This is a genomic window from Paenibacillus glycanilyticus NBRC 16618, from assembly GCF_004000805.1.
GTDB lineage: Bacteria > Bacillota > Bacilli > Paenibacillales > Paenibacillaceae > Pristimantibacillus > Pristimantibacillus glycanilyticus.
Genome location: NZ_BILY01000039.1, coordinates 1 through 57,671, shown reverse-complemented (window position 1 = coordinate 57,671; position 57,671 = coordinate 1). Strand labels below are relative to the sequence as shown.

The following is a 57,671-nucleotide window of genomic DNA, read 5'->3' as shown; positions in this document are numbered from 1 at the left end:
CGTTGGCGGAGTCCGCAAAAATTGTGCTCTAGAGCTTACGGCTCTCCGGGCGCAGTGCCCACGATGCGATATTTAGGGCGGCATAGACCAGCGGAAGGATCACGTTGAACCCGCCGGCTCCGTAATCGTGATCAAGCAGATGGGAGAAGGCGGCGCCCGTCATCAAGAAGAAGATCCCGGCATGCGTCCATTCCTTCAGCCGTGGGAAACGCGGTGCAAGGACGGCAATCACGCCAAGCAGCTTCCAAACCCCTAAAATCTGCATGATATACAGGGGGTACCCCAGATTCGCGACGAGATCGACATTCCCGCCTAATTTCATCAGCTGTCCGAGACCGCTGAGAGTAAGAGCTCCTGCAAGCAGCAGGGTAACGGACCAATAGGCGACCTTTTTTCCATGAACCTTAGTTCCTGCGTTTGCGGATGTTACCGCGCCAACTGTTTTACTCATTTTCATTTCCTCCTCGAATGGGTTTGTTTTTATGCGAGCTGCGACTTCGCTGTATGTCGTTTGCTTTAATAGGACACCTTTTGGTGTCGTTTTATGTTTTCAGTATATGACACCTTTTGGTGTCTCGTCAACGGCGTTTTGAATAAAATTTGTAAAAAGTTTTTAGAAGAGGATGGTGGGGCAATGTAAACAAATGAAAAAAACCGGAAGGGGATAAAATCCCTTCCGGTTCTGATGATGATTCGAATGGCTATGTTCCCGGTGAACCGGGCTTACAGCTTATTTATTACTCCGTACAACATTTGAGCGGCTTCCGCGCGGGTCGAGGTGCCAAGCGGAACGAATTCGCCCTTCGCCCGTCCTTGAACGATGCCAAGCGAAGCGGCTTTCTTAACGCTATCCAGTGCCCAGGCGGAGATGGAGGCTTCGTCCTTGAATGGCTCGGCAGCCGTAACCGGCGGCTTGCCTTTCATGAGTTCGTAGCCTCGCATCGCGAGCGTAGCCATCTCCTGACGGGTAATGTTGGAGCCAGGGGAGAACGTTGTGCTGCTTACGCCTTGCACGATGCCTGCTTTGTAAGCCGTGGCAACGTCGGCCGCATACCAGGCGCCTGCGGGAATATCCGTGAAGGCAGGCGTTCCTTCCGCCTTCAGCCCAAGCGCTCTGACGAGCAGCGCCGTGAATTCGGCGCGGGTAACGCTTCGGTTCGGCTCGAAGGTGGATGCCGTCGTGCCGGTCACGATCTGTTTCGCGAAGAGCTCCTTAATCACGCCGGATGCCCAGTAGCTGCTAGGGACGTCGGAAAAGTTTTTGTCGATCTCGAGTACCGCGTAAGAGCTGAAATGCGAGAGCTGCGCAACATAAACGCCATTCCCGTACGTCCCGCCAACAAACTCGGGGGCTCCGCTATCCGGGAGGTAGAAGATGGACGCCAGCTTCGGATTGATCGAAGCGTCTACCGGCAATCGAAGCGTCACGGGCTCTTTGAATTGATGCAGATCGTACGAAGTACCGTCCGCCGCAATCCATTGCAGCTTCAGCTCGTAGCTGTATCCGCTTAGCTTGGTATCCGCGCCGAGTGTTGGCTTCGCTGCTCCTTCGACCGGCTTGATGGTCAGGGAGATCGAGCCGCCTTGCAGCTGCGCTGAGGTTAAGCTTGTCTTCAGTTCGCTGAACACGCTTGAAGGTATGTCCAGCTCAGCTTTGCCGGAGGTGACGATGCTCAGCGTGCCTTTTCCAAGCAGCTCGTCCGTATTGGACGGCAGCTTGATCACGGCAGCGGATGCCGGTACCTCAATCGGTTTACCATTCTTTAATTGATCGGCTGTCACCGTTAAGGTTCCTGCAGGCTGGGCGGGCGAGCCGCCCGAGGATCCGCCGGATCCTCCTGAACCGCCTCCCGATGAACCGATTTGAATGGAGGCGGCATAATGACCGTCAATCGTGCTTGAGGCTAACGCCGAATCGACAAGCCGGATTTTTCTGACCTCGACGTCGGCTTTTCCGTTAGCGGCCGCAGTGAAGGTGAAGGAGGCCAGATCTAGATCGCCGCTGTCGCCTGGCGAGGTTCCCGACTTCGTATGGGCGAATACGAGATGGGATTCGCCCCCGCCGTCCGCGACAACCTTAGCCGGCGTGCTGAAGCCGACCAAGGCCGTCTTTTCGCTGCCTGTTTTAAAGGTCAGCAGATCGGAATCGTAATAGACATGTAATTCATAAGCATATACATCCTGCAGCTTGCTTCCTTTTACCGTAACGGTAACCTCATCGCCGCTGTTCAGGGCGCTTTTGTCGGTTGAGACGGAAAAGGAGGGCGGATCAGCCGCGGCCATCGCATAATGGGGGACGAGCATGGCTATCGCCAAGCAGATTGTCGCAAGCAAGGAAAGTCGTTTACGGGCCATAACAGATTCGTCCTTTCTCGTATAGTAAAACGCCGGCGAAAAGAAGGCCTTGTGCTTTATTTGCCGGTCAGAGCAGGAACCGACGTTGGCGCTTCACGGTGATGCGTTGCTTGTTCATAGGCATAGCCAAGCTTGATAAGCTCGCCTTCCTCGTAAGGGCGTCCAAGCAGCTCAATGCCAACCGGCAGACCGCTGGATACGTAACCAGCCGGAACGCTGATTGCCGGGAAGCCGGAGAATGGGCTCAGGCGGTTCGCGTTACCGGAGCCGGAACCGGCAGGTCCCGCAGTCGAAGGATACAGGATCGCGTCAAGATTGTTGTCGGCCATCAAGCCAAGCAGCGACTGCTGCGTCGTGCGCGGCCGGAACAGCACGATATCCTTGTATTCCTGGGTGTCAAGCGACACGACGTTGTTCCGGGTGGTCAACGTGTTCTGCAGCGCCGGCAGGAAGTCGTTGCCCGAGTTGATAATGTCCTGCAGGGAATGATAGCGGACCACGTTAGGGTCGACAAACCTGGCGTTGGACAAGTAGTCGTTCAGGTTGAATTTGAATTCATAACCGCTGAGGCTTGGGTATTTCAAAATATCGGTGATATTCGGGATGTTAACGCCAACTACCGTTGCGCCTTGATCGCGCATATCCTGGGCAGCTTGATTAAGCAGAGCCAGCACTTCCTGATTGTTGCCTATAACGCTGCTGTCCATGACAAGGCCGATACGGGCGCCTTTAAGTCCATTCTTGTCCAAAAATCTCGTGTAGCTGACTGGCTTTCTGCCGACGCTTCCTGCTGTGGCGATATCGTTCGGATCGTAGCCGCTGACCGCGTCAAGCAGAATAGCTGCGTCGGATACGTTTCTCGCCATTGGTCCGCCTACGTCCTGGGACAGCGCGAGCGGAATAATGCCGTCGCGGCTTGTCAGGCCAATCGTTGGACGGATGCCGACAATGCTATTCCATGACGAAGGGATGCGGATCGAACCGCCTGTATCGGTGCCGAGACCGGCTACGCCAAAGTTGGATGCAAGCGATGCGCCTGTACCGCCGCTGGAGCCGCCCGGGTTTAGTTTAATATTGTAAGGATTCCACGTTTGTCCGCCCAACGAGCTGTTCGTGTCCGTGTTAATCGCGAATTCGCTCAGGTTGGCCTTGGCCAGGATGATCGCTCCGGCATCCTTCAGCTTCTTGATCATGAAGGCGTCGCTCACGGTCTGGTTGTCCTTCAGGCAGGTACAGCCTGCGCTTGTTGGCATGCCAAGCGTATCGTAGTTATCCTTGACGATGATCGGAATGCCGTGCATAAGACCGCGCGGACCTTGTTCCTTGCGCTCTTCGTCGAGCGCTTTGGCGGTAGCCAGCGCATCCGGATTAACCGTGATAAGCGAATTGATCGTATCGTCGTATTCATTGATCCGGTCCAGATACATCTGAACGAGCTGTTCGGAAGTCAATTTGCCGGCAGCCATGGCATTCTGAATGCTCATGATATCGGCTTCCATCAGTTCGAAGGGCTGACCGTTGTCGTAGAGCACCTTTTTGCCCAAGGTGGCGAGATCCTGGACATCGATGGTATTGTTTTTGTTGAAATCGCCGTTTGCAACCTTCGTCCAGTTCTGATCGTCCGAGGCGATACCGAAGTATTTGATCAGGACGGAGAGATCGCCCACGTCGATGACGTTGTTATTATTCAGATCACCCTCGGCTGCGCCCGTAATCTGGACGGCAAGCGATTCCTCCGGCGTTTGAACCGTGCTTCCGTCGTCGATGCCAAGCTCAACCGTGCCGGTGATTCCGCTTAGATCCGAAGCCGTGTTGGCTTTGAAGGTCAAGGTGAGGAGAGTGCCGGCCGTTGTTAGGCTGCCCGTTGTATCCGTCGTTACGATGGTCACCTTGCCGGACTCGGCGTTTATCCCGGCAATGGTAGCGGCCGAATTAGCTGATGTCGCGGATAAATACTCAAATTGAGTCGGGTCGTATTCGAAAATAAATTTACCTGCAGTTGCATCGCCGGTAGCGCCCGTCAGCGATACGTTTACGTCGAAGGAGTTGCCGACCGAGGTGAGGGCAGGGCCGGAGAGCTGAACCAACGCCTTCGGCTCCTGTACTTGGGGCTGCTCCAGAGCGGTTGGCGTGCTTGTGCCGCTGGCATAAGCACCGGTATCCAGGACCGGGGTGAAAAGAAGTGAGGTGCTTAGCATTACAAGGCTGGCTAATTTCGTAATCGGTTTAATCATGGCGTCCTCCTTGGATTGGCATAAGCCAGTCTATTAATGTCAAATATAATTACTTAGTAGACAAAAGCGGCATGAGACAATGATTATATATGACATGCAAGTTACATAGAAGAACCTCCCCTGAATCTCTCTATCCGTCTATCGATTAATCTTAGTTTGGTTAACTAGGTAATTCAAACAAGATGAAAGGCGAAGAAAACGCTTAAACACCACGTTTTTTCTGATTTCATCGATTTTTTGATAATGATCTCTTCAGAGTGCAAATTATGTAAGATAAATGTTAATTTTTATAACATTAAATAAAAAAGAGGCAGTCATAGACCGCAAGGTCTCGACTGCCTCTCATTGCTCTGCTATAGATAAATGTTCTTGGCCAAACCGTCTTTAGCCGTCGTAAGGATTACTCATGCCATGGGGAATGAAGCACGCTATGGCAGAAATTCGGCCGTTTAAAGCCCGGAAGCAGCATCTCGCACACGTCGGCGTTAATGGTGCCGTATGTCGTTTCCGGTTTGTGCTTAAACCCATCCAGGAAAGCATGGAGAATCCCGTGCTTGAAGTTGTCGCGAGGAAAATGCTTGACGACTTGCTCCCGCGCTTCGGTGGAAATGAGTTCGAAACTTTTCCCCACGACATCGTAACCAACGCCAAAGTTCATAAGCGCAACTTCGGCTTCTTTATATTCGACGATTCCTATGGTGGAGTGAAGCGCTACGGCATCCCATGCCAGCCGGATGAACTCTTCCGAAACGCCGCGGCTTGTAAGGAAATCGCGAACCGCGTTAGCCCCATCGACCTCAAAACGTTTGTCCTCGCTTCGGAAGGCGGGGGTAAGTCCGATATCGTGAAAAAGCGAACTGATATAAAGCAATTCGGGATCGTATTTGATTTGATTCAGGTTCCCCTTCATCGCCCCAAACAAAAATACCCGGTTCGAATGATTCCACAACAGATCGTCGCCGTGCTCGCGCAATAACTCGGCTGCTTCAACGGCCAGCTTGCTGTCGGGAATCTTGATATCCGCAATAAAAGTCGACATCGATTATCCCCCTCTCTCACGAAACCAAAATGTTAGACGGTTACTTTGCTTGCCAGACGCGCTGCCGCTTCTTCGGCTTCTTTTTTCGCTTTATCCAGTACTTCCGCTTTATCCAGCACGTTAGTGCCTTGCGCGCGGATAATCCGGTAATCCTCGATGCCGAGGAAGTTAAACATCGATTTGAGGTACTTGTGGGAGAATTCGTTGTCCGTGTACCAGTCGTTATTCGTGTAGATGCCGCCGCTGCCTTGGATAACGAGCAGGCTCCGGCCGTCGGTCAATAAGCCTACGCCGCCGTTTTCCGTATATTTAAAAGTCTCGCGAGCGATCATGACGTTATCCATGTAATCCTTCAGGCGGGAAGGGATATTGAAGTTGTGAAGTGGCATGATAATCACATATTTCCTTGCGCTCTTGAATTGCTGCAGGATTTCGTTCATTCTGCCGGTGACGCGTTTCTCTTCGTCCGTCAGCTCTTCGCCGGAGGCTAATTTACCCCAAGCGCCCAGAACGGTACTGTCTAATTCCGGGATTTCTTCACTATAAAGATCGATTTGCTCGATTGGTGCGTTTGGATTCAGCTTACGGTAATTCTCAATGAAATGATGGCCGACTTGCAGGCTGACGGAAGCAGCGGAGTCTACAGTAGCATGCGCATTAATAACAAGAAGCTTTTCCATTTTCTTTCACTCCTGAATTATGTTTTTGCTAATTGGCGACAATGTTAATCGCCGATTAGATGTGACTCCAATATACGGCTTCAAATAGGCAAAGTCAATTCCATTTTTATGCCAAGCTAAAGTTGACAAGGGGCGCCGTTATCATTAAATTTATAGTATTTACCCATGCGATAATGGGAGGAGTTATCATGCAGTATAGTGTCGGAGTCGAATATGCCTTGCATTGTCTTGTTTACTTGATTCCAAACGAGTCAACGATTGGCATCAAGGAGCTTGCTTTTTTCCAAGGCATTCCGGAGACCTATTTGTCCAAAATTTTCACAAAACTGACGAAGGCCGGCATCGTCTCGTCGGTTCCAGGTGTTAAAGGCGGATTCAAGCTCGCGCGCGATCCTGACGACATTTCCTTTTGGGATGTAGTCGAGGCCGTGGAGGGCAAGAAGCCGATTTTCCAGTGCCAGAACATAAAGGATAAGGGCTACCTTTATCGCGACCGCGATTGTTCGGACTGTGCGCAATCTACGGGTTCATGCTCGATTAATTTAGTAATGCTCGAAGCCGAAGAGACTATGCAGAATTATTTGCGGAATAAGAAATTGTCTTGGCTGGAGGAGGAGCTGGATCGTGTGCTGCCTGCGGAGACACGCAAGGAAACGCGGGCCTTCTTTGCGAAGGGCAGTTCCTTAAACGTTAGCGAGTAGAGGGTTGTGCAAGCAGACTAAATAAAAAACAAATCAGCGTCGCCGTATTGGAATGGCAACGCTGATTTGTTTTTTATATATTTTTCAGAAAGCTTTTCAGCCGTTCCAGCTGCAAGAAATGATGCCTGTAGTGCATCTCGACTAACAAAAACCACTCTGCTGCGTTTAGTGCGCCAAAGTTGGGATGAGGGACTGTATGTTCTGGTGGCGCTTGAACTAAAGTGGGTTCCGTACTTCTCATTCGTTCCGCAACGTCCTCAAGTCCCGCGATCAGCTGCTCCTTATTGTCCGGCTGCTGAGGCGTATACTGCGGAGATGCCGGGACCCGGATCCGAATAGGCGGGAAGCTTCCAAGCTCAAAGGCAGCCTTGCCATTTTCCGTTTTGACGCCCGTGCCTGCCAACACCGCTTCGCTTCCCGCGATGCATTGATCCACGTTACGCAGATGCATGTATTGAGCGGACCGGATCAAATGGACGTACATTTGCCCAATCGACCAATCTTCCTCGCTTGGCTTAGCGAGTAATTGCTCTATGCTGATGTGGTTTAGTTCATCGATATACCTTTCAACCGATTTTTCAAATGCCTGCAAGGCTTCCGTTGTGCTTCTCATCTTACCAACACTCCTTCAATGTTTCGGATAATCCCAATATAAAAGAACGCTACTGACAACAGTATGTCAGTAGCGTTTTAACATTTTTTCGGCTTCTACCCGAACCCGATAGCGTAAAGACTCCGGTTCCATGACTTCAACGTCTCCGCCCCAGCTAAGGATAAGAGGAACAATTTCCTCCGGTGCTCGAACGCGGAAATGCACCCAAAGACCATCCTCGCGTTCCTCGGCCGATTCGATATAGAAATTGCCTGACTCCGCGATTTTGTCGGCAATCTCGGGGTTGGCCCGAATCCATATATGCTCATTGCGGTCATCCTGCGGACGGTAACGATTTAAGTTGAACCCGTGCGGCATGGCGAACGGCGTGTCGAGTACGGTGAGATTTGTCATTCGGGAAAGCCGAAAATGGCGGATATCCTGGCGCAGCCCGCAATGCCCGACAAGCATCCAATTACCTTGGGCAAAAGCCAAGCCGTACGGGGCTACCTCGCGAGTGCTCTCCCGGTTGCCGTCTGCTTCCGGAGTCTTCTTTTTATAGGAGAAGCTGATTTTGCGACGCTCCAGGATGGCTCTCCTCACTTGTCCGAGAATGTCCTTTTCCTTCAAGCCGGTTCTTGGTTCTCCTGCATTCAGGAGCCGCATCGTTTCCCGGACGCGAGTCGATTCCTCGCGTACAGCCTCGGGGAGGATAGCTTCAATCTTGCTTCTCGCAGCCTTCGCTACTCTGGCGTAATCGCCATCGAGCCGCTGCTCGATGAAATCAGCGCCCATCAGCAGGGCCACCGCTTCCTCGGCCGAGAACCCGATGGGCGGCAGAAAATAGCCTTCCATTAGGGAGTAGCCATGCCCGGGAGCGCCAAAGATGGGGACGCCCATCTCGCTCAACGCTTGAATGTCCCGATAGATGGTCCGCACGCTCGTCTCGTATAAGGAGGCCAGATCCTCCGCTCTTATTACTTTGCTCCGCTGCAGCTCAAGCATGATGGCGAGCTGCCGATCGGTTTTGTTCATTTTTTTCCTCCGGTACACTCTTTAATTGCAAGTTCGATCGGTTCATTCTACCTATAAAGTATATCAATCGACTTATTTGATTACTAGCTGGCGGATGGACGGGCTACGTTGGAGTTTGTCCAGTAAAAAGGGGCGGAAATGCAAAGACTTGGTGGCTACGTTGGAGTCTATCCAACGAAATAGCCGGTGAAGAGGGTAGTTTGGGGCATAAGATGCTAATTCTGCTGGATGAAATCCAACGTAAGGTAAGCGGTTTGTCGAAATGGGGCAATTACGCTGGATGAGATCCAACGTAGGATTTTTCTATGATCTAAGCTTCGCTCTTCTCCATATGACCCAAACAGCAAGATAAAGGAGAAATGATCCCAGGCAGACAAGGACTACGTCTAGCCATAAGGAGTTCGTTAATAGATAGTATTGTTGCGGAAAGTATTGTGCCGTCGAAGCCATCGGGTTCGTCGCGAAATCCTGCTCGACCGATAACGTCTTCTTATGGCTATAGTAAGACTCAACGCCTAACATGCAGATCGCGATTATCCCTGACAGTAATATTCCGCGTATGATGATTGTCTTTATGATGATCTCTCCTAATGAGTTCCGTATGTCAACTAGCCCGAAGCAAGCAACTTTTGTTTAAATGCGGCCAAGACTTTTTTTCGTTCCTCGAGGTCTTCCTTATTCGAATCTTCCCAAAGCGAGAGTTCTGCACCTGAATCAATAAGCGTAATGGTTTTAATTTTGATGTTCTCAAGCACATGTTTTTTCTCCAATTGAGCACCGGCAAGGCCCAAGTAAACGAGCGTCATGACTTCCAAATCCTCTTCATCATCAAATTCTTCATGGTAGCTATTGAGAATGCTTTTGCTGGCTTCTTCGGCGGTTAGTCCCTCTGCTAATAAATCGAAATAATCGTCGCGCACATCGCATGTCGTATCATCATCAAAAATTCCCGTTCCCCAAGCGCCCACAGCTAACACCCTCTCTAGATTTCTTTGTCTTTGTTAGTTTCCTGATCTCTTTTATGTTGTCTGTAACGTATAATCGCAACGGGTAAATTCAAGGCTCCCATTAGGAAGCAACTGATTAATGGCACTATCTCAGGAAAAGTAAAGTAATTAGGTTCGCCGTTGCCAACCGGTCCGGTTTTCGGGTGGTGCATATCCCACAACATATGTAGCGAGAAAATCACCGGTAACAATAGGCATACGATACTTGAAAGGATATGGATGATATATTTGGTCAAGACACCTACCCCCTGCTAATCAGATTAGTACTCTATGAGTATTCGATTACTAAAAAGGGAGTTCCTTTATTTGTAAGAGGTTTCTCCCTTTAAACACTCCTTAAAAATGAACAAAAACTTTCATAACGTAAAAAATAATAGTTTTTTACTAAAACTCCACATAGCCGTAACATGCCTCTGACAATCGGGCCCTATCATCTAACTCGAGAGACAAACAAAGATGAGGACGTGGAGAGCCCATCTACTAGGAGGAAGTTATCCTTATGTTCATTTCCAAGAAAAAAACAGCTTTAGTCCTGCTTACGGCAGCATCCGCCATGACGATTATGTCGGCCTGCGGCCAAGACAACAAGAGCTCGAATACACTCTCGAATGCGGTGCCATCAGACGCGCCGGCAAGTACAAATGCAAATGCCACGGCGCCTTCCGCCGACCCATCGACTGCACCGGCAGCGGAATCGGTTGATGAATTGTACGCCAAAGCGAAGGAAGAAGGCAAGCTGATCGTATACTCCACTTCCGGACGCGCAAACGACGCGGCGGAGACTTTCATGAAGCAATACCCGGGCATCAAGGTTGAAGTCAGCAAGGTGAAGTCCGACGAGATGATGGACAAGGTGACGAAGGAGCAGGACGCGGGGCAGTTCAACCCGGACGTTATCCTGACGAAGGAAGTCAGCGGGGCCGTTGAGGAAGAGATGGTGATGACGGGCCGCTATATCAAATACCTGCCGGAGGATATCGCGCCGATGGTCGACGAGCCTTACCGCACGCAGGCGGAAGCTTATGCGAACTACGTGGAGTTCCGGACTCTTTTCTACAATAAATCTACATACGACAAGGCGCCCGTAACGAACTGGTGGGATCTGACGACTCCGGAGTTCAAGGGCAAAGTCTACACGGCTGATCCGCTTAGCTCCCCGGCTTTTATGGATCTGTTCACAACAATGGTCATCAACAGCGACGACATGGCAGCGGCTTACAAGGAGAAGTTCGGCAAAGACATCGTCCTTAACGGTACGGATAATGCAGGCTACGAGTTCATTAAAGAGCTGTTCGACAACGGCCTTATCGTGTTAAAAGGCAGCGACGACGTCCTCGACGCCATTGGCAAAGCGAGCAGTGACGCGCTTGGCCTTGCGGTGTCCGGCGACGTATCGAAGAATGAAGAGAAGGGCTGGACGATCGCCCCGATCTATGACATTAAACCGAAAACATCGGTTCCGGATTCCGGGTACTTTTTCATCGCGAACAAAGCTCCTCATGAAGCAGCGGCGAAGCTGTTCATCCGTTGGATGATGGGCGAGAAGGACGGCACGGGCGAAGGTCTTGCTCCGTTCAACGAGGTGGGCTCGTGGGTACCGCGTTCGGACGTGAAGACGAAGAACGACATTTCCTTCGAGGAGCTGAACCTGTGGCTGTTCGACGGCGATGCCCTGTACAAGACCGCACCGAAAGTGCGCGACTTCTGGATTAAGCAAAAATAACGCGGCAAGGTGGAGAGAGAATTGGCGAACAAATCGGCGCTAACCGTGAGAAGCACGCGGTTCTATAACGGGCTTGCGAACTGGCTGAAGAGCCCTATTCATCTGATCGGGCTGGCGGCCCTGCTCTTCCTGGCCTATACGATTGCATGGCCGGTCCTGAAGATTCTGTATACGACCTTCTTATGGAGGCAGCAGGATGTCCGTCTGACGGGGGAAGCGAACCCGGGGCATTTCACGCTGTACCATTGGACCCGCGTGCTGGCGAGCGATATGAGCATGAATTTGTTTTACAAGCCGATTCTCAATTCGCTTGGAGTTGGCTTCGCCGTCTCGGCGCTGTCGATGCTGATTGGATGCGGGTTGGCGTGGCTAGTTGTGCGGACGAACGTTCCTTGGAAAAAAACGATCGCCTTCCTGGCCGTCATCCCGTATCTGCTGCCGTCCTGGATTATCTCGCAGGCATGGCTCACCTTCTTCAAAAACGGCAAAATCGGCGGGACGCCCGGCATTATGGAGGCGCTCCTGCATGTGTCACCGCCGGACTGGCTGTCCTACGGCTTTGTGCCAATCGTGGTGTCCCTGTCGATTCACGACAGCGTCTTCTTCTTCCTCATTGTTGGGGCGGCGCTTAGCTCCATGAACAGCCAGCTCGAAGAGGCGGCATCCGTGACGGGAGCGGCTCGGTGGACGATTTTGCGTCGGATCGTGTTTCCGCTCGTGATGCCGTCGATTTTGTCCGGTTTTATTCTGATTTTCACGAAAGCCATCAGCTCCTATGGGGTTCCTGCCTTGCTTGGCACTCCAGTGAATTTCTATATGATCTCAACGATGCTCTACTCCAGTATGCGCTCGAGGCTGACAACCGAAGCCAATGTGCTTAGTCTAACGCTGATGCTAATCTCCATGCTGACGATTTATCTGAACCAACGGGTGGTGGGGCGGAGAAAAAGCTTCGTCACGGTAACGGGAAAAGACAGCGCCAGAACGTTGACCTCCCTTGGACGCTGGAGATATCCGGCAGCGGGGACGGCGGCGTTTGTGATGATTTTCATCTCCGTCGTGCCGCTGCTTGTGCTGCTGTTCCAGTCTTTTATGCTGAAGGAAGGCGTCTATTCGCTTGACAACTTCACCACGCATTACTGGTGGGGCGGCTCCGATCCGAACATTAACACCGGTGAGAAAGGCGTCCTGCAAAACGATATTTTTATGCTTGCGCTGAAAAATTCCCTATACATCGCGGGAGTCGCCTCCGTCATAGCGGCGGTGATCGGGCTTATCTTGGGCTACGTTGTCGCTAGGGGCAGGCAGTCGTGGATCGGGCGGATGGTGGATCAGGTTTCTTTTCTGCCGTATCTGATTCCGGGAATCTCGCTTGCCGCGATCTATATCTCAATGTTTGCAAAGCCAACCCTAATCATTCCGGCTCTGTACGGGACAATTACGTTATTGATCTTAATTACCGTCGTAAAAGAATTGCCGTTCACCGTCAAGGCGGGCAGCGCCTCGATGATGCAGATCGGCAAGGAGCTGGAAGAAGCGGCGCAGATCAGCGGGGCTTCTTGGCTTACGCGGTTCCGAAGGATTCTGCTGCCGCTTAACCGAAAAAGCTTAATGTCGGCGTTTCTCCTCGTGTTTATCGGGGCGATGAAGGAGATGGAGCTTATTATCCTGCTGATCACTCCACGCACGGAGACGCTGACGACCATTACCTTCTATTATGCAGAGAAGGGCTATGAGCAACTGACGAACGTCATCCTGATGATCATTATCGCGATCGTCATTACGGTATATTTCCTCGCGGTGAAGTTTGGCAAGGCCGATCTGACGCAAGGGATTGGAGGGCAATAACCATGAACGCAATCGAGCTGCAAGGCATCCATGTCGCTTTGGATGGGAAGCAGGTTCTTAACGATATTGAGTTAACGATTAAGCAGGGGGACTTCATGACGTTCCTCGGGCCATCCGGCTGCGGCAAAACCACGCTGCTCCGCACCATCGCCGGCCTGCAAAAGGCCGACGCTGGGACCATCACGATCAGCGGATGCGAAGTCGCAAACGGCGAGACGCAGTTCCATATGGAGCCGTCGAAGCGCAGGCTGAGCCTGGTCTTCCAGAGTTATGCGTTGTGGCCGCATATGACCGTGTACGAAAATGTCGCCTTTGGCCTTCAAGTACGGAAGCTGGCGAAGGCGGTTGTACGCGAGAAGGTAGAAGCGGCGCTTGGCAAAATGCGCATTGCCGAGCTTGCCGGCCGCTACCCAAGCGAGCTGTCCGGCGGCCAGCAGCAGCGCGTCGCGATCGCCCGCGCCATCGTCACCGAGCCGGATATTCTCCTGCTCGACGAGCCGCTGTCGAATCTTGATGCCAAGTTGCGCGTAGAGATGCGCGCCGAGCTGAAGCGGCTCCATCAGGAGCTGAACACGACGGTCATCTACGTTACGCATGACCAGCATGAGGCGATGACGTTGTCGACGCAGGTTGCGGTCTTTTTCGGCGGAGAGATCGTCCAGCTGGATAAACCGCGGGAGCTCTATAAGCGTCCAAAAACGCTGCAAGTCGCCGAGTTTATCGGAAGCGCGGGGATGCAGATGAATCGTCTGGAAGGAGTTATCCGTACAGATGAGGAAGGATTAAGCTGGCTGGAGACGCCGGTGGTGTTGATTCCTCTTGCTGGGGGTGACAGCCCCACTATGCAGGATGGGCAGGAAGTGGTGCTTACCGTCAGGCCGGAAGATATCCGGCTGTACGAGGAACGCCGTCCGGGGAGCATCGCCATGTCTGTATCGGCAGTATTTCCGTCCGGCGCGGAGACGCTTGTCCAGCTGGACGCCGCAGGCATGTCCTTAATGGCCCGCGTCATTGGCGAATCCGAATACGAGCCAGGCACCACCTTATACGCTGTGCTCCGCCAAGAACAGATGAACGCTTACGATAAGAAGACAGGTATCCGAATGGAATTACAATATGCCGCACACAACAATGAACCGGGGGAATCCACTCATGAAGATCGACTTTCATATTCACGTTAAACTTTCGAAGAAAACGAACTTCGAGATCGAGCATTTCAATAGCATGATCAATGAAGCAAAGGCCCAAGGACTCAACGCGATCACATTGACTGAGCATTTCAACACGCACCGCTTCGAGGACGTATACGGCACGCTCGATAAGATGTATCCTTGCAACAACCACTACTATAATGTCGACGGCTTCAAGCTGTTCACCGGCATGGAGGTTGACGTAGCCGAAGGCGGCCATATCCTCGTCAGCGGTCCGAAGGATAAGCTGCTCGAAGTGCGAGCGTTGCTGGAGGATCACCTGACAGCGGAATGTTTTATCGGACTGGAGCGCTTGTACGAGCTGTGCCACCCGCGCGGCCTGATGGTCATCGGCGGACATCCGTACCGCGAATCCAACCATCTCTACCATATCGACAAGGAGCTGCTGAAGCGGTTCGATGCGTTCGACCTGAACGGCAAAGACCTGCATGAGATTGGCATCCAGGAAAATATCGCGAAGGTCCTGACGCTTGGCGCCGAGCTTGGCGTACCGGTTATTGCGGGAAGCGACGCGCACCAGATGTTCCAGGTGGGCTGCGTATACAACCAGTTCGAGGGAGATTTTGAGACTGTAGCCGAGCTGAGGGAAGCGATCCGTTCCGGGGCGTACAAGCGAGTCATCTCGCCAAGCCTTGACCTGCAGGTACGAGCTGCGAATTACGTGAAGAAGCTGCTCAAGAAGAAAGTCGAAGTTGTAGTCTAACAGGGTGCAGACGGGGGAGATTGGTCATGGTATTTGGAGTTGAGACGGAGAAGCTGACTCGCGGTCACCAAAGGATCGCGGATTATATAAGCAAGAACATGGACGATGTACCGTTCATGATAGAAGAGGATATCGCAGCGGCATGCGGCGTGAGCGTCTCCACTGTCTCTCGCTTCTGGGCCGAGGTGGGCTCGAAGAACCTCAAGGAATTCAAGCAGCGCGTCAAAGACGAGGCGCTGCTTTCTCCTGCTCGGAAGCTGCAGTCTGCTTTTGAGAAGGTTGGCGGAGAGAGCGGCGCAGCCACCAATGTGCTAGGTGTGGCGGAGTATATTGAGCAATCTGCTGAACGTCTGGATCAGACGGCGTTTGATGCGGCAGTGGCGATACTCGCTAACGCGGGCACCGTCCATATTTACGGTCCCGGCTCTGCCGAATGCTTAACCGCGTTAATGGACTTCCGCCTGTCGCGCTTCGGCGCCGACGTCCGCCGCCTGGACCGCGGCGGTCACGAGTTGTTCGAAAGCATGGTGCCAATCCGTTCGGAGGATGTCATCGTCATCTTCGGCTTCGTCTCCGAATCCCCGGAGATGGCCGTGCTGCTCGACTTCGCCCGTGAACGCGGCTGCCGCACCCTGCTCATCACCGACCTCGCCGTCAGCCCCATGCTAGCCAAAGCCGACATCTCCCTCTTCACCGCCCGCGGCCAGCTCTGGGAGTTCCACTCGATGGTGGCTCCGATCGCGCTCATCGAGGCGCTAATCGTCGCGGTGGGCAAAGAGAGAGAGCAAGCTGCGCTTGCTGGAAGTGAGGAGCTGCACCGGTTGAGGAGGAAGTATGCGAAGCTGTTGCCTAAGCGGGTTTAGGTAATTAATAGATGCATTAATCCTGGATATAGAAATGGTGTAATTATCAACTTAACAAATTACGATAGAAAATTGTGGCATAACTAATAGGCGAAATGTTATAACATTAATTGTTTCTATAAATAATAAGATTATACGAATTAGAATAAAGGGGATATATATGAGAGAGAGTATAATAGAGAAATATGAAATAGTACACAGTGATATTGTAGATTATATTGATTTCTTGTCGAAAGATTTTGTTAACCTCCCTATTATTCAATCAGATGATGACGTTTATTTTATTGATTTAATTAATAAACTATTTCAGAATTATCAAAGAGAATTAGGCAGAATAGCTATATTTCCAGAGGATTATAAGGAGAAAGTTAGCGCACTCTCATCGTCAATCGAGAAAAGTCTAAAAGCATATTACTCCGGACAACCCGCTGAAGCATATGGAGAGTTAGAGGAAGGGTTAAATGCTGTTATAGATAAAATTTTTCATGCTAAGTTATTTAGAAATATGATTCCTAAAAACTTATATAGGATGAGGGTTGGTTTAAATAAAAGTTATTCAAGAGGGGAGATGTTTCATATCCCCTTTGAAAAAAGGGGAATGGCGACCACTCAAAGATATAGTATTCCTGGTTTACCCTGTTTGTATTTGGGAGAATCTATTTATGTGTGTTGGGAAGAATTAAAAAGACCTGATCTTCATTATGTACATGGATCGAAATTCACTTTTACTGATGAGATTAAGGATAAACTAAATATATTATACTTCGGACTTACACCTAAGATGTTTGCTCATGAAATAAGTCAGGAGTATAAGTATAGAACATATGTATCAGTAGAAAAATACAAAAGAAATCTAGATGAAGCAGCTGTATTAGAATTAAAGGAAATTTTGGAAAGCTACATAATCTTATGGCCTCTTATGATGAGTTGTTCAATTAAAGTAAGAAATACCAACGATATCTTTAAACCAGAATATATCGTGCCTCAATTGTTATTACAATGGGTAACTAATCGAAATGATTATCAAGGAATTTGCTATTTTTCCGTAAATACATCCCATAGTACAGATAACTATTTGTTAAATCAGAATATTGTAATTCCTGTTAAATCAGTTAATAAAAAAGGATATTGTACTGAGTTAATGTCAATGTTTAAACTAACAAATTCCGCGCCATGGCAAATATTCAATATTAACTCTATGTCTTATATAGAGAATGAAATTAACAGAAGAGAAGGTATTATTCTAGAAAAGAAAGATATCTTACCCAGAAGTGAGATGAAAATTGGACTAAGTTCGGCGGATAGTAAATACTCCCGAACTCAATTTGGGATGTTCGAAGAATTCTTAAATTGTTATGAATTAGACATGGTTGATAATAGTTCGAGTTGTAAAAATAGTTAAAGCCAGTCATGCCTATATAAATGAGGTATGAAGCGAAGTGCCCTAAGGGCGTTTTATATGTTAATATAATGAGTATTTTAGAGTTCTGAGGTGTCCCCCATGAAACAAGGTCTCTACGAACAACTCATCAACAACGTAACCTTACAGCAGCTAACTTCACTGGACACCTCTTCTTATGACATTGGCAAAGAAGCCCTTGATCCAGAGGAAGCGCGCAAGCTGCTTTCCAACTATATCGCTACCGTCACACGCCGAGCCCTGAAGGCCGTGCGAGAGAACTCCGACAGCGACGAAGAAGCCGTGCTCGCACAGGTTCGTGCGTGTAACGATATTATTTCCACCCTCAAAAACACATTAGACCAGCAAAACTTTGAAGAGTTGCAGCTCGCCGAACAAGGGGAAGTATTAACCTATGTTTATGCGAAGCTCAACTCTATTCGTGCTGTTAAGGAAGAAAAGGTGCTTCGCCCGACGACTCCGTTGTCGCAGAGCTCGCTTTTCACAGGTTCCCATGCTGAGCCGAACATGCTCAGTGAACTGAAACATGAAATCCTGACTTCGGATCGCATCGAGTTCTTGGTATCCTTTATCAAGTGGAGTGGCCTTCGCTGTATGATCGAACAACTAGAACAGTTTACGGCAAGAGGCGGGAAGCTGCGGGTTATTACGACTACATATATGGAAGCGACAGACTATAAGGCCATTATGGAGCTAAGCAAGCTGCCGAATACGGAGATCAAAATCTCCTATGACTCCACTCGGACGAGGCTTCATGCGAAGGCTTACGTTTTCAAGAGGGACACCGGCTTTACAACGGCCTATGTGGGCTCTTCGAATCTGTCCAATCCGGCTCTTACAAGCGGCCTGGAATGGAACTTGAAGGTAACCGAAAAGGATTCCTATGATGTCCTCAAAAAGATTGAAGCGACATTCGAAAGCTATTGGAATGATCGAGAGTTTTCCGAATTCTCAGGGGACAACCCTGCCCATGAGGATCAACTCAAACAAGCCCTAGGCAAAAATAACTCCAAAGACCAAGCCAAAGACGCCCTATTCTTCAAGTTCAGTATCCAGCCTTATGATTATCAGAAGGAGATTCTTGAGAAGCTAGAGGCGGAACGGACGTTATACGGCAGGCATAAGAATTTGCTTGTGGCTGCGACCGGTGTTGGGAAAACGGTCATTTCGGCTTTTGACTATCGGCGATTTGCCCAGCGGAATCCGCAACGTGCTCGGCTGTTGTTCGTGGCTCATCGCGAAGAGATCCTGAAGCAGAGCTTGGACACGTTCCGTTTCATCCTGAAGGATTTGAACTTTGGCGAGCTGCATGTCGGTGGCAATCAGGCGAAGTCGCTTGAGCATCTTTTTATAAGCATTCAGAGTCTTAACTCGATGAAACTAACCGAAGTTACAACGCCGGATTACTACGATTTTATTATCGTGGACGAATTCCACCATGCTGCGGCACCTTCTTATCAGAAGCTGCTTGCTCATTACCAGCCGCAGATCCTGCTTGGCTTAACGGCTACGCCTGAACGGATGGACGGCAAGGATGTGCTGCGTTACTTCGACGATACGATTGCGGCCGAGATCCGGCTGACCGATGCGATAGATCGGAAGCTGTTATGCCCTTTTCAGTATTTTGGCGTGAGTGATCATGTGGATCTCTCGCAGGTGAAGTGGACCAGACGGGGATATGACCAGTCCGAGCTGGAAAATCTGTTTACGAACAATAAAATCCGGGCGACGCAAATTCTCAATAGCTTGAAGAAGTATGTGACCGACCTGGATGAGGTCAAAGGGCTCGGATTCTGCGTTGGCGTTGAGCATGCGCTCTATATGGCCAAGGTATTTAATGAAGCTGGCATTCCTTCGATTGCCTTGCATGGCGGCTCCAGCGATGAGGATCGGGATCAAGTGAAGGGCAGGCTAGCTCGCGGCGAGATCAAGATGGTCTTTGTTGTTGATCTGTACAACGAAGGCGTGGATATTCCAGAGGTGAATACGGTGCTGTTCCTTCGCCCAACGGAGAGCTTGACCGTGTTCCTGCAGCAGTTGGGCCGGGGACTTCGCTTAGCCGAGGGAAAAGAGTGCCTGACCGTCCTTGATTTTATCGGACAAGCTCACAAGGATTATAACTTTCACGACAAGCTGCGGGCTTTGCTCGGCAAAACCAAGCATTCCGTCCAGCACTATGTGGAGCATGGCTTTTCGAGTCTGCCTAGAGGCAGCTTTATTCAGCTGGAGAAGGTTGCTCGCGACTACATCCTGCGGAATCTGAAGCAAGCGACCAATAATCGTCGCAGTCTCATTCATAAGATGAAGTATTTTGAAGGCGATTCGGGGCAAAAGCTTACCCTAGCGAATTTCCTGCGTTATCACGGCATGAGTATTTATGAGCTTTACGAAGGCCGGACGGGTAACCGGACTTTCCGAGGACTAATGGTGGAAGCGGAGCTTCTTGAACCATTCGAGTTCGAAAATGGCGATTATTTAACGAAGCGAATTCCAGCTCTCCTAAGCCTCAATTCCCGGAGATTGCTGAGGTTCCTCATCGCTTATCTCTCAGGCGAAAAACAAGCAAATACTGAAGAAGAGAAGCTTATGCTGAATCTTTTCTATTATACGTTTTACCGATCAGAGCCTAAGAAGAATGGGTTTGATAGCATAGAGCAAGGCATTCGCTCCATTGTGGCCTGTCCGCAGTTCCGTGAAGAGCTGCTGGAGATTCTGCAATATAACGAGTCGCATATTAGCTTCGTAGATGAGTCAAATGCTTTTCCTTATGCTTGTCCGCTGGATGTGCATTGCAGCTATTCGACGGATCAGGTGCTGGCCGCGTTTGGTTATTGGAATGAGGCGAAGTCGCCGGCTTTCCGCGAGGGAGTCAAATATTTCGACGATAAAGATACGGATATTTTCTTCATCACGTTAAATAAGTCGGATAAAGATTTTTCGCCGTCTACGCTATATGAGGACTATGCGATTAACGAGCGGTTGTTCCATTGGCAAACGCAGAGCCGTACGTCGGAGGAGTCGAAAACCGCGCAAAGATATATTCATCATCGCAAGCTTGGGACTCGTATTGCTTTGTTTGTTCGGGAATACAAAGAAGAGAATAACTACACGTCTCCGTTTATTTTCCTTGGTGAAGCGGAGTACGTCAGACATGAAGGCAATAAGCCGATGAGCTTCGTTTGGAGGCTCAAGACAGAAATGCCGCCAGCCCTTGTGCCAGCGGCGAATAAAGCGATTATTTAGGACGTGGGAAATAGGAGGGAAATATGGGGAAGCGAAAATTAAAGAAAAAGAAAAATAGTATAACGGGATTAAAAGATAAAATGCGAGGAAAATTTTATCATAGGTTTCAAGTTGACAATGATATTCCAACACTAGTGGTTCTATTTCCCTTCTTGCATGATTATTCAGATTTTAAAGATGAATGTATTACAAAATATAATAAGTTAATTCGTAGAGAATCCAATATCGAACATTATTATTTAGACCTTAACATGGGAATTTCAATAAATATTAATACAATAGAAAAGAAATATTCCTTACTTATAAATAATGAGGTTATTATTAATCAGCCATTATTATATGACGAAGGGGACCTAGAGGATCTTGCTACTACAATACAGTATGTACGTGGTATTAACATACATTCGGCGTGCATTAGTGAAAATAGCCTAGAGGTTGAAGAGTTCGTAATTTCTCTCTTTAATGTCAATATTGACAGTTTAGAAATAAGAAAAAAACGGGATGAGGATGAAAAAAGCAATTTTATAAAATTGCCAAATAGCACTTGGTACGAAGATGGGCTAATCACACCTGGGGGGATCTTAATTGGTACAAGTTTAGATGAGAATATGAATCCTATTGATTCAATGATATCGTTACGCAACTATACTGAACAAGGCCATGAATATAATAAAGAAGTATTTAATGATAATTTGAAAGTTGAAGGGGGAGTGATAAAGAATTTAAGTGTAATTATTGATGAGACAGATAAGGAAAACATTCTGGTGAAATTGGAACTTTTTAATTTAGATGATTCTAGAGTTCTATTTAATACTACAGTACCTATTAAAGTTTCTAAAAACTATAAGAATTTCAAAGATACTTTTAAAAAGAATGCCTACAGCTATTTTATTCTTGAAAAAAGGACTCAACAAGAACAAATCCAAGAGAATTTTAGTAATGCGAGAATTAATAATATCATTTTCATTGATGAAGAGAGACGGAATGACTTGGTACGTTGGATAGACCCCATGAAATTAGATCTTGGAGGTTTAGACGGTCAAAAAAAGGTGCTTATAAATAAGAATAGTCTAGAGGTAAGTATCTATAAATTTACAGAATTAAGGTTATTATCAGATGTATTTGTCAGAAAAATTTTTAATGAGTTAGTTGCTAGTAAGATTGGTTTGGCTTTGGGGCTTCCGATGGTAGAAACGCATTTTCATATGGAGCAGGATACGGTAGGAATTATCACAAATCTAGTAACTCCCCCAGTTTATAAATTTAGTGAAATTAAGCCTGATTTAATTCAAAACTTTAATAGTCTTATAGAAATGGTCGCATTTGATATCTTTTTATGCAATACCGATAGGCATATAGAAAATATATGTTTCTCAAAGCAAAATAATAAGTACTTACCAGTTCTTATTGATCACACAAGATGTTTGGGGGGATATGGACCTGATGATTTAGAAAAGCTGGACAACGATGTATTTCACTACTACTTTAATTTTACAGGACTTGATTTTATTAATGATCGTATTACTAGCATGTATGTGTTTCAAGATATAATTAAAAGAATAAAGTCTTTAAATATTTCTGAAACTATTAACTTTTCACTTGAAGAAGAGTTACGAGTGTTTGTTGATTCTTGTAATGCATACGATGAGGGTATCTTTGAAGAATTAGTTGTAACTTTAAAGTCTCGGCAAGTTAATATTGATGAAATTATAAAAAAATCATTAGGATTTTAGATTGAATTAATAAATTAGACTGCTTATAACTGCTGTGTGGAGGCTCAAGACCGAAATGCCGCCAGCCCTCGTGCCAGCGGCGAATAAAGCGATTGTTTAGGACGTGAATGATATGATCGAGGTTGCGGCAGCTATTATTGAGAATAGACAAGGTCAGATTCTGATCGCGAGAAGGAAGCAGGGGAAGTCCCAAGCAGGAATGTGGGAGTTTCCGGGCGGCAAGATTGAAGCGGGTGAGACGGCCGAAGCTTGCTTAAAGAGAGAGCTGCTCGAGGAAATGCATATCGAGATTAACCCATATGCTTATTTTGGCGTTAATGATTATCATTATGGCGCGACCCACATTAGGCTGATTGCATATAAAGCGACGTTTGTCAGTGGTGAGATCATGCTGGTTGATCATGATGAGTACCGTTGGATCACTGCTGCCGAACTCGGGGAGTTTACGTTTGCTCCGGCAGATATTCCATTCGTAGAGATGCTGGAAGTAGGGAAGCAGCATGGAGGTTAATGAGCTTAAACAAAGAATCGCGAACCTGTCGATCTGGAAAAAGAACGGGCAACGCGCTCCGCATAAGCCATTGTTAATCCTGTTAAGTCTAGCTCAATTCCAACAGCAGCATACGGTTTTGCCTTATGAGATGGTGAGAGAGAAGCTGAAGAAGCTGCTTGTTGAATTTGGCCCGGCGAGAAAGTCCTATCATCCGGAGGAGCCTTTTGTTAGGCTTTCTACGGATGGAATATGGGAGCTTAGTCAGTCCGTGGATAAGAAGAACTTCTCGGATAAGCTACTGCTGATGGAGCATGTATCCGGTGGTTTTAATAACGAGGTGCTTGAGTTGCTTCGCAGCAATCGCTCCCTTATTCAGGAGTTGGCGGAGATCCTGCTTACGGAACATTTTCCGGATAGTATTCATCAGGATATTATGGACGAGATAGGACTCGACTTTTCCATCAAGTGGAAAAGACCGCGTGATCCAAACTTCAGAGATCGCATTTTGAAGGCTTACGAATACAGCTGCGCGGTGTGCGGTTTCAATGTACGGCTTGGTAACAATCTAGTTGCTATAGATGCTGCGCATATCCAGTGGCACCAAGCCGGTGGGCCTGACAAAGAGGATAACGGAATCGCCTTATGCTCCCTGCATCATAAGCTGTTCGACCGTGGTGTATTTACGATAACCGAGGAGCGGGAGCTGCTTGTTGCAGAACAAGCCCATGGCACAAATGGCTTTAATGAGTGGCTGATGAGATTCCACGGTCACAAGGTTCGCGAGCCAATTAATCCGGACTATATGCCGAAGGATAACTTTGTTCATTGGCATTTTCGAGAGGTGTTTAGAGGCCCGGCGAGGTATAAGGTGTGAATATATGAATCCAATGAGAACTCAACCAAGAATGGTTGAGTTTTTTTGTTTGAATTGTCACAAAATGCTAATCTCGCGTGTTACAACTTATATGAGGCCTCGGGAAGTTAAGAGTGGAGGGTATATGGATAAGAGCACGCGCAACAATACCGCCGATATTGAACTATGGATACGACTAGTTAAAGAAGGAAATAAAGATGCTTATCAGCATGTCATTGAATTCTATCAGCTGCCTTTATATCGTTATGTCTATCATTTGCTCCACAATCGGGAGGAAGCGGAAGATGCCGTTCAGGATGTGTTCCTGCAAGTGTTTAGGAACATGGATAAGTATTCACGGCAGATTTCTTTTACTTCATGGTTATACAAAATTGCTTATCATCATTGCTTAAACATTATCCGTAAACGCAAAGGCTTACTGTCAAGGCTGCATCTGTTCCAGCGAGAGGCAGTTACAACCGATTATGATTCTTCAATGAGAGTTGATGAAATGTTAAGAGGTTTATCATTGGAAGAAAAACAAATTATGCTTTTGCGAGTAGTAGAAGAACTGACCTTTGAAGAAATATCTCTAATTCTCGATTGCAAGGCAGCGACAGTGCGAAAGCGTTATGAGCGCACGAGAGTTAAAATGCAACGCAATTATGCACATGAGGAGGGGAAAAGCATTGGAAAAGAATCTTGGACTTCCATTACACCAGAAAGATAATTACAGCGATGAGCTCACTGATGCTTATCTCAACATCCCATCCCCCGTTCGATCGAGTAGTGACGTGACAACAGATGTATTAAGCAGATTGCTAGAAGAGAACGAAAGCATTCGTACTCCAAGAGGTCTGTCTTACAGCGTTATAAAGAGAAGTATGTTTACTCGTGTAGCTGTAATGGTCTGTCTATTTGTGCTGCTTGGAGGAACGTGTTACGCAGCGTATTCCGGATATATGTTTTCGCTGCGCGATAAGTCGGGCAACACATCGCTTCAAGTGGCTCCAACCGATATACCTTCCGCCCCCGTAGAAGGAAATAGAATACTGGATCGCGTGCGTGACGGGCTGAAGGATGGGGAGCAAGCGGTTGTGTACGTGGGGGATCAGGCGATAAGTGAGCAAAATGGTAAGTTGCTGCCTCAGAAAGGCTCTCATTATTCCATTGTCGTAAAACCTTTGGAGTTCGATACTCCCGAGCGCATGAATGATTATTTGTTAAGGCACGATACCACAATCAACTTGCCATTGTCTAAATGGAAGGGTTGGCATCTTAACCGGTCGGAGCTGCAAAATGATATTTCGAATAGTAGCTCAAATAAGCGAAAGTGGATAACTGAGGATGACGAAGAATCAGGCCTGAACTATAAATATGCCGTGGAACCAAGTGGAACGAAACCTCAATTTTTAAAATGGTTTTATAACAAGCAGAATGAAGAAATCATGCTCACGGTGTCCTTAGATATTCCGATTCTGCCGATTTTCTATGACAGTCACCCATCCTCTGACTCTATACTTTCGATAAAAGGAGTCGACACTTATATTTATCGGGATACCACTGGGAGTGAGAAGTCGATAAATTGGTCGGAGAAAGTAGCCGAGGGCAATTATCGTAGCTATTCTGTTATTAGTAATACCGCTGATGAAAATGAGCTGCGTCAGTTCGCAGCGGCAGTTATTGCTCATAATGATTAATGGGATTTGAAAAATCACGCCAATTGGTGATCCGATTAGCGTGTTTTTTTAGTTTGTATGAGTTTTGTGGTTTATGCGGTCATGTTAGTATGCTATTATAACGGTATTATCCGAAACATACGTATACTAACTTAACTTACAATTGAATGCGAATACATAGTCACTCATCCAATTTAAAAGGGGACTACGATCATGCAAAAAATCATTCGATTACGCTGTGAGTACAACCATAACCCCATCGGCATACAAACAACCCAGCCTCGCTTGAGTTGGGAACTAGAATCCTCCAAACGTAACCGGAAGCAGGCTGCCTATCAGATTATCGTATCCAAGAGTGAAAAGGGTGCGCTCTCCGGAATCGGCGATCTGTGGGATTCGGGCAAAGTCAAATCTGCGGAAACCTTCCACATTGATTATGCTGGCAGCCCACTCGCTAGCGGACAACGCTGTTACTGGACGGTCAGATGCTGGGATCAGGATGGAGATCTATATGAAGCTGAAGAGACTGCTTTTTTTGAGATGGGTATCCTGAGCCCAGATGAATGGACCGCACAGTGGATAGGAACAGATGAGACGATTGCATCACCGTTATTCAGAACATCCTTCCACATTGATAAAACGATCAAGCAGGCTTCCATATCAGTCTCGGGACTCGGCTACTTCGAGCTGTATATGAACGGCAATCGAGTCGGAGATCATGTCCTTGTTCCGAACTGGACGGATTATGATGACCGCCAGATCGAAGGGCTGCTGTATCCTTTCGATGATCAGACATCCAAGAGGGTCAATTATCTTCAATACGCTGTGACAGATAATATCCGGCAAGGTGAAAATGCAATCGGAGTCATGCTCGGGAACGGCTTCTACAACCAGACGGAGAGAACAGTTGAAGGGAAAATGCGATATGGCGCTCCCCGATTAATTTTGCAGATGACCCTAACCTATGAGGATGGTACGGTGGATTTCATCCGCAGTGATGAGAGCTGGAAATGCATCTCCGGCCCAATTGTGTTTAATAACGTTTTTTACGGAGAAATTTATGATGCAAGGCTGGAGCAACCAGGTTGGGATGGCCCTAACTTTGACGATTCGTTCTGGGAACATGCCCGCTTGGTTCGTTCTCCAAAGGGCCAGCTGACGGCGCAGATGTCTCCTCCGGATAAAAAGATCAGCACGCTCAAACCCATCTCCCGTGCGGAGCCCAAACCTCATACTTACATCTTCGATTTTGGTCAAAACTTCTCCGGCTGGGTGCGCATTCGTATGCAAGGCAAAGCCGGGCAGCAGATTACGATGAGGTTTGCAGAAAATCTCGAAGCCGATGGCACGCTAGATATGCTGAGCTGCGGTGGTAACGACCAAATTCAATCCGATATCTATATTATGAAAGGCCAAGGAACAGAGCAATACGAGCCCCGATTTGTCTGGCATGGTTTTCGTTACGTGGAGGTCACCGGGTATCCCGGTATACCGGACCTAACGGATCTCGAAGGCATTGTTGTCCATGCTTCGGTCGAGCCTACCGGCGAGTTAGCTTGCTCTGATCCGTTACTTAACCAAGTGCAGAGCGCGTATCGTTGGTCTCAGCTGACCAATATGCATGGCGGCGTGCCAAGCGATTGCCCGCACCGCGAACGCCTTGGATACACAGGGGATGGGCACCTGACGGCGGAGGCGGCGAGTTATAACTTTGATATGGCTGCTTTTTACGAGAAGTGGATCGGGGACATCAGCGATTCGCAGAACAAACAGACGGGCTTTGTGCCGCATACGGCTCCGTTCAACGGGGGTGGAGGCGGAGTCGCTTGGGGATCCGCGTATATCATTATGCCGTGGACGATGTATCGCATGTATGGGGATCGTCGACTGCTCACTGAGCATTATGCAGGGATGCAAAGCTGGATCAACTATCTAGGTACGCGTAATCGCGGAGGTCATCTGGTTGAATTCGAGGAACCGGACAGCTGGTTCCTTGGGGATTGGTGTATCCCGGGTGCGAATGAGCTTCCTCCAACCTTAGTGAGCACGTTCTACTATGCCTATACGGTAAGGATGATGTCCGAAATTGCCGGAGTGCTTGGTCATGAAGAGGACGCCCAACAATACGCGAGGCTGTTTGACTTCATATGCTCATCGTTTAACGAGGCGTTTTTCGATCCCGAAACCGCCACTTACTCCATAGGTCGGCAGGGTGCGGATCTGTTCCCGCTTGTTCTGGGCTGCGTTCCCGAGGAACATGAGGATCAAGTGTGGGAGCGGGTGCTGAAGCATTACCGTGATGATCTAGGCGGGCACTTGGATACCGGTATTTTCGGAACCTTCTTCTTGTTCGATCTTCTGATCGAGCGGGGAGAGACGGATCTAGCGTTAAAGATGGTCGCGGCAAAAGACTACCCCGGCTACGGCTACATGATCGAAAACAGCGCCACCACCCTATGGGAATCCTGGGACGGACATGACTCCCATAATCATCCGATGTTCGGAAGCGTCAGCTCCTGGTTCTACAAGCATGTGGCCGGGTTGTCCCCGCATCCGGATTCCGTAGCATTCGGGCAGGTTGTCTTTAAACCGTTCCGTGTGAACGAGTTAAGCCATGCGTCCGCATCGGTTCATACCATTCGCGGCGAATATGCCGTTCGCTGGTCCAGAGAGGATAGCAGCAGCTGGGCCTGCGAGATCCAGATCCCGCCTAACGGCTCGGGAGAGGTTTATTTTCCTAATCAAAGCTGCAATGCTCTTATAACGTCTATCTTCGAAACAGGATCCAACCAAATCATATGGCCGTCATCTGATATAGATCAATCACCGGATACGATCCAATGGAGGGCGGAACCGAACGATATCGTCGTCACTCTAGGTTCAGGTCGATATGAGTTCAATGTGACCGTAAAACCCGAGTAAAATAACGCCTGAGCCAATCCGCAATGGTTCAGGCTTTTTCATGGGAACGTTTGGCTAAATCCGAATAATCCAGCCCATGTCTCTTACGAAGAGTCTATAATGAAATAACTGGAAGTTTAATGGAGAAAGCGAAGTGAAAGCCATGCTGAATCAAGCCATGGAGCAAAGCTTAAGCAAACTAATGACGAAGATTCTTCGGCATACGCCGGAGCAGTTCGGGGTCAGTCTTGATCCGGAGGATGGTTCCTGCGGGATGCACGTTTTGCTCGAGGCGATACAAGCTCAGCCGAAGTGGGCCGGGATCACAATTGAAGATATAGAGCAGGTCGTGCGCAATTCGGAAAAGCAGCGTTTTGCCATCGAGGATGGACGTATTCGGGCAAGATATGGGCATAGTCATGATAGAGTCCAATATACGGCGGGCGAACCACCGGCAGTCCTCTATCACGGCACCAACAGGAAGGCCTTGCCTTCCATCTTGGGAGAGGGGCTTCATCCGATGAACCGTCAGTATGTGCATTTGTCGGAGGGGACTCATTTTGCAACGCTGGCGGGAAGCCGCAGGGGAGAGCTTGTGATTTTGAAGATAAATACGTCGCGTGCAAAAGAAGCGGGTGTCGTTTTCTTCTTTGCAGGCAACGAGGTGTGGCTGGCGGACCATGTTCCGGCAGATTGCTGCTCGGTCTTTGAACAGAAATAAGGGAGTAGATAACAATGACAAATTCCATTATAGATATCGGCGTGAATCTGATGCACCGTTCTTTCCATGAGGATCGTGACCAAGTGGTTGCCAGAGCGGCGGAGAATCATGTCACGCCTCTTATTATCACCGGCACTAGCTTAAGGAACAGTGTGGACGCGGCACGTTATGCCGGAAGATATTCCGGGAAGCTGTATTCCACGGCAGGCGTACATCCGCATGACGCGAAGAATTGCAATGAAGAGACGATTGCGAAGCTGCGCGAGTTATCAGCCATGCCGCAGGTGGTTGCGATCGGGGAGTGCGGGCTGGATTACAATCGGGACTTCTCGCCGAGGGATGTGCAGCGGAAATGGTTCGGGGAGCAGATTCGTCTGGCGCTTGAGCTGGATATGCCGTTGTTCCTTCATGAACGGGAGGCGTCGGCGGATTTTATCGGGATGCTGAAGGAGCATCGCGTGCAAAATGCCGTCGTGCATTGCTTTACGGGCACGCTGCAGGAGCTTAAGGCATATCTGGAGATGGGCTGCCATATCGGGATTACGGGTTGGATTTGCGATGAGCGGAGAGGTAAGCATCTCAGAGATCTGGTGCGGATGATTCCGCTGGACCGGCTGATGATCGAGACGGATGCGCCATTCCTGACGCCTAGGGATTTGAAGGAGAAGCCGAAAGACGGGCGGAATGAACCGGCCATTCTGCCGCATATTTTGCAGGCGGTTGCGGAGTGTATAGGGAAACCGGCGGATGAAGTGGCTCAAGCGACTACGCAGACGGCGAAAGCCTTTTTCCGCATCTAAGCATAGAAAAAAAGCGCCGGGCTTCCCTTGGCCGACGCTTCCGCTTTATTTCCTTCTAAATTGCTTTGCCCACTCGTTAATGACTTCATCTCGAGTCATGTTCTGTTTCCTTGGCCACTTGGATGTCTCCCATTCATGAATGGCTTGCTGTTTGGTCTCGTAGAAACGATGATCGCAAATATTCCAGGAACAATACAGCTTCCGATACCATTTGCCGTTTGAAATCTCATCAGTGAAGCGGCGCACCGCTTTTGCTGCCTGGCGTTTAGCCCAGCTAGTACCGGGAGTGTGATGATCTGTACATGCAGGTGATTTCTTGAAGCTTCTGCTCATAACGCTCTAACCTCCTTAGGGGGAAGCTAGAGGCCGTCCAATTTCTTCATTGGTCACCTCATCCGAAGTTAATGGTTAATTGAATATATTAACGCTGCAGCTCTGAAAATGTTTCTACTACAGAAAGGTGGTTAAGCCTATAAAATATTTCAAATTCAGCCTATGGTCCGCGATTAATTCATCCGATCCGAAGGAGCGAGAGCGGGCGAAAGAAGAGTGGAGGCGGAACGATAAGCAGTATTGGGAAGAGTATGAGAAGCTAGCAGGCAGAATGGATAAGGAGCTCTTTGCCTTCTTCCATACGTTCAGCTTTCATGATTATGATTTGAAGGAATATAAGCTCGTGCAAACCGAGGTCCATTACGAGAAAATCGTGGATTTGCATATTACGGTATCGAATGCCCGGGACGAATGGACGCTGGTCTACAACAATGTCATCAGGGTTGGCATCGCCATTGAGCCGCCCGACCTGCTTGACCGCAGGGGCTTCGATGATTGGGGTTACGATGAGCTGCTGATCGTGGACGAGAAGACCCTTTCGCATGAGATCCTCTTCGCTTCGGGAGCCATCTTTCTCATTCATTTTCCAGACAGAGGAATAACGGTGAAGCAGAATTAAATCTCTCATATATCTTCCCTTACGATTTCTCTTTTTTGCTATACTAAGGTTAACTTCCGATTACTAGGAGGAACCTCATCGTGAACTGCTCTTTTGATTTTCTGTATCAATTTGTCAGGGAGGCGGATAGCTTTATCGATTTCCATACGCATGCCAGCTATGAGGTGGTCTATTACGTAAGTGGCAGCGGAACGACTCAAATCGGTAAATCCGTCTATGAATATGCTCCCGGAACATTCACGATAATCCCTCCGCACACGAAGCATAATGAATATCGCCACACCAACAGCGAAGTGTTGTTCGCTTGCTTCTCTTATGATAACGCCATGTTTACGCTGAATAACGGACTGTATACCGATCATGACCGCAAGCTAGGGCAGCTGCTTCGGGCGATGCAGGATGAGCTGGGCAGCAAGCGCCATTATTATCATCTTACGCTGCACGGCCTTCTCTGCCAGGCCATTGCGGAGATTGGCCGGTTAACGGATAACGCTGACGCGTACCACGCCGGAACCAACGACAAAGTGAACTATGCGAAGAATTATCTGGAGCAATATGCATCGGAATCCGTCGATCTACAGGCGATTGCCCGCAGCTTGGGATACAGCTATGATCATTTCCGCCATTTCTTCAAAAGAGAGACCGGCTATTCGCCTAACCAGTTTGTAATAAGGAAGCGGGTGGAGAATGCGAAGGCGCTGCTCCTTCACTCCGAGAAGTCGATGATTGAGATTGCGCATGAATGCGGGTTCAGCAGCGCCCCTCAGTTCAGCATGCTGTTCGGCAAGCACACGGGTGTATCTCCCCGTGCCTTTCGGATGGATAACCAGATCGTATAAGAATACAGCCGATTTCGGCTAGTTTTAGGAGACCTCTCTCCTTATGATAGAAATAGTTCTACTATTCTGAATAAACGGAGTGAATGCCTTGAACTATCCTATTCTACCCGACGAGCTGCGTATAAACCGGCTGGAACCCCCGGCAGGCCGGGTACATGCCGTACTCGATACCGATACCTTTAACGAGATTGATGATCAGTTCGCCCTTGTCTACGCGCTGTTATCTCCGGAGCGGATCCAGCTGGATGCGATCTATGCGGCGCCGTTCTGGAACGAGCTGTCCGATGGACCGAAGGACGGCATGGAGAAGAGCTATGAAGAGATCAATAGAATTCTGAATCGGTTGGGCTGCGAAGAGGACAATGCGGTATTCCGGGGCTCGGACAGCTATTTGCCCGGTGCCGCACAACCGGTAGACAGCCCCGCTGCCCGGGATCTGGTCCGGAAGGCGCTCGCGTCGCCCGACGATGAACCCCTTTATGTAATTGCGATCGGAGCGATCACGAATATTGCATCGGCCATTTTACTGGAGCCTTCGATAATCGGCAAGATTGTGGTCGTCTGGCTTGGCGGCCATCAGCTGTCATGGAGAGACACGAAGGAGTTCAATCTTGCCCAAGATATTCACGCATCGCGGGTCATCTTCGACAGCGGCGTGCCGCTCGTTCTTGTCCCGTGCCACGGCGTGGCTTCGCATCTGATTACGACGCTGCCGGAGATCAGGCATTTCGTGCAGGACAAAGGGGAGATCGGCGCTTTCCTGGCGGAGCGGTACGAAGGCTGCAGCAGCGATCATTACGGCTATTCCCGCGTCATTTGGGATTTATCCGCCGTGGCTTATCTGGTGAACCCTGCGTTGGTTCCTTGCGATCTCGTTCACAGCCCGGTGTTGACCGATCAGGTGACGTGGAGCTTTGACGCCGGCAGGCATTTGATCCGCTGTGCCCACTCAGTTAACCGTGACGGTATTTTTAAAGATCTCTTCCGCAAGCTGGAGCAGGCCGCGGGAGCGGTATTGCAGGAAGCGGAGGCGTAGAGGATGGAGCATACCGTACTGAATGTCGGCCTTATTGGACTGGGAGAGGTCGCGCAGGTTGTCCATCTGCCCGTGCTGCAGTCGCTGCCCCAGTATTACCGGATCGCCGCTTTATGCGACGTTTCGCCGAAGCTGCTCCGCCATATCGGGGAACAGTACCGGGTAGAGCGGCTGTATACCGATATGAACGAGCTTGTGCGGCAGGAGGATCTGGACGTCGTCTTCGTCCTGAACAGCGATGAGTACCATGCGGACTGCGCGATTGCCGCGGCGAATGAAAAGAAGCATGTGCTGATCGAAAAGCCAATGTGCTTGACGTTCGCCGAGGCAGATGCGATTATCGAAGCGCGGGACCGCAACGAGGTGCAGATCATGGTCGGCTATATGCGGCGTTATGCGCCATCCTTCGTCCAGGCAGTCAAGGAGATCGGCGGCATCCGGGAAATCGGCTATGCCCGGATTCGCGACATTATTGGCCCGAATGGCTTTTTTATCCGTCAGAGCAGCCATACGGTATCGTTTGACGATATTCCGGAGCCGGTCAAGACGGATCGTAAGCAGCGGGCGGAACGACTGGGACAAGAGGCGACTGGACTAGCCCCGGATCATTCTTTGTTCGGATTCTACCGGTTCCTGGCCGGGCTTGGAAGCCATGATCTGTCGGCGATGCGCGAAGCGATCGGAATGCCGTCCTCCGTTATCGGGGCGAAGCTGGCGATGCAACCAGGCAGCATGTTCCTGAATGCGATCTTTGACTACGGACCTTCTCGGTCACTTATGAGACGGGCTGCGATCAGCAGGGCCGCTTTGATGCGCATGTGGAAGTGTACGGCAGCCGCAAATCGGTAAAGGTGCAGTATGACACGCCGTATATCCGGCATTTGCCGACAAAGCTCTATATCCAGGAGACCGAAGGCGAGGCCTTCAGGGAGACCGTTCTTCGGCCGACCTATACGGATCCTTACACGCTAGAGCTCATCTATATGCATGATGTGATTGTAAGCGGCGGCATCCTCAAGACAACGCCGGAGGACGCAAGAGAAGATCTGGTATTGTTCCGCATGATTATGGAAGCGCTTCAACGATAGTTGAGCGGATGGATTGGACCGGCCGGTTCCCTGACAAAGGGCGGCTCCGGTCCTTCTGTGCTTGTATAGCGTAAGCATACTGCGGTTCTACGGACCATTCCGGAATTGACAGGAGGAGAAACATGCGATCTGCAAAATCTCATTCGCTGAAGAAAAGGGCGTATTTTTTTCTCATCTTAAGCTCATTAATCCCCCTTTCCTTAATCGGCTATATTTCTTATATCTCCTTGTATTCCCTGCATAACGAGAATATCGATGACGGCATACGCAGCAATGTGCTGCAGCTGCAGATCAGCATGAACAACGTGTTCAATAATCTGGAGGATGCTGCGCTGCAGCTGGCGATGTACAACGGCAAGGTGGCGGACGATATCGAAACGTTCATCAATACCGATGATTACATGACTCAATACGAAATGAAAAAAGCAGTCATCGACAATATTTCCCCGATCAATGCCGCCAAGCCCGATCTGGGCCTTATTTTCTTTTATTATGCGGACAAGAATGAGGTGTTGTTCGAGAATCAGAGCGTGAAGGACGGCTTTAGTCCTAAGATGCTGCCCGTGCTTGGAAGCGGCATTAACGCTTCCTATTTCGGACCGCATGTAACGGGCCGCGCCGCTGGGGCAGAGATGGTGTTCTCGATTGCACGCAAAGTGAATCTGATCGCCGGGGCGGACATGTACGTGTATATGGAAACGAGCCTGAAGCTGTTCCAGGATTTACTCCAGTCGCAGCAGTACAAGCTATCGGTGTCCAGCATTCTGCTCAATCAGGAGGGGAAGGTCATGTACAGCCAGCTTCCCGACGTGTTCCCGCTCGGGCAGAGTGTTGCTGTAGGAGAGCTGAATGAAGCCGGAAAGTCAAAGACGATCAAGCCAGGCTATTATGTCTATTCCCGGCAGGGTGAGCAAGGCTGGTATATTCTTGCGGCCGTGAACCGGAGGGAATACAGTGCTGATGTGTATCAGTGGATGAACAAGTTCGTCCTGCTGTCCCTTTTGTCGATCCTGATCAGCCTGCTGCTTGGCTTTTCGATTTGGAGAATTGTCTACAAACCGCTTCGGACCATTAACAAGGAAATTTTATTGGTGTCGCGCACCAAATTTAATACGAAGGCCAAAACCACGGGCATTATCGAATTCGACGGTGTACTTGAGCAATTTTATATCATGCGGAACCGGTTATCCGAGCTGTTCAAGGAACTCGAGGAGAAGGAGCGCAAGAAGCGGATGGTGGAGGTCGAGAAGCTGATGCATCAGATCAATCCGCATTTTTTGCATAATACGCTAAATACGGTGCAGTGGCTTGCCCGCATGAACGGACAGGATGAGATCGACCGGCTGGTCGCTTTGTTCACCCGCGTGCTGCATTACAATCTCGGCAAGGAAGGCGGGATCGTGCAGTTGGGCGAGGAAATCGCCGTTCTGCAGGATTACGTGGATTTGCAGCGGATTCGCTACGCCTACCATTTCGACGTGCAGCTTCAAGTCGATCCGGAGCTCTCGGATGTTCAAGTTCCCCGGTTTATTATGCAGCCGATCGTCGAGAATGCGATCTATCACGGGCTGAAGGACGAGAGCGGCCGGATAGAGATCGAGGTATTTCAGGACGGAGGCCTTCTCGTAATCGTCGTGAAGGATAATGGCGAGGGAATGAGCGAGGAGGATATCGGCCGGTTGCTGGCGGAACAGACGGATACGCATAAGAAAGTGGGAATGGGCATTGGGCTGAGCTACGTTAAGCATATGCTGGACGTGTATTACGGCGAGGCCGCTTCCATGAATATTATCGGCAGACAAGGAAGCGGTACGACATTCGAACTTCGGCTTCCCCTGAAGCGGGCGGCCCATAAGGAGGAGTCATATGATTCATGCGTTAATCGTGGATGACGAGATTTACGCCAGAAAAGGTCTGATCTCCGTGCTGCCCTGGGAGAAGCATGGATTCAAGGTGATAGGCGAAGCGAGCAGCGGCGAGAAGGCGCTGGAATTTCTCCGGAGCCATCCTACGGATGTCGTCTTCACCGATCTGACGATGCCGGGCATGTCGGGCTTTGAGTTGATGAAGGAAGCGCTCAAGGTGCATCCCGAGTTGAAGGTGGTAGTCCTGACCTGCCATCAGGATTTCGGTTTTATCCAGGATGCGATGCGACTTGGCGCGATCGATTATATTGTGAAAACCCAGCTCGAGAAGGAGAAGCTGGGGGAGGTGCTGGAGCGGATTGCGGCCCGGGTGAAGCATGGTCATCCCGCTTATCCCGGCTATCCGGATAAGGCTCCCGATCAGAGCGGCGAGCAGCGCAGGAAGTATTCCGACGAGGTGGTCGGAAGCATCCGTCAAGCCGTGAAATTCATTAACGAGAATTTGCTGGAGGGAATCCACCAGGAGGAAGCGGCCCGCGCGGCCAATATGAGCAGAGGCTACTTCAGCGCCTGCTTCAAGGATATTGTAGGCACGCCGTTCAGCGATTATGTCCGCAGCCGGAAGATCCAGAAAGCGGAGGAGCTGCTGCTCCGGACGACCAAGCCGGTCTATTGGATTGCCGACAGGCTTGGCTTCCAGGATGAGAAATATTTCAGCAAGCTGTTCCGCGAGCAGACCGGCAGAACGCCGACCGAATACCGGGAACAGGGAGGCAGGTCGCGATTGTAAGCCATAACCGTGCTTGCAGGCCAATGGTAGAAACTCATCCTCTCCTAGTAGGAGAATTGTCATTTCGAAGGCTCTATCCGCTACATTTTTCCCCTACTCCAATGAAAGCCGTCTATCTCTCGCTAGAAATGAAAGCGCTTATAATAAAGGTATGAAACGCCATAACTTGTTCCAAAGGGGGATTCAAGGTGAAACGGACAATCAAGACAGGTGTATCGGCTTCTCTGCTTGTCGCTTTGATGCTGTCGTCCGCGGCTTGCAGCGGCTCCAACAATCAAGCGAGCGGCGAGTCGCCGAAGAGCACGGCGGCAACGGCAACGGCAACGCCAACGCCGGCGCCGGCTGAGAAGCCGGACCCGTTCAGCAAGATGCCGGAGCTGGTCGAGTTTACGACAGGTATTACGTTGTCTACCGAGGTGAATATGCCGGCAGGAGAGAGCTTCGAGAACAATGATGTCCAGAACTGGTTCGAAGAGAACCTGAACGTCAAGCCGAAGCTGGCCTGGACGACAAGCGACCAGAACTTCGCCTTCGAGCAGAAGGTCAATCTGCTGATCGCGGCCAACAACATTCCCGACGTTCTGACGATTAACGTTGAACCAAACGGCCTGAACATACTCAGCAAGCTGGTCAAAGCGGGCATGGTGGAGGATCTGACGCAGGTGTATAACGATTACGCCTCCCCTTATTTAAAGGAAAGTATGAAGCTTGGCGGCGACGACGTATTCGACCCGGTCACCTTCGACGGCAAGCTGTACGCAATCCCTTCCTTGTCGGATATCGAAACGGCCATTCCGGTCGTATGGTCGCGCAAGGACTGGCTGGATCAAGCCGGCTTGCAGGAGCCTCAGACCCTTGACGATGTCGAAACGGCGTTAAAAGCGTTCAAAACGCTTGGCAAAACGGGCCAGCTTCCGACCCAGCAGAATATCTACAACGCGGATACCGCTTCGTTCGACTTTGTGTTCGGCGCTTATAACACTTACCCGGGCCAGTGGATCACGGGAGACGACGGCAACATCGTATACGGCTCGATCCAGCCGCAAGTGAAGGAAGCGCTGGCCAGGCTGGCCAAATGGTACAGCGAAGGTCTGATTCCGAAGGACTTCATGATGAGCGACAGCAACAAGGCGGTTGAGGCCGTCGCCAAAGGAGCGGCGGGGATCTTCGACGGCTCCTGGTGGGCGCCGTGGTATCCGCTGCCGGATTCGGTGAAGAACGATCACAATGCGAATTGGCAGGCTACCGTGCTGAAGGGGGTGGACGGTATCGCCCATGCAAGAGGCTACGGAAAGATCCGTTCGTTTGTCGTCATCAAGAAGGGCTTTAAGCATCCGGAAGCGATCATGAAGGCGATGAACGTCGCGCAGGACGCCAACGCGAAGAAGCTGGACTGGTACAACAAGCTGACCTTTGAGGCGGGCGGCAAGTATACGGATGCGAAGATGGGTCTGCTCCCGGTATCGGTAAGCGCGAAGGACCCGCATGAAATTTCCAACCGTTATAAGGATATTATGGCCGTCCTGAACGGCGAGAAGGATATCAATTCCTCCGAGCCGGAGACACAGGCGCAGGTCAAGACGATTCAAACGTACCAGGCGGCCACGGATAAATTCGCCGATATGGCGCTGTGGAGCGGGGCGAACAATTTCTATGTCGGTGCCGCCGGTCTCGTCAAAAATCCCGTTCAGCAGACGCTGCCCGCCTTTATCGGCACCACGGATCTCATGCAGAAGAAAAAGACGGCTCTCGATGATATGGAGAAGCAGACGTTCCTCGAGATTATTACCGGCAAAAAGACGGTTGACGAGTTCGATAGCTTCGTAACGAAGTGGAAAAGCATGGGCGGCGACGATATTACGGCAGAAGTGAATGCCATCGCCGGCAAATAATAGCCGTTCGAGCAAGCGCCGGTACGTCTCCAGCGGGCCGGCGCCTGCTTGCTGAAGAAACGAGGTGAAGTCTTGTGGCAAGGCCGCGCAATAAAGAAGTGATCCATTATCATATCATGCTGTTTCCCGCCATTGTAATGCTGGCCATCTTCTGCATCTATCCGACGCTTGGCTCCGTTATGGCTTTCAAAAGCTTCGACCCGATCAAAGGCATATGGGGATCGCCTTGGGTTGGTCTCGACAATTTCAGGAGCTTGTTCGAAATCCCTGATTTCAAGCGTATTACGGTCAATACGATCACGATATCGGTCGTGAAGATTGTATTAAACGTCTCCTGCGCGCTGGCATTCGCCTTGCTGCTGAACGAGACGAGGGTAAGATGGTTCAAGCGCTCGGTGCAGACCGTTGTCTATTTGCCGTTTTTCCTTTCCTGGGTTATCATGGCCGGTATTTTCAAGGATTTCTTCTCCGTGGAAGGGCTCATCAACGGCATGATCACGCGCTTGTCCGGCCACGAGCCGATCCTATTTTTTACAAGCAAAGCCTGGTTCATGGCCATTATCTATTTGACCGACGTATGGAAGGGCTTCGGGTTCAACGCGATCGTCTTTCTGGCGGCGCTGACGAGCATTAATCCAAGTCTCTATGAGGCGGCCGAGGTGGACGGCGCTTCGCGATGGAAGAAGCTGACGCATATTACGCTGCCCAGCATCAGACCGACCATCGTCCTTATTTTGATCCTCAGTCTTCAGGGCATATTGAGCGGCGGGTTCGACCAAATTTTCAACCTGTACAATCCGCTCGTGTATTCGGTTTCGGATATTTACGATACGTATATTTATCGAATGGGATTCCAGAACAACCAATATGAATTCGCTACGGCCGTCGGGCTGTTCCGGTCGGCGGTTGCTTTCCTCTTTATTTTCTGCTCGCAATGGCTGGCGGAGAAATACGGCGATTATAAGGTGTTCTAGGGCAGTGAGGTGACCGTCATGCTGACTATCAAAAAAACGAAGCAGGATTATATAACCGATACCGTCATTTATTTGATTCTGATTGTACTGGCCGTCACGACGCTGATCCCTCTGTTCAATATTCTAGCCGTGTCCTTAAGCGACAGCGCGAAGGCGACGGCTGGGCTGGTGACGGTCTATCCGCTTGGCTTCAATATGACGACGTATATGACGATTTTCAAGGATCATGCGATATTGACCGCGATTGGCGTATCGTTCAAGAGAGTGGTTCTCTCCTTAATAGTTGATATGGTTTTATGCGTTCTTGCGGCATACCCGTTATCCAGAAGCAGCAAAGCGTTTCCTTTCCGCGGCGTTTACATGTGGATTGTCGTAGGGACGATGCTGTTTGGGCCAAGCATGATCCCGATGTTTTTCACCGTGAAGGATCTGCATATGCTGGGGACGATATGGGCGCTGGTGCTGCCCGGAGCGGTCGGCCAATTCTATATCATTCTCATGATTAACTATTTCCGTTCGATTCCCCAGGAGTTGGAGGAATCGGCCAGCATCGACGGCGCCAGTCCCTGGCGCAGACTGCTGCAGATTTATCTTCCGCTCTCCATGCCCATTGTGGCGACGATTGCGCTGTTTGTTGTCGTTAACAACTGGAACGCTTATTACGACGGGCTTATTTATTCGATTAATACGGACGATTATCCGCTGCAGACGTATATTCAGCAGTTGGTCGTCAATCTGGATATGTCGATCCGCGACGTGGATCAGGTGAAAAATATGCTGGCGGTCTCGAACCGGAGCCTGACGGCGGCGAAGCTGGTCATTACGATGGTGCCGATTCTGCTGATCTATCCGTTCATGCAGAAATATTTCATCAGCGGCATCATGATCGGTTCGGTGAAGGAGTAACGAAAGATTCTCAGAGGATAAGAACTGATGGATAAGGGAGTGCTTATATGCCGAAAGTACTGGCGAAGGAACAGGTCGAACATTTTAAGGAAAAGGGCTGGGTCAAGGTTGAGCAGGCTTATCCGCGGGAAGAAGCGCTGAAGGTGCAGGATTTCTTGTGGAACGAACTGCTCGGGAGGCATGGAATCAAGCGCGATGATGCAAGTACCTGGACGCAGCCTGTCGTGCGCCTTGGCGATTACTGGGATCCGGTAACGGACGGCTGCAATACGGACCGGCTGACGGGAGCGATCGAGGACCTGCTTGGGGAAGGTCGCTGGCAGCTGGGCCAGACGAAGCATAAAGCGATGTGGGGCGGCTTCATCATCAACTTCGGACCGGAGGTTCCGGGCGGCTGGCATTATGACGGCAGTCACTTCCGTCACTATCTGGACAGCTGGGAGCAAGGACTGCTGCTGGTCTGCTTGTTCTCGGATGTGCGCAAAGGCGGTTCGGGTACGCTGGTGGCGGAAGGCTCGCATCATATCGTCGCGAAGATGCTGGAGAAGCATCCCGAGGGACTTGGCCTTGGTGAAGCGATTCGGGAATGCAACAAGCATCCTTGGCTGGCCGAGCTCGTGAAGGCACATGAGGCATCCGAGAGCATAGCCGGCGCAAGCCTGCAGGATAGGAAGGCGTATCTTGCTCCGTTTATGAACAAGGCCTACGAGGATCCTGAAGGGTATTCGCTTCGAGTCGTGGAGACGACAGGAGGACCGGGGGACATCGTGATCTGCCATCCCTTTCTGTATCACGCGCCATCCGATAATGAGCTTGGCGTCCCGCGCTTTATGTGCAATCGGGTAGCGCCAACCATGGAACGCATGCAGCTTAACCGGGATAATCCCGCAGACTATTCCGTCGTGGAGCAGATGATCCGCTCGTCGCTTGGCCTGCAGGATAGCGATGCGTGCACCTGGACGAGAGTGGATTCATAGAAGAATACTTGGAGGACGGAGGGGCGGAACGCTCCTCCGCTCACGTTCTATACAGGGCTCAGAATTGTCCGTTTAAAAGATTTTCCTAATGGGTTCCATTGGTATTAGCTATTTCCATTTGGATGTGCTATAATGAATTTATAAACGTGACCTGAATTCACATAACGTAGAGGGTTATTTTTTACAAAGGAAATAATCCTGCACGATATGTGAATTTTTTATTTTTTGAACAAAATAAGAATGTCATGTAAATCATATACAAGGTGGTAATTGAACATGGAACAAGGTACAGTGAAATGGTTTAACGCAGAGAAAGGTTTTGGCTTCATCGAAGTTGAAGGCGGCAACGACGTATTCGTACACTTCAGCGCGATCCAAGGCGAAGGCTTCAAATCCCTTGACGAAGGTCAACGCGTTGAGTTCAACATCGTACAAGGCAACCGTGGTCCTCAAGCGGAAAACGTTGTAAAACTGTAGGATTGTACGTAAAAATGCCCCGGACTTCAAGGTTTGGGGCTTTTTTCATTATTACAGATCAGAGGAAAGAGGGATATGATGTATTCTCGGAAAAAGACGGCTGAAGAACTGCCTACTGAATTAACAGTGGTATGGTCATGCTCGAGCGAGCAATGCAAGGGATGGATGAGGGATAACTTCTCATTATCCGAAGCTCCCGTATGCTTCCTATGCCAATCCCCGATGATCAAGGAAGAAAGAATGCTGGCTGTGGTAGCAAATACCAGCTTTAGCCATCAGAAATAGAAGGACGAAAGCATCTCCTCATGAGGGAGATGCTTTTTTGCTGCCAACAGTTTTCCAGCCAGGAGGGGCCGTATATGCGAGGTTTCGGCATGTCTATGTTATTTGCCAGCATCGTGCTTCTTATTCTTATTGGGGGAGTGCACAAGATTCCGTTGGATGAACAGACGTTAGCGGAGCGGGCATTAACTATGCGGGGTTATAAGCTGACCGATGACGCGGTAACGATTGACCGTTATATATTGGATAAGAGTATGCTGAAGGTTGAAGAAGGTAATTGGTCAAGGATTATGATATGGGGTACACAGAAGGTATCACCGGATGCGTACTTAGGCACAATGATAGAGGAATATCATTTTGTCGTTACGAATCATCCTCTGAAGAGATTTTCCAAGACGAATACGGCGGTTACGGTCATGCTGGCAGAAGGCAGGGTGATCGGAGGGTATGCTTTTCCTCTTCCTCTAAGCAATGGTGCGATATTTATGGGCGGTTCAAGCTATTTGGATGGATCGGATATGGAGCATATAACGGGACTTACTTACGCCGAGTGGTTAGATCAGTGGACGTTGAAATATGGAAAAGTGGACTGAACCGACAGATCATAAAGGACGGAAGGCAGCCTGAACGCCCTCCCGTCCTTTATTTTTTTACTTGGCAGCAGCCCCGCGCCCTATCCCCGCAACCATCCGCGCAAGGCCATACACCATCAAGTACCCCGTGCTGATGATAAAAGTCGGCGACCCCAGCACCGAGTGGATCTCGGTCATGTATATGGTATTGTCCATTATGGTTCGGGTGGCGGAAGTAGCGATGACGGTGGAGGCCAGGAAGATCGCGATGGCGGCGAGACCGCCCAAGACGGATTTGCCTATCTGGCTCCGGTAGCTGATCCATCCGACAAGGGCTGCTGCTATGGCCAGCCCTGCTCCGATGATAAAGATCATAAGGTTCACCTCTATCTACAGCTTTAGGCAAAAGAGCGATTCTTATGCGGTTTCTAAATTGACAGCGGTTTTGAGAATCGTTATCATATAAGAGGATTCTTTACATAGGATGAAAGAGGCAGTCTGGCGGTTCAGAAGGCCTAGGGGAATCATGAAACGGAGGTCGGAGACGTTGTTCGATTTTAGTCTCGTAAAGATGTATTATCATATTTCGCCCGAGGGGGCGGAGCATCCGATTTACGATATACCGGCAACGGGCTTTTTTGATCCGGCTACTCTGCAGGAGGCGCTTAAGCGGAGCGGTGAGACGGTGCAGGCAATCTCGAACGCGCTGCCGGCATCGTTCATCGGAACTTCCCTGTGCAAAGTAAGCATCGTGCAGCTGTTGTTCGCTTCGATGTACAATCAGTTACTCGATATGTATCCGGATAATATCAACTACCAGGTGGAGATGCATGACGATCATGCCCATCTGGGCTATAAAATAAAAGAGCTCCGCTCCATTCCGGTGCCAACGGAGCCCGAAGAGCGTAAAGCCTTCCTGCTTCAACACTGGGCGGAGTATTTCACGAATTTCGTTACGCCTGCGATTGAAGCGATAGCCGAAGCCGGCGACTTGAAGCCGGATGCGATCTGGCAGCAGTTCAGCGGTCAGCTCAAGATGACGCAGGATTTCGTTGCGGCTCACATGCAGATGCCGCAGCTCACGGAGCAATTCCTGGCGGATAGCAAGCTGCTTGCGGAATTCCTTGATCCCGCCTTGTTCAACCGCAGACGCAATCCGTATTATCTCGCGAACCCGCGCTACGTGGAGAACCCGTACAATACGGAGGAGAAATGGCTTATTCCTTCCTCCTGCTGCATGTACGACCGTCGAGAGAACGGTACCAAATGCTACACATGCCCGCGTATGACCCATGACGAGCGTGAAGCGAGAAAATGCGAAATTCTCGCGGAAGCCGCCGTGCACTAATACTTGCTTTCTACATAAAAAGAGTATCTCCAGGCCGGGTTAACCGGAAGGAGATACTCTTTTTACGTTCATCCGTTGTTTCATCCATTATCTTCGCGTAGATAGGAATGCTCGCTATTGAGCAGCTTCTTCAGGTCCCCACGGATGATCGTATCCTTTAATTCCCTTGGCTTGAAAGGAATGAGCGGCGATAAATAAGGAACGCCGGCACTCTTGAGCTGCGCCATGTAGATAATAACCAATGTAGTTCCCACTATAATCCCCGTGAAATCCAGGAAAGCTCCTAAGAATAGAAATACGAATCTCAGGGTTGAAATGGCGGCGACTAACTTATTCAAGACGAGAAAGGTTAACATGAAGGTGACCGCAACGCTGACCAAGGCGAAAGGGTGGGTCAATTTGACTTTAACCAAGGAATCTCCAATCGTAATGGTACCCACTAATGAAATCAGGATGACTAAGCTTTGCGGAAGGCGGAAGGCAATATCGATCATGGTTCTAAAAATAAAGACGAGCAGGACCATCTCGAAAAACGGGTTGAGCAGTACCCCTTTCGGAATGAGGACCTTTGCGAAGGCCTCCGGAAGCTCGCTTTGATGGAAATTGCATAACGCAACAAAAATGGCAGGTATATAAATCGATAACAAAAAGCCTATAAACCTTGTGATTCTGTTTATTAACCTGCCGTAACGCGTATAGTACTCATCCGGCGTTTGGATGTTGTCCGTAAATAAGGCCGGAACTATAATTGCCCGTGGCGTTCCATCCACAATCACCGCAACCCTGCCCTCGTACAAGCTCGAAGCGATGCTATCCGGCCTTTCGGAAGTCTGGCTTAGAGGGAATATGCTCTTGCTGAATTCAAGCGCCTCTTCAACGATTCGGGATTCGGTGACGTACTTTACTTTAATGGCATGGAGCCGATTCTGGACGAATTGCAAAACCTGCTTATCGACAACTCCGTTAAGGAACAGAATGGACACGTTAGTCTTGGCCAGGATTCCGACTTGTTGGGTATCTACACTGAAATCAGGGGTCTTTATCATCCCCCGCAGCAAGTTGATGTTCGTGGAGGCTTTTTCCGTCAGACCGATAATGGGCCCGCGCGGAGCTCGCTCCGAAATCGGCTTTTCCAGGCTTCGTTCTTTCCACTCCGCGATGTCGATCAGAATGGCTTTTGCATAACCTTCAAAGAGCAGAACGGCTTTGCCTTCGACAAGTCCGCTTGACAGCTCCTGGAACTCGTAGACGGTCGATGTTTCGGGAGCTTCTATTACTTGAGTGGCGACGTAGTCTATAAGCTCCCGTTCAACCATCGTCATGTGCAGCACGGGGCGGATAACCGATTCCTGCAGCCGCTTGCTATCGATTAACCCATCTATGTAGACAATAGAAGCTTTTAAATGAGCAGCTTGAATGTCCCTGATCTTCAAATCGGTTGTATGATGGAAGCGTTGTTTGATGATCGCAAGGTTTTGGTCCAATTGCTTCTGCAGCGTTTTCGGCTCGGTGTCGGTCATGATGCAGCTCCTTTAAGCGTCAACCTGTATAGGTACAGGTTGGAGCAAACAGAACCTTATTATACGCTTCGAACTGCGAACGCCGGATCAAATCAATTCGGCATCGGGAACTGCATTTGCAGCCGGTGAATAAAGGTTTTGATAATCTTGGAATTGGACTTGCTCTTCGATTGCATCCAGCCAAGCGGGACGGGCGGTGCGGTAGGCAGATCAATGTCCAGTATTTTGTAGGTCGGGTAGTTCTGGTAATTGCCGTAGTTGAAGGAATAGTTTAAACCGAGCGTAATGGCGAGCTCATCGTCGAGAGCCTGACGGATGGCCTCCAGATTATTGGTCGTGAACAGCAGGTTGGTTGCGCCGTAATGCTCGTTCAGGTGCTTGATGTACCAATCGATATAGTCCTCATTGTAGAGGGCAAGCGGATAACGCAGCAGATCTTCTGCCTTTACACGTTCGCGCAAGGCGAGCGGGCTATTCTTATTGACGCAGCAAGTCATGCTGACGTCCATTACTTTCGTGAATTTGAGTCCTTCGACGCTAGGCTCGAGATCTTTGTAGAGGACGAGCAGGCCAAGGTCGATTTTATTCTGGTGAATGCTAGTGATCATCTCCTGGGAGTGGGTCTCCGAAATCTCGATCCGGATATTCGGAAAATCCTTCTTAAACGCCGCTATCGTCTTCACCAGCAGAGACATCGGTCCCGGAATGGTGGCAATGCGCAGCTCGCCGCTGATCGTATTGGTGAAGCTTTGCGCCTCTTCGCGCAGCTCCCGTACTTTTTCGATAATTTCGCTAACCTTCTCGATAAGGATGGTTCCTTCTGCCGTAGGGAAGGTCCCGTGCCTGGAGCGGGTGAACAGCTTTACGCCAAGCTCGGTCTCCAGATGCGTAATGGATTGGCTGATCGCGGGCAGCGTGACATGCAGGTTGTTGGAAGCGGCCGAGATCGACTTCACCTTGGCGACTTCCAGGATATATTCAAGCTGATCAATATTCATGGCAGATGATCGTTCCTTTATTTTTATTTAACATCCCGTAAATTTAACTAAATTTATTATTACACTAAACCGTCCTATACTTGAATGGTAAGTTCATTCTTTATTCGTTACGAGTTACACAACATAGAGACAAGGATGGTGCTTGGTTATGCGTCTGGAAGGCAAAGTAGCGATGATTACAGGTGCGGGTACCGGGATTGGGAAGTCGACGGCGCTTCGTTTTGCGAAAGAGGGAGCGAAGGTTGTCGTTACGGATATTAATGAAGCAAGCGTGAAGCAGACGGCGGACGAGGTGAAAAAGCTGGGCGGCGAAGCGTTAGCGATTCGCCACGACGTTGGCAGCGAGGACAACTGGATTCAGGTTGTTGACGAGGCGATTAAAGCGTTCGGAACAATCGACGTGTTGTTCAATAACGCCGGTATTTACGTAATCAAGCCGCTGTTTGACACAACGGTGGAGGATTGGAACCGTCTGATGAATATCAATGTGACCAGCGTCTTCCTCGGCATGAAGCATGTCATTCCGGTGATGCTGAAGCAGCAGCGCGGTTCGGTCATCAATGCATCTTCCATCGCGGGTATTGGCGGTTCGCCGAACCACGTGCTGTATGGCGCCAGCAAAGGCGCGGTGCGGACAATGACGAAGGATGTAGCGATGGAATTTGCCACGCAGGGCATACGGGTCAACTCGATTCATCCGGGGTACATTAATACGGCCATGGTTGATTATGCAGCGGCAACAACGCATCGCGACAAGGAAGCGCTTGGACAGGCTGTTTCGCCGATTGGCCGGGTAGGCAACGTGGATGAGGTTTCGAATCTCGTCTTGTTCCTGGCTTCGGACGAATCGTCTTACATGACCGGCACTGAGATGGTAATCGACGGCGGCGCGATGGCTAGATAAGCAATCATTTATTATTCTTCGAATAAGAGGTGGCATAACGATGCGTTTTGAAAACAAAGTAGCAATCGTAACCGGCGGAGCAAGCGGTATTGGGGAAGCGACAGTCCGTGCATTCGCGGCTGAAGGAGCGAAGGTTGTAATCGCGGATTTTTCGGACCATGGGGCAGCGGTAGCCGAAGAGCTGAACAAGCAGGGCTATGATACCCTGTTCGTAAAAACAAACGTAGCCGAAGAAGCAAGCGTCAAGGCGATGGTGGCCGCAACGGTGAAAAAATACGGCAAGCTGGATATCTTGTTCGCGAATGCGGGGATTGGCGCGCAAGGCGTTACTCATGAGCTGTCCATGAAGGACTGGCAGCGCATGATCGACATCAATCTGACTGGCGTATTCCTGTGTGATAAATACGCAATTGACCAGATGCTGAAGCAGGGCACTGGCGGAGCGGTCGTGAACTGCGGCTCGATTCACAGCCACGTGGCCCGCAACACCATTCCGGCTTATTCGGCGGCTAAAGGCGGCGTGAAGCTGTTAACGCAAAGCACCGCGATTGCTTATGCGCAGCAGAACATCCGCGTGAACGCGGTTTGCCCGGGCTATATCGATACGCCGCTTATCCAAGGCAGCAGCGAAGAAGCCCGCCAATATCTGATTAATCTGCATCCTATGGGCCGTCTCGGCAAGCCGGAGGAGATTGCCAAGTCCGTTCTCTTCCTCGCAAGCGAGGATGCATCCTTCATTACGGGTACGACACTTACCGTAGACGGCGGTTATACGGCGCAATAATAGGCTGTACACCGGTAGACCGAACCCCTTATCCAGACGGATAAGGGGTTTTTCTAATAGGCGGTTTTTGAATCTGACTCCCGGGATGGTACAATAGTCCAAGAATTTGAAATTCGAGGAGTTGTTTTAACAATGAGCGAACTGAACGAAAAAGAACTGGTGAACTATCTGGCAGAGAAAACCAAAGTTCCGGCTGAAACGATCAGCCTGGTGCTGAAGCATGAGCAGGCTTTTATCGATAAGGCGCAAAGCTCGGCGAAAGGCCAAGTGATTGATATCGACAGCGACGAGCTGGTCGATTACGTGCTGAAACAGCGCGATGTGAAGCTGGACGAAGTGACGGTCGAGAAGATTCTCGATATAGAGATGGATTATCTCGTCGAGAACGGCTACGCGGAGCATGAAGACTAATCGGATGTACATAACCGTAATGAAGAAGGCCATCTGTCCATTTGGGCAGATGGCCTTTCTATTATCGGCTTATTATTGCGATACCGCGGCTTTCTCGCTGTCTACCGGAACCGGGCGGGCTTGCTTGATCTCTACGGTGGAAGCGGCCTTGCGAGCCATCATCCGGTCGTAATAAGGCATCAGCCTGGAAGAGACGAAGGCCACGATTGGCGCGGTGAGAATCACGCCGATACTGCCGGTCATGCCTTGCAGCACTTCAATGGTGACAAGGTTCATATTGACGAGCTGGTCATAAGGCACCTTGTACGCATACAGGACAAGCAGGGACATCAACGAGGAGCCGGTGAAGGCGAGAATCAAGGTGGTTGCCATCGTCCCCATCATATCGCGGCCTACGTTCATGCCGGCAAGGAACAAGGCGCGTGGCCCAAGCTCGCGATTCGTTGTGTAAACCTCATGGACGGCCGATGCGATGGAGATGCCTAAATCCATAATGGCTCCAAGCGCGGCTATAATGACCCCGGCGAATAGAAGGCCTTCGACCTTCATGCCGGTATTGTCGGCGATAATGAGGAGCGTCTCGGAATCATTGGTATTAAAGCCGGAAATGTGAAGCAGATGACCCGCCAAGACCGCTACGCCGCCAGCCAGAATAACGCCAATCATCGTGCCGATGATGGCCGACAGCGACTTGGAGCTCCAGCCGTCGAGCAGCAGCAAGGTGGCGATTATCGTCGTCGTAACGACGATAATCGCTGCGAGCATCGGCGAGTAGCCCCGATACAGCATCGGCAGGAAGAGGAAGACGATGCTGCTGAAGGTAAAGAGGAGGGCAACGGCCGATTTCAGCCCTTTTTTTCCCCCGATTGCCCATAGAATAGCCAGGAAAATCGCGATCATGCCATAGAGATACGGCGCGCGGTAATAGTTGTAGATCGTCACATTGATATGGGAAGCATCAGCCGTTGCAATGTTCACGACAAGCTTCGTACCCACCTTTGCATGGACGTTAAACATCGTGCTGAGGTAGTTGGTAACGGGCATGACTTCGCCTTTATGTTCACCGGACAAGATTTTGAGCTTCAGCTCCTGCGTTCCCCGGTACAGTCCTTCGATATTGGGATCCTTCTCAAGCTGTTCTTTCGTGATCTCCACGACCCGTGCTTTCTCGTAACGTTCATAACCGCTACCTAGCTGCTCGTTAAACGTGAATTCATTCATCCGGTTGAACTGGTATACCGAGGCTGCGAATATGATCAGCAATGCGATAAATACGCCTGTCCGAAATCTGGGCTGCGCCATTTTGCTCCAAAATACGTTCACTGAAGATTCCCTCCGTGTCCTTCGATCTTGTCCCCATCATAATAATGAATTGTTAATTAGGGATTAATTTACAATTTATTAAAGGAATAAACCAATTCCATTAACAATTCACCTATACGATAGGACAAGAGTAGACATGAACTGGAGGTTATTTCGACTATGAACCGTAAGAGGATCCGCCGGCTGCTTGCGGCAAGCATGCTGGGTCTGTTCCTGCTCGTTGCCGGATTAGGCGGGGGGAAGGCTGCATTCGCGCATAGCGGCAACAGTGTCGCGTATTCCGATATTGGGCTGAAGGATGGCTCGATTGCTTATGATCTTCGGATCGATATGTACGATCTTCGCCTTGCCGTCGCTCCGAACGACCCGGATGTAGGCGACTTTTCGCCGGAAGTGCTGCAGAAGTTCGTTACCGAGCATAAGGACGACGTGGCAGCTTACCTTTTGGACAAAATCCATTTGTATGCGGACAGCCTGCCGCTGGAAGGTTCCTTGCTGACGCTGGAAGCAACGGTAGCTAGGGATCAGCCGTATGCGGAAGCGATCCTTCGCTTCGACCTTTCGGGCAAGCCGGAGCATTTCGTACTCGACTACCAGCCGATCTACGATGACGTGGATCAATGGCACATGAACTACGTGACGCTGGACCTTAAGCAGGACGGCAGCGATAAGCAAAGCTATGTCTTAAACTTCGACAAACGGGAAGTGGAGCTGGGGAAAATCAGTCTGCTCCGCGCGGTGAAGCAGTTCTTCATTCTTGGCATCGAGCATCTGATTACGGGTTATGACCATATTTTGTTCGTGCTTAGCCTCTTGATCGGCGCGCGTTCGATGAAGCAGATTCTTGGCGTCGTGACGGCATTTACCGCAGCCCATACGGTAACGCTCCTGCTGGCCGGCTTTGGCGTTATTCATCTGCCGGGCAAGCTGGTCGAGTCGGTGATCGCGCTGAGTATCATCTATGTGGCCTTGAACAGCATTCTGAACAAAAACGCGAGCAAGCATAATCTGTTCCTGGCCTTCGGCTTTGGTCTGATTCATGGGTGCGGCTTTGCGGCTACGCTGTCGGAGATGAGGCTGGACGGGGGGCAAATGGCGGCATCGCTGCTGACGTTTAACGTGGGCATCGAGTTCGGTCAGCTGATGATTGTCTTGCTGCTATATCCGGTTATTCATTATGCCCGCCGGATTCGTTGGACCATGCCGGCCATGTCGGCGACGATTTCGGTGTTTGGTCTGATCTGGCTGATTCAGCGTGCGTTTTTATAGGACGGAATTGCGATGCTTAGTGTATAGATTTCATGAAGGTACGACAGGATTTTACAAATACTTCACCATGAGGATAACATTGCCAAAACATTTAACCACTAAGGTTTTTATGATGCCTGGGATAGACAAGCCTCACAGGTCAAGGCAATCAAAAAGTGGGAGGGTATTACATTGTTTAACGTTTTGAAGCAACAAAAAGGCGTGCGCAAAGGACTGTACTCCGTACTGGTCGCTTCTGTACTCGCCACGTCACTGACGGCAACGCTCGTTAACGCGGCGGATGAGCCGGGCACAGGTGTCAGCGCGCAAGCGGTTGATCCGTACACGGTGAGCAACATTCTGCTTAACCCCGGCGCGGACGAATCGCAGGTCAACCTGACTTGGTATTCGGCAGCAACGCAGCCGCTAGGCACGGTTGTTCAGATCGCGAAAAAAGCGGATGTGGTTGACGGCGTATTTCCTGCCGCAACGGCTGCTTCGTTTAACGGTACATCCTCGGCTGCGGTGACTGGCTTTTTCTCCAACAAAGCTACGATCACGGGACTTCAGGAATCAACCGATTATGTATACCGCGTAGGTGACGGTCTGGACGAGCATTGGAGCACGGCATATGACTTCAGCACGAAAGACTCCCATGATTTCAGCGTCATGTTCGTAGGCGACCCTCAGATCGGCGCTAGCGGCAACGCAACGACGGATGCAGCAGGCTGGGCGAACACGCTGACGAAAGCGACTCAAATGTTCCCGGACATGAGCTATATTATGTCGGCCGGTGACCAAGTCAACACCGCTTCCAGCGAATCCGAGTACAGCGGCTTCCTGAGCCCGGCTCAGCTTCACAATCTGCCGGTTGCAACCGTTGTCGGCAACCATGACGGCGCGGTAAACTACAAGTACCACTACAACCAGCCGAATGAGTCGGCTCAATACGGTACGACCGTTGCCGGCGGCGACTACTACTATACGTACGGCGAGACTTTGTTTATGGTATTAAATACAAACTCCGCTAATAGCGCGGAGCACGAGACATTTATGAAAAACGCGATTGAAGCGAATCCGGATGCAAGATGGAAAATCGTCACGTTCCACCACTCCATCTACAGCCCGGCCAACCATTCTACGGATGCATCGATTCTTAACCTTCGCCAAGTTCTGTTCCCGGTATTCGATAAGCTGGACATCGACCTTGTCTTTATGGGCCATGACCATTCCTACGTGAAGACGTACCAAATGGAAGGCGACCAGGCGATCAAAGGCCAAGCGATGGACAACGGCGTTTTCGTTAACCCGAAAGGGATCATGTACCTGACTGCGAACTCCGCTTCCGGTAGTAAGTACTACGATCTGAAAACAACGCTGAACGACTACTACTCCGATGTGAAGAGCCAGCTGAAGGTTCCAACCTTCTCGATGATCAACATCGACCATAACTCGATTTCCGTAGATACTTACCGCACGGACACCATGGCTAAAGTGGACACTTACACGATGGTTCACACGGACATGTCGGGTCTTGAAGTAACAACGCCTCCAACGAAAAAGAGCTACGGGGTAGGCGAGCTTCTGGACACAACGGGCCTGACGGTCAGCAAAATCAACCTTGACGGCTCCAAAACCGCATTGCCGCTTGACCAAGTAACGATCACCGGCTTTGATTCCGCAACAAAAGGCACGAAGCATGTCACGGTTACTTATACGGTTGCCGGCGTTCCTTACACAGGTACATTTGACGTGGTAGTCGGAACGATGGTGAAGATTCACGCGAAGCAGGATACGATTATAAAGGAGGAAAGTCCGGGGGCAGAGTTCTATCTGGCTCTTGGCAAATCCGACAAGGTCAATGTGCTTGATGTAACGTTCAAGTTTGATGCGTCGAAGTTTACGTTTGATCCGGCGACAGGGGCAGAGCTTCTGGACAAAACAAACGGCTTCCTGCAGGCCAATGAAGTCGAGCCGGGCACGGTACGCGTGATCGCGGGCTTCCAAGAGCATCCGATTACGCTCACCGAGTTCACGGATCTGATCAAGCTGACGTTCAAACCGGTTAATCCGGATGTAGACAACGTTCAAGCGGATGTTCAGCTTGATAAAGTTGTCGTGAACACCAGCTCGGAGAATACCGATCTGGGCGCTATTTTCGATAAATTGCCATCCTCCATCCTAATCCGTTCCTACAAAGATATTACGGACCTGTACAAGGACGGTACGCTGACTTCAGCCGACTTGTCGGTCGCAATCGATCATTACCGCGCAAGCTCGACTGACGCTGACTGGGCAACATCGAAGCTGGCGGACGTGAACTTCGACGGCAAGGTCGACTTGACGGACTTCACGATTATTATCCTTCATATTTTCCAAGGCAAGTAAGCACTTATTAGCAGCAGGAAAAGGCGCCTCGCCGCCTTTTCCTGTATTTTAAACCCATGAGGAGTTCATGATGATGAAAAAGAAATTGTTAGCAGGTCTGCTGTTTATCTGCTTCCTGGTTCTCCCGTTTAACGCCTTGGCTTTTGCGGCCGATTCTTCTACGGTTCAATTCTCGAAGCAAGCGATCGAAGTCGACAAGAATGCCTCCTCCTTCTCGGTTGATCTCGTTCTCAATTCGCAGACTCCATTTAGCAGCGCGGAGTTTGGTATCAAGACGGACAGCCATGTACAGTTAAAATCGGTAACTTATTCGCAAGCAATCGGCAGTGCCTCGCAAGTATCCATGAAAGAAAAGAACGGCATCAGCTATTTTGGATTTTTTGATACATCGAACCATTTTTCGGGAAGCTTTACGGCTTGTACGCTTACCTTTACTTACACGGACAGCGCGGCTGCCGTTGTTACCTTGGCAGAGACATCTCTGACGAGATTGACCGGAACGGGCGGGGCCACCAGCGAGAGCCTCACTCCTAATCAAACGTTGCAAATTACGCGTTCAGCTTCGAATACACCGGGCGGGGGGACACCTGATCCGGGCAATGGCGGAAATACGGGCACAGGCAATACGGGTGGATCGGATTCCAACGTTTACACGCATGTGATCGACAATACGAAAGCTCTGGAAGCCCTGGAGCATGCGGCTCTGAACAGCCAAAATATTAAAATCGTTTCCTTCGAAGTGAAGAGCACGGATGTAGGCGGCGCGAAGGAAATTGCGTTCCAGCTGCCATACTCTCTGTTCAACGCCGACGAGAAACGCCAGGTTGAGATCAATACGCCGTTTGGTACGGTTACCATTCCGGATCATGTCATCCCGGCCGGCCAGCTTGGCTCTGCTCAAAGCTTGACGCTACGCGTAAAACAGGTCGATCCGGCAACGCTGCCGGCTTCCGCCCAACAGCAAGCAGGCAGCCGCCCGGTGCTGGAGCTGCATTTTGAACTGAATGGCAAAGCGATTGAATGGAAGAACGAGCAGGCGCCTGTTCAGGTCGTGCTTCCGTTCACGTTGTCTCCGACGGAGAAAGTAAACGCGGATCTGATTGTTGCCGCTTATGTCGACGGCAACGGCAAGCTGCAGATTGTGCCGACAGGACGCTTCCACGCGGAAAACGGTGAAATGAGCTTCTCCACCACGCATTTCAGCTTGTATACGATTGTGAACGGCAGCAAAGCCTTCAAGGACACAACGTCATCGTGGGCGCGTCAGGACATTGAAGCGCTGGCGATCCGCGGCATTATTAACGGCACAACCGCCGATACGTTCTCGCCAAACGCTAATATTACGAGAGCGGATTTCACGAAGCTGCTGGTAGGCGTACTGGCCAAGCATGCGGAGTCGACGGGCATGGGCTTCAAGGACGTCACGTCCAAGGCTTATTACTATGAAGCGGTTATGGCTGCTCAAGCGCTTGGTCTCGCAAGCGGCTCGGGTGACGGCAAGTTTAATCCGGGGGCGTCGATCTCCCGCCAGGATATGATGGTGCTGCTCGACCGTGCCTTTGCGGCAGCCGGTCATCCGCTGAAGGAGACGGCAGCGCTATCCGGCTACAAGGATGCCGCCAAGGTAGCGGCTTACGCGAAGCCAAGCGTAGAGAAGCTGATTGCTTCGGGCATCATTAACGGCAGCAACGGTTACCTGACTCCTCAGAACAACTTAACCCGCGCCGAGGCGGCTAAGGTTCTTCATTCGTTGTATAACGAGCTTTATTAGACTCAAACCACCCTTGATGAAAGTCAGGGGTGGTTTGTCGTCAAGACGCAAAGATATTTCGGATGTGGTTCACGGTGTCGTCAAGATGCAAAGACATTGTGGATGTCGTCCACGTTGTCTTTTGTCGTCAAGACGCAAACCGTCCCCTTGATGAAAGTCAGGGGTGGTTTGTTGTTATCCAGCTAATCGCGGCCACGCTACAGTGGATTTCCTCCAGCATAACGGGCAGCTTTTGGCTGGTTACTTGATCTACGCTGGATGGACTCCATTATAATTGACCATTTTTGAACGATAGTGGCTCATTCCGGGGCTATTTGTTGGAGTGAATCCAACGTAGCGTAAATTGTGCGCCTTTCAGTCCGATTTCACTGTAGAGAATCCAATGTAAGTACGCTAAGAAGCAAAGCAAAGGGCTGTCTCATGAGACAGCCCTTTGCTTGTTGGAGCATCGTAGATCAGCTCCGCGATATCGGTACAAACTACCCTTTGATCGTTACCGAATTATCGGTCGTATTGTTCTTCATCTCGAGGTGAAGAATTTTGCTGAAAAATTCATCCGGCACATAGAGCGAGCCTTTTATGAGTTTAGGCGCGGCAAACAGCTGAACCGGAGCCATTTTATTAATGGTGTAGCTGTTTTTGCCTACGGTTACGGATGTCCATTGCGCATCGCGGGAAATTTCCGCGCTTTGCGTTTTGTTGCTCCATTTTACCTTGTAGCCCAGCGCTTCCGCGGCTTTACGAAGCGGGATGTAATGAGCGCCGTTCGGGCCGGCCGTCAGATCCTTGGTGGACAAGGTTAAAGTTGGGCCAACTGAGGTGGTGGCATCAACTGGAATGTTGATGATCCCGCCGGCATAAGGCGCAATCTCGTATTGCTGGAACACCAGATTCACGGTACCTTTGCTGTCTACGAAGTAGGTATGATCGGCACCGATTTTGAATGTTGTCATAGCGTCCGGGAAGAAGTTATCCGGATTTTTGCTGATGGCGTAACGCACCGCGCTGCTCGCTGCAGCAAAGCCGCCGTCGCCAAGCGCCTGCTCAAGCGTCAGCTCGGCAGCCTGCTGGCTGTTTACGATATTGTAGCCTTCTACGGCAGTGCCGCCGTGAGCGCCGCCGGTGTACTCATAGGTGGACACGGTGAAGGAGACAATCCCCTTCGCGGCCGTGCTGCCGTCGGCTTTCAGCTCGTAGGTTACATTAAGTTCGTAAGCGCGGAACGGATAATCGTTCTCCTGCGCGGACTTTTTGTCATCTGCTGCGAGAGCTTTCAGCTTGTCGATTTCCTTCGTCGCTTTTTCCTCGATGCTGGCGTTTAATTTATCTTGATAAGAAGTATCGAGCATACCGCTGATGACGGGAACGGAGATTTTTACGGTAAGCAGATCGGAGGATTCCTCAATCACTTTCGTTGTTACTTTAACGGCTTGCGTATCGGGAAGCACCGCGCTGATTGGCACTGCTGTAATGGGTTCTGCAGTCACGGCAACGGGTACGGCGGTGGATTCAGCTGCCATAGCCAGCGCGGGAGTAAAGGCAAGCAGGCAGGAGCCGGCAACGGCAATGGTAAGCATTTTAAAAGGTTTTTTCATGATGGGTGGCCTCCTAGTTATCAATTCGGAAATTGAAGTCACCAAGTAGACGGTTAAGGGTATCGAAAAGTTTCATTGCTAAACTAAATTTTTATTCCGGCCGGCCGGAGACTCCTCCTCCGAAAGCGATCCGGTATCCATCGGCGTCTTTAATGGTAAATTCGCTCCAATGCTCCGAGTAGTTAGGGCCGTTAACAAACTCAACAGCTTTAGCCAGGCACTCTTCCGCGAGCAAGTCCACGGCATCCGTGTAAGCAAAAGCATCGAAATATAAGCCGCCTTGCACAGCGGAATTTGGCCGCACGTCATCCTTGTTTACGGCAGGGTGCAGAATAAAGGTTATATTTTCTCTTGTTACATGGACATGTCCGCCAATCTCTTCATAGGTAAACCCGAGATTGAGGTAGAACGATGAGGCCTCTTGTATATCTTTAACCAGCAAAACGATAGATGAACCCGTTATCTTGGCTTTTGCTGCTGTTAACTCGCTCATTTTACCCTCTCCAAACGTATGGAATATAAATCCAATTCTTAATCAAATCATACAATGTGGCCCAAGTTGGAGCAATATAAGAAATGGACTGGCCGGTTAGTCGGACGAATGGATAGGTTAGTGGGAATTCCGTTTCGTCTACGTTGCACGGAATGCAGGATAATTAGCCTCGAAGGGTCATTGCTAGGATGTACGCTGCACGGAATGCAGGATAATCGGCCGAATTGGTTCAAAAAGCCCTCGAGGAGGGCCAATATACTGCATTCTATACAGCATAACTTGAGCAGGTAGCGCGAAAGCGGCGATTATCCTGCATTAAATGCAATCTGGCCTTGGCAGATTGAACGGCTGAAGAGCGGCAGGGCCGGAGCGGAGTAAAAGGCATGCTCGCTGAGAAGCGCAGT

At 50.0% G+C, this 57,671-nt stretch carries 52 protein-coding genes and 1 pseudogene (1 of these 53 running past the window's edge); 37 read left to right on the top strand and 16 right to left on the bottom strand.

The features are described from left to right. The 6 genes and pseudogenes from PGL01S_RS24760 to PGL01S_RS24735 all read right to left on the bottom strand — a co-directional run. Positions 1–39 (bottom strand): annotated as a pseudogene (locus PGL01S_RS24760) (SRPBCC domain-containing protein) (its annotated part extends 240 nt beyond the left edge of the window); the annotation flags it as partial. Continuing rightward, positions 29–451 carry a DoxX family protein gene (locus PGL01S_RS24755; protein WP_127497413.1) on the bottom strand — a complete coding sequence of 141 codons (423 nt, stop codon included), beginning with the start codon at positions 449–451 and terminating at the stop codon, positions 29–31. The pseudogene PGL01S_RS24760 and the gene PGL01S_RS24755, both read right to left, overlap by 11 nt. 272 nt (positions 452–723) lie before the next feature. After that, positions 724–2,355 carry an S-layer homology domain-containing protein gene (locus PGL01S_RS24750; RefSeq protein WP_127497411.1) on the bottom strand — a complete coding sequence of 544 codons (1,632 nt, stop codon included), beginning with the start codon at positions 2,353–2,355 and terminating at the stop codon, positions 724–726. 56 nt (positions 2,356–2,411) lie between these two features. After that, positions 2,412–4,589: an amidase family protein gene (locus PGL01S_RS24745; protein ID WP_244935746.1), complete on the bottom strand. Its 2,178-nt coding sequence runs from the start codon at positions 4,587–4,589 to the stop codon at positions 2,412–2,414. A 400-nt stretch (positions 4,590–4,989) separates the two neighbouring features. After that, a complete protein-coding gene (locus PGL01S_RS24740; protein ID WP_127497409.1) occupies positions 4,990–5,628 on the bottom strand; it encodes an HD domain-containing protein in 639 nt (212 codons plus the stop codon). Positions 5,629–5,660: 32 nt separating this feature from the next. Continuing rightward, complete coding sequence (locus PGL01S_RS24735) at positions 5,661–6,308, bottom strand: FMN-dependent NADH-azoreductase (RefSeq protein WP_127497407.1); 648 nt, start codon at positions 6,306–6,308, stop codon at positions 5,661–5,663. Positions 6,309–6,496: 188 nt separating this feature from the next. Between PGL01S_RS24735 and PGL01S_RS24730 the strand changes: the two genes are divergently transcribed. Beyond that, entirely contained in the window at positions 6,497–7,009 is a 513-nt protein-coding gene (locus PGL01S_RS24730; protein WP_127497405.1) for an Rrf2 family transcriptional regulator, read from the top strand. Positions 7,010–7,082: 73 nt separating this feature from the next. Here the strand turns inward: PGL01S_RS24730 and PGL01S_RS24725 are convergent, their stop codons facing one another. From PGL01S_RS24725 to PGL01S_RS24715, 3 genes are all read right to left on the bottom strand, one after another. Then, positions 7,083–7,622, bottom strand: coding sequence for a DinB family protein (locus tag PGL01S_RS24725; protein WP_127497403.1), 540 nt, complete (start codon positions 7,620–7,622; stop codon positions 7,083–7,085). A 66-nt stretch (positions 7,623–7,688) separates the two neighbouring features. Continuing rightward, positions 7,689–8,636 carry a helix-turn-helix transcriptional regulator gene (locus PGL01S_RS24720; RefSeq protein WP_127497401.1) on the bottom strand — a complete coding sequence of 316 codons (948 nt, stop codon included), beginning with the start codon at positions 8,634–8,636 and terminating at the stop codon, positions 7,689–7,691. 608 nt (positions 8,637–9,244) lie between these two features. After that, complete coding sequence (locus PGL01S_RS24715; protein WP_127497399.1) at positions 9,245–9,604, bottom strand: DUF4259 domain-containing protein; 360 nt, start codon at positions 9,602–9,604, stop codon at positions 9,245–9,247. Positions 9,605–10,142: 538 nt separating this feature from the next. Here PGL01S_RS24715 and PGL01S_RS24710 point away from each other — a divergent pair. The 15 genes from PGL01S_RS24710 to PGL01S_RS24640 all read left to right on the top strand — a co-directional run bounded on the left by PGL01S_RS24710 (position 10,143) and on the right by PGL01S_RS24640 (position 29,834). Then, complete coding sequence (locus PGL01S_RS24710) at positions 10,143–11,366, top strand: extracellular solute-binding protein (RefSeq protein WP_127497397.1); 1,224 nt, start codon at positions 10,143–10,145, stop codon at positions 11,364–11,366. A 21-nt stretch (positions 11,367–11,387) separates the two neighbouring features. Next, a complete protein-coding gene (locus tag PGL01S_RS24705; RefSeq protein WP_127497395.1) occupies positions 11,388–13,214 on the top strand; it encodes an ABC transporter permease in 1,827 nt (608 codons plus the stop codon). 2 nt (positions 13,215–13,216) lie between these two features. Further along, on the top strand, positions 13,217–14,395 hold the full coding sequence (locus PGL01S_RS24700) for an ABC transporter ATP-binding protein (protein ID WP_127497393.1): 1,179 nt from the start codon (positions 13,217–13,219) through the stop codon (positions 14,393–14,395). Further along, positions 14,367–15,128 carry a PHP-associated domain-containing protein gene (locus PGL01S_RS24695; RefSeq protein WP_127497391.1) on the top strand — a complete coding sequence of 254 codons (762 nt, stop codon included), beginning with the start codon at positions 14,367–14,369 and terminating at the stop codon, positions 15,126–15,128. Before PGL01S_RS24700 ends, PGL01S_RS24695 begins: the two co-directional genes overlap by 29 nt. 26 nt (positions 15,129–15,154) lie before the next feature. Continuing rightward, positions 15,155–15,991 carry a MurR/RpiR family transcriptional regulator gene (locus tag PGL01S_RS24690; RefSeq protein WP_127497389.1) on the top strand — a complete coding sequence of 279 codons (837 nt, stop codon included), beginning with the start codon at positions 15,155–15,157 and terminating at the stop codon, positions 15,989–15,991. 160 nt (positions 15,992–16,151) lie between these two features. After that, positions 16,152–17,393 carry a hypothetical protein gene (locus PGL01S_RS24685; protein WP_127497387.1) on the top strand — a complete coding sequence of 414 codons (1,242 nt, stop codon included), beginning with the start codon at positions 16,152–16,154 and terminating at the stop codon, positions 17,391–17,393. A gap of 99 nt (positions 17,394–17,492) precedes the next feature. Beyond that, a complete protein-coding gene (locus PGL01S_RS24680) occupies positions 17,493–20,654 on the top strand; it encodes a DEAD/DEAH box helicase (RefSeq protein ID WP_127497384.1) in 3,162 nt (1,053 codons plus the stop codon). A 23-nt stretch (positions 20,655–20,677) separates the two neighbouring features. Next, a complete protein-coding gene (locus PGL01S_RS24675; protein WP_127497382.1) occupies positions 20,678–22,387 on the top strand; it encodes a hypothetical protein in 1,710 nt (569 codons plus the stop codon). A 112-nt stretch (positions 22,388–22,499) separates the two neighbouring features. Beyond that, positions 22,500–22,898 carry an 8-oxo-dGTP diphosphatase MutT gene (gene mutT / locus PGL01S_RS24670; RefSeq protein WP_127497431.1) on the top strand — a complete coding sequence of 133 codons (399 nt, stop codon included), beginning with the start codon at positions 22,500–22,502 and terminating at the stop codon, positions 22,896–22,898. Further along, complete coding sequence (locus PGL01S_RS24665; RefSeq protein WP_127497380.1) at positions 22,888–23,754, top strand: phosphorothioated DNA-binding restriction endonuclease; 867 nt, start codon at positions 22,888–22,890, stop codon at positions 23,752–23,754. The genes mutT and PGL01S_RS24665 overlap by 11 nt, the downstream gene beginning before the upstream one ends. A gap of 124 nt (positions 23,755–23,878) precedes the next feature. After that, positions 23,879–24,463 (top strand): RNA polymerase sigma factor, encoded by a 585-nt coding sequence (locus tag PGL01S_RS24660; RefSeq protein ID WP_164775588.1) that lies wholly within the window; start codon positions 23,879–23,881, stop codon positions 24,461–24,463. Beyond that, positions 24,423–25,433 carry a hypothetical protein gene (locus PGL01S_RS24655; RefSeq protein ID WP_127497376.1) on the top strand — a complete coding sequence of 337 codons (1,011 nt, stop codon included), beginning with the start codon at positions 24,423–24,425 and terminating at the stop codon, positions 25,431–25,433. Before PGL01S_RS24660 ends, PGL01S_RS24655 begins: the two co-directional genes overlap by 41 nt. 192 nt (positions 25,434–25,625) lie before the next feature. Then, entirely contained in the window at positions 25,626–28,334 is a 2,709-nt protein-coding gene (locus tag PGL01S_RS24650; protein WP_127497374.1) for an alpha-L-rhamnosidase, read from the top strand. Positions 28,335–28,476: 142 nt separating this feature from the next. Continuing rightward, on the top strand, positions 28,477–29,034 hold the full coding sequence (locus PGL01S_RS24645; RefSeq protein WP_127497428.1) for an RNA 2'-phosphotransferase: 558 nt from the start codon (positions 28,477–28,479) through the stop codon (positions 29,032–29,034). 14 nt (positions 29,035–29,048) lie between these two features. Further along, complete coding sequence (locus PGL01S_RS24640; protein ID WP_127497371.1) at positions 29,049–29,834, top strand: TatD family hydrolase; 786 nt, start codon at positions 29,049–29,051, stop codon at positions 29,832–29,834. Positions 29,835–29,879: 45 nt separating this feature from the next. On the opposite strand, the gene PGL01S_RS24635 is transcribed toward PGL01S_RS24640, so the two are convergent. Beyond that, positions 29,880–30,167, bottom strand: coding sequence for a hypothetical protein (locus tag PGL01S_RS24635; protein ID WP_127497369.1), 288 nt, complete (start codon positions 30,165–30,167; stop codon positions 29,880–29,882). A 127-nt stretch (positions 30,168–30,294) separates the two neighbouring features. Here PGL01S_RS24635 and PGL01S_RS24630 point away from each other — a divergent pair, with 127 nt between their 5' ends. The 14 genes from PGL01S_RS24630 to PGL01S_RS24570 all read left to right on the top strand — a co-directional run bounded on the left by PGL01S_RS24630 (position 30,295) and on the right by PGL01S_RS24570 (position 42,505). Then, positions 30,295–30,786, top strand: a complete 492-nt coding sequence (locus PGL01S_RS24630; protein ID WP_127497367.1) for a hypothetical protein — start codon at positions 30,295–30,297, stop codon at positions 30,784–30,786. A gap of 80 nt (positions 30,787–30,866) precedes the next feature. Next, complete coding sequence (locus tag PGL01S_RS24625; protein WP_127497365.1) at positions 30,867–31,625, top strand: helix-turn-helix transcriptional regulator; 759 nt, start codon at positions 30,867–30,869, stop codon at positions 31,623–31,625. Between the two features lie 88 nt (positions 31,626–31,713). Beyond that, the gene (locus PGL01S_RS24620; RefSeq protein WP_127497363.1) at positions 31,714–32,661 is read left to right on the top strand and encodes a nucleoside hydrolase; all 948 of its coding nucleotides are present in this window, start codon (positions 31,714–31,716) and stop codon (positions 32,659–32,661) included. A 3-nt stretch (positions 32,662–32,664) separates the two neighbouring features. Then, the gene (locus tag PGL01S_RS24615; protein WP_244935744.1) at positions 32,665–33,510 is read left to right on the top strand and encodes a Gfo/Idh/MocA family protein; all 846 of its coding nucleotides are present in this window, start codon (positions 32,665–32,667) and stop codon (positions 33,508–33,510) included. Beyond that, on the top strand, positions 33,486–33,749 hold the full coding sequence (locus tag PGL01S_RS31305) for a hypothetical protein (protein ID WP_244935742.1): 264 nt from the start codon (positions 33,486–33,488) through the stop codon (positions 33,747–33,749). Before PGL01S_RS24615 ends, PGL01S_RS31305 begins: the two co-directional genes overlap by 25 nt. Before the next feature lie 122 nt (positions 33,750–33,871). Further along, complete coding sequence (locus PGL01S_RS24610; RefSeq protein ID WP_127497361.1) at positions 33,872–35,641, top strand: sensor histidine kinase; 1,770 nt, start codon at positions 33,872–33,874, stop codon at positions 35,639–35,641. Continuing rightward, positions 35,616–36,404, top strand: coding sequence for a response regulator transcription factor (locus PGL01S_RS24605; RefSeq protein ID WP_127497359.1), 789 nt, complete (start codon positions 35,616–35,618; stop codon positions 36,402–36,404). The genes PGL01S_RS24610 and PGL01S_RS24605 overlap by 26 nt, the downstream gene beginning before the upstream one ends. A 188-nt stretch (positions 36,405–36,592) precedes the next feature. Then, positions 36,593–38,296, top strand: a complete 1,704-nt coding sequence (locus PGL01S_RS24600) for a type 2 periplasmic-binding domain-containing protein (RefSeq protein WP_127497357.1) — start codon at positions 36,593–36,595, stop codon at positions 38,294–38,296. Positions 38,297–38,370: 74 nt separating this feature from the next. Then, positions 38,371–39,270, top strand: a complete 900-nt coding sequence (locus PGL01S_RS24595; protein WP_244935739.1) for an ABC transporter permease — start codon at positions 38,371–38,373, stop codon at positions 39,268–39,270. 18 nt (positions 39,271–39,288) lie between these two features. After that, complete coding sequence (locus PGL01S_RS24590; RefSeq protein WP_127497355.1) at positions 39,289–40,176, top strand: carbohydrate ABC transporter permease; 888 nt, start codon at positions 39,289–39,291, stop codon at positions 40,174–40,176. Between the two features lie 47 nt (positions 40,177–40,223). Further along, positions 40,224–41,153, top strand: coding sequence for a hypothetical protein (locus tag PGL01S_RS24585; protein WP_127497353.1), 930 nt, complete (start codon positions 40,224–40,226; stop codon positions 41,151–41,153). Between the two features lie 276 nt (positions 41,154–41,429). Then, the gene (locus PGL01S_RS24580; RefSeq protein WP_127497351.1) at positions 41,430–41,630 is read left to right on the top strand and encodes a cold-shock protein; all 201 of its coding nucleotides are present in this window, start codon (positions 41,430–41,432) and stop codon (positions 41,628–41,630) included. A gap of 75 nt (positions 41,631–41,705) precedes the next feature. Then, positions 41,706–41,915 carry a cold-shock protein gene (locus PGL01S_RS24575; protein WP_012772305.1) on the top strand — a complete coding sequence of 70 codons (210 nt, stop codon included), beginning with the start codon at positions 41,706–41,708 and terminating at the stop codon, positions 41,913–41,915. 89 nt (positions 41,916–42,004) lie between these two features. Further along, positions 42,005–42,505, top strand: a complete 501-nt coding sequence (locus PGL01S_RS24570) for a hypothetical protein (protein ID WP_127497349.1) — start codon at positions 42,005–42,007, stop codon at positions 42,503–42,505. A gap of 57 nt (positions 42,506–42,562) precedes the next feature. Here the strand turns inward: PGL01S_RS24570 and PGL01S_RS24565 are convergent, their stop codons facing one another. Continuing rightward, on the bottom strand, positions 42,563–42,859 hold the full coding sequence (locus PGL01S_RS24565; RefSeq protein ID WP_127497347.1) for a hypothetical protein: 297 nt from the start codon (positions 42,857–42,859) through the stop codon (positions 42,563–42,565). Positions 42,860–43,010: 151 nt separating this feature from the next. Here PGL01S_RS24565 and PGL01S_RS24560 point away from each other — a divergent pair, with 151 nt between their 5' ends. Beyond that, the gene (locus PGL01S_RS24560) at positions 43,011–43,832 is read left to right on the top strand and encodes a (2Fe-2S)-binding protein (protein ID WP_164775587.1); all 822 of its coding nucleotides are present in this window, start codon (positions 43,011–43,013) and stop codon (positions 43,830–43,832) included. 80 nt (positions 43,833–43,912) lie between these two features. Here the strand turns inward: PGL01S_RS24560 and PGL01S_RS24555 are convergent, their stop codons facing one another. Further along, entirely contained in the window at positions 43,913–45,352 is a 1,440-nt protein-coding gene (locus PGL01S_RS24555; RefSeq protein ID WP_127497340.1) for a spore germination protein, read from the bottom strand. Positions 45,353–45,444: 92 nt separating this feature from the next. Next, positions 45,445–46,350 (bottom strand): LysR family transcriptional regulator, encoded by a 906-nt coding sequence (locus PGL01S_RS24550; protein WP_127497338.1) that lies wholly within the window; start codon positions 46,348–46,350, stop codon positions 45,445–45,447. A gap of 148 nt (positions 46,351–46,498) precedes the next feature. On the opposite strand from PGL01S_RS24550, the gene PGL01S_RS24545 reads away from it, so the two are divergent. From PGL01S_RS24545 to PGL01S_RS24535, 3 genes are all read left to right on the top strand, one after another. Beyond that, positions 46,499–47,254: an SDR family NAD(P)-dependent oxidoreductase gene (locus PGL01S_RS24545; RefSeq protein ID WP_127497336.1), complete on the top strand. Its 756-nt coding sequence runs from the start codon at positions 46,499–46,501 to the stop codon at positions 47,252–47,254. Positions 47,255–47,294: 40 nt separating this feature from the next. Further along, a complete protein-coding gene (locus PGL01S_RS24540; protein WP_127497334.1) occupies positions 47,295–48,038 on the top strand; it encodes an SDR family NAD(P)-dependent oxidoreductase in 744 nt (247 codons plus the stop codon). A gap of 132 nt (positions 48,039–48,170) precedes the next feature. Beyond that, positions 48,171–48,449 carry a hypothetical protein gene (locus tag PGL01S_RS24535; protein WP_127497332.1) on the top strand — a complete coding sequence of 93 codons (279 nt, stop codon included), beginning with the start codon at positions 48,171–48,173 and terminating at the stop codon, positions 48,447–48,449. A 72-nt stretch (positions 48,450–48,521) separates the two neighbouring features. Here PGL01S_RS24535 and PGL01S_RS24530 read toward each other — a convergent pair whose 3' ends face one another. Continuing rightward, positions 48,522–49,772 (bottom strand): YibE/F family protein, encoded by a 1,251-nt coding sequence (locus PGL01S_RS24530; RefSeq protein ID WP_127497330.1) that lies wholly within the window; start codon positions 49,770–49,772, stop codon positions 48,522–48,524. Between the two features lie 159 nt (positions 49,773–49,931). Between PGL01S_RS24530 and PGL01S_RS24525 the strand changes: the two genes are divergently transcribed. From PGL01S_RS24525 to PGL01S_RS24515, 3 genes are all read left to right on the top strand, one after another. Next, the gene (locus PGL01S_RS24525; protein WP_127497328.1) at positions 49,932–51,041 is read left to right on the top strand and encodes a HupE/UreJ family protein; all 1,110 of its coding nucleotides are present in this window, start codon (positions 49,932–49,934) and stop codon (positions 51,039–51,041) included. Positions 51,042–51,212: 171 nt separating this feature from the next. Beyond that, a complete protein-coding gene (locus PGL01S_RS24520; RefSeq protein ID WP_127497326.1) occupies positions 51,213–53,408 on the top strand; it encodes a metallophosphoesterase in 2,196 nt (731 codons plus the stop codon). A 73-nt stretch (positions 53,409–53,481) separates the two neighbouring features. Beyond that, positions 53,482–55,179 carry an S-layer homology domain-containing protein gene (locus PGL01S_RS24515; protein ID WP_164775586.1) on the top strand — a complete coding sequence of 566 codons (1,698 nt, stop codon included), beginning with the start codon at positions 53,482–53,484 and terminating at the stop codon, positions 55,177–55,179. Between the two features lie 479 nt (positions 55,180–55,658). Here the strand turns inward: PGL01S_RS24515 and PGL01S_RS24510 are convergent, their stop codons facing one another. Together PGL01S_RS24510 and PGL01S_RS24505 are read right to left on the bottom strand one after the other, a co-directional pair. Next, positions 55,659–56,774 carry a PdaC/SigV domain-containing protein gene (locus tag PGL01S_RS24510; protein ID WP_127497322.1) on the bottom strand — a complete coding sequence of 372 codons (1,116 nt, stop codon included), beginning with the start codon at positions 56,772–56,774 and terminating at the stop codon, positions 55,659–55,661. 91 nt (positions 56,775–56,865) lie between these two features. Continuing rightward, positions 56,866–57,267, bottom strand: a complete 402-nt coding sequence (locus tag PGL01S_RS24505; RefSeq protein WP_127497320.1) for a VOC family protein — start codon at positions 57,265–57,267, stop codon at positions 56,866–56,868. Positions 57,268–57,671: the final 404 nt, after the last annotated feature.

Coding starts and splice junctions, on each gene's coding strand:
- PGL01S_RS24590 (WP_127497355.1), top strand. CDS start 39,289: ATGCTGACTATCAAAAAAACGAAGCAGGATTATATAACCGATACCGTC.
- PGL01S_RS24675 (WP_127497382.1), top strand. CDS start 20,678: ATGGGGAAGCGAAAATTAAAGAAAAAGAAAAATAGTATAACGGGATTA.
- PGL01S_RS24560 (WP_164775587.1), top strand. CDS start 43,011: ATGAAACGGAGGTCGGAGACGTTGTTCGATTTTAGTCTCGTAAAGATG.
- PGL01S_RS24585 (WP_127497353.1), top strand. CDS start 40,224: ATGCCGAAAGTACTGGCGAAGGAACAGGTCGAACATTTTAAGGAAAAG.
- PGL01S_RS24720 (WP_127497401.1), bottom strand. CDS start 8,636: ATGAACAAAACCGATCGGCAGCTCGCCATCATGCTTGAGCTGCAGCGG.
- PGL01S_RS24665 (WP_127497380.1), top strand. CDS start 22,888: ATGGAGGTTAATGAGCTTAAACAAAGAATCGCGAACCTGTCGATCTGG.
- PGL01S_RS24545 (WP_127497336.1), top strand. CDS start 46,499: ATGCGTCTGGAAGGCAAAGTAGCGATGATTACAGGTGCGGGTACCGGG.
- PGL01S_RS24745 (WP_244935746.1), bottom strand. CDS start 4,589: ATGATTAAACCGATTACGAAATTAGCCAGCCTTGTAATGCTAAGCACC.
- PGL01S_RS24650 (WP_127497374.1), top strand. CDS start 25,626: ATGCAAAAAATCATTCGATTACGCTGTGAGTACAACCATAACCCCATC.
- PGL01S_RS24660 (WP_164775588.1), top strand. CDS start 23,879: ATGGATAAGAGCACGCGCAACAATACCGCCGATATTGAACTATGGATA.
- PGL01S_RS24725 (WP_127497403.1), bottom strand. CDS start 7,622: ATGAGAAGCACAACGGAAGCCTTGCAGGCATTTGAAAAATCGGTTGAA.
- PGL01S_RS24535 (WP_127497332.1), top strand. CDS start 48,171: ATGAGCGAACTGAACGAAAAAGAACTGGTGAACTATCTGGCAGAGAAA.
- mutT (WP_127497431.1), top strand. CDS start 22,500: ATGATCGAGGTTGCGGCAGCTATTATTGAGAATAGACAAGGTCAGATT.
- PGL01S_RS24730 (WP_127497405.1), top strand. CDS start 6,497: ATGCAGTATAGTGTCGGAGTCGAATATGCCTTGCATTGTCTTGTTTAC.
- PGL01S_RS24580 (WP_127497351.1), top strand. CDS start 41,430: ATGGAACAAGGTACAGTGAAATGGTTTAACGCAGAGAAAGGTTTTGGC.
- PGL01S_RS24685 (WP_127497387.1), top strand. CDS start 16,152: ATGAGAGAGAGTATAATAGAGAAATATGAAATAGTACACAGTGATATT.
- PGL01S_RS24695 (WP_127497391.1), top strand. CDS start 14,367: ATGAAGATCGACTTTCATATTCACGTTAAACTTTCGAAGAAAACGAAC.
- PGL01S_RS24755 (WP_127497413.1), bottom strand. CDS start 451: ATGAGTAAAACAGTTGGCGCGGTAACATCCGCAAACGCAGGAACTAAG.
- PGL01S_RS24700 (WP_127497393.1), top strand. CDS start 13,217: ATGAACGCAATCGAGCTGCAAGGCATCCATGTCGCTTTGGATGGGAAG.
- PGL01S_RS24750 (WP_127497411.1), bottom strand. CDS start 2,355: ATGGCCCGTAAACGACTTTCCTTGCTTGCGACAATCTGCTTGGCGATA.
- PGL01S_RS24640 (WP_127497371.1), top strand. CDS start 29,049: ATGACAAATTCCATTATAGATATCGGCGTGAATCTGATGCACCGTTCT.
- PGL01S_RS24555 (WP_127497340.1), bottom strand. CDS start 45,352: ATGACCGACACCGAGCCGAAAACGCTGCAGAAGCAATTGGACCAAAAC.
- PGL01S_RS24515 (WP_164775586.1), top strand. CDS start 53,482: ATGAAAAAGAAATTGTTAGCAGGTCTGCTGTTTATCTGCTTCCTGGTT.
- PGL01S_RS24635 (WP_127497369.1), bottom strand. CDS start 30,167: ATGAGCAGAAGCTTCAAGAAATCACCTGCATGTACAGATCATCACACT.
- PGL01S_RS24575 (WP_012772305.1), top strand. CDS start 41,706: ATGATGTATTCTCGGAAAAAGACGGCTGAAGAACTGCCTACTGAATTA.
- PGL01S_RS24540 (WP_127497334.1), top strand. CDS start 47,295: ATGCGTTTTGAAAACAAAGTAGCAATCGTAACCGGCGGAGCAAGCGGT.
- PGL01S_RS24525 (WP_127497328.1), top strand. CDS start 49,932: ATGAACCGTAAGAGGATCCGCCGGCTGCTTGCGGCAAGCATGCTGGGT.
- PGL01S_RS24690 (WP_127497389.1), top strand. CDS start 15,155: ATGGTATTTGGAGTTGAGACGGAGAAGCTGACTCGCGGTCACCAAAGG.
- PGL01S_RS24680 (WP_127497384.1), top strand. CDS start 17,493: ATGAAACAAGGTCTCTACGAACAACTCATCAACAACGTAACCTTACAG.
- PGL01S_RS24605 (WP_127497359.1), top strand. CDS start 35,616: ATGATTCATGCGTTAATCGTGGATGACGAGATTTACGCCAGAAAAGGT.
- PGL01S_RS24615 (WP_244935744.1), top strand. CDS start 32,665: ATGGAGCATACCGTACTGAATGTCGGCCTTATTGGACTGGGAGAGGTC.
- PGL01S_RS24645 (WP_127497428.1), top strand. CDS start 28,477: ATGCTGAATCAAGCCATGGAGCAAAGCTTAAGCAAACTAATGACGAAG.
- PGL01S_RS24565 (WP_127497347.1), bottom strand. CDS start 42,859: ATGATCTTTATCATCGGAGCAGGGCTGGCCATAGCAGCAGCCCTTGTC.
- PGL01S_RS24510 (WP_127497322.1), bottom strand. CDS start 56,774: ATGAAAAAACCTTTTAAAATGCTTACCATTGCCGTTGCCGGCTCCTGC.
- PGL01S_RS24740 (WP_127497409.1), bottom strand. CDS start 5,628: ATGTCGACTTTTATTGCGGATATCAAGATTCCCGACAGCAAGCTGGCC.
- PGL01S_RS24550 (WP_127497338.1), bottom strand. CDS start 46,350: ATGAATATTGATCAGCTTGAATATATCCTGGAAGTCGCCAAGGTGAAG.
- PGL01S_RS24570 (WP_127497349.1), top strand. CDS start 42,005: ATGTCTATGTTATTTGCCAGCATCGTGCTTCTTATTCTTATTGGGGGA.
- PGL01S_RS24610 (WP_127497361.1), top strand. CDS start 33,872: ATGCGATCTGCAAAATCTCATTCGCTGAAGAAAAGGGCGTATTTTTTT.
- PGL01S_RS24710 (WP_127497397.1), top strand. CDS start 10,143: ATGTTCATTTCCAAGAAAAAAACAGCTTTAGTCCTGCTTACGGCAGCA.
- PGL01S_RS24505 (WP_127497320.1), bottom strand. CDS start 57,267: ATGAGCGAGTTAACAGCAGCAAAAGCCAAGATAACGGGTTCATCTATC.
- PGL01S_RS24735 (WP_127497407.1), bottom strand. CDS start 6,308: ATGGAAAAGCTTCTTGTTATTAATGCGCATGCTACTGTAGACTCCGCT.